Raw genomic sequence first — 56,841 nt, forward strand, 5'->3', positions numbered from 1 at the left:
GCCGCCGGTATCTGGCACAACAACAAGATCGGCGCACCAGTCACCCGCTCTCTGATCGCGTATGACCACTGATCACATCGGACTCACTCGTCTAGTGGAACGCAAAGCCCGCCGCATCCTGGACGAAGAGTCACCCGACACTCTGCGACTCGGATGCGCGCCGACGCCACTGCCTCACCCTAGAACTGGGCGAGCCAAGCGGGAGCGATCTGCCCCGGGGGCCACCGAGCGCCAAGTCCGCCAAGATCGACCCTGTGACCCGCGTCGTACCCGAATCGCGGCATCTTGCTCAAAAGAGAGCGGAGTAACTGCACTTGGCGGTGACACAGCTCCTGCACAGCTGCTGCAGCGCCCGCACCCCAGCCAACCATCCACTGTGACAGGCGGGTTGTGTGGCGTGGCCGTACCGACTCCGGGCGCCCACTCATGAGCGCGCACCAACCCACCGTCTTCCCGCGCCACAACCAAAGCGTGCAAGCGCGGTGCGCGCAGATCAGGATCGCCCGAATCCGCAGTAGGTCCGGTGGCCATAGCGGTAAGCCGCGATGATGCCGGCCACATAGCCCCGGTTGTACTCGGCGGACGCCCCCGGCTTGCCGGTCCGGCCACGGGAATCGCCGCGGACACAGTGGCGGGCGTATACAAGGCCGTCGCGATATCCGTCCTTGTAGCCCTGGTCGTAAGGGGTGGTCCTCGCCGAGCCGGGCTGCGTGACCACCGTCGGAGCAGACTGCGCCGCGAGTGCCTGAGCGTTTGCGGTCGCGGGAAGCAGGAGTGCGGCGGCAGCCAACGGGATTGCGAGGAGGACACTGAGTCGCTTCGCGTGCATGGCTTCCTCCTTGGCCGGAAAGCAGGGCACCGGTCACAAGCCGTGGGCGCGTCAGCCGAGTGACCAGGTTCTGATTGCTGACTGACCCATGCAGTTGAGGAACGGACGTCCGCCCGCCATTGACGGAATCTGCCGCAGACGAGCGTGCCGTTCCGGTGATGCATGCATGCTGTCGCCGGACCGGTGGGAGAAAACAGCAGCTCAGAGCCGACATCCCTCGCGACATCCGGCCAAGACGTCAAGGCAGACGAGAGCCTCCCTGACAGGCTAAGCCGGGCGATTTCGGGCCGCGACCTGAAACTGTCACGCAGGTCGGGGGCCAGAGCATTCGAACGGCAGGCCAGTTGGCCATGTGAACAACTCGCCAGCCGCATGCTGGGAGTTCAGGGAAACGGGCCGACACCGTCCGACTCGTCGGCCGCACGAGCTGCACATCAGCGCCCCGACTCAGACAGCTGGAGCGAATCCGAAAAGTCAGACATTTTAGTGGGGCGCCGGGCGGCGAATCGGACTGAGCCACAACCACGGCAGACACCTGAAAGCCACACCCGGCACCCCTGGGTGAGCCAACCCTACGAATGGCTCGCTCATCCCGATCAACAAGGCAGGGACGCCTGACACGAATTTGGGTGCGGCGGGCATCGGTCATCATCCGCCGCACCCCCGCGGGTCGGCTCCTCCGTGGTGCACCCGGGCACCGGGGGCGCCGGGCGCTCACCCCCGCCCCGGTGTGCCGGGCCCGCACAATAGCGACAAAGAACGCGTGCCGTCACCGCCGCCGAAGTCCGCCAAGCGGCGGTGCCAACAGCCGACGCCGAGCGGGCGCAGGCGAACGGACCGACTGCGACGGCGGGTCCGGGACAGGACAGACGCGAGGAGCACCACATGGACGCAGCAGCATGGGACGAGCGTTACCGCGGCGCCGAACTCGTATGGGCGGCGGAGCCCAACCGGTTCGTCGAGCAGGAACTGACCGGACTCGAGCCCACCGGCCGGGTACTCGACCTGGCCGCCGGGGAAGGACGCAACGCGGTCTGGCTGGCGAAGCTGGGATGGGAAGTAGACGCCGTGGACTTCTCCGCCGTGGCACTGGAGAAGGCAGGGCGGCTGGCCGCCGACCGCGGTGCGCGGCTGCACACCGTCTGCGCGGACCTGACCGCATGGTCTGCTGCGGAGGCGACGTACGACCTGGCGCTCATCGCCTATCTCCACCTGCCGTGGCAGCAGATGGAACACGTGCTCCGGCAGGCCGCACGTGCGGTCCGGCCCGGTGGGACCCTGCTGCTCGTCGGTCACGCCGCGGCCAACCTCCGGCAAGGCGACGGCGGGCCCCAGGACCCTCGTGTGCTGTACACCGCCGAGCAGGTCGCCACCGTGTGGCGAGCCTATGCCGACATCGTGCGAGCCGAGACCGTCCAGCGCCTGGTGACCACCCCCGACGGCCCCCGCACCGCCCTCGACACGCTGGTCCGCGCCGTGCGGCCGTGACCTCCCGGAACAGATCCGCCACCGGGCGGGTTCCGAGAGATACCCCGCAGGGTATGCGCGAGGCTGGTAAAATACCCCATAGGGTATTGGACTCGAGGAGTGGTCGTGGAACTGGAGCTTGAAGGCTCGGACCTGAAATCCGTGCTGAACCGACTGCGCCGCGCACAGGGGCAGATCTCAGGCGTGATCCGGATGATCGAAGAAGGCCGCGACTGCGAAGACGTCGTCACGCAGCTCGCCGCCGCGTCCCGCGCCCTGGACCGCGCCGGTTTCGCCATCATCGCCACCGGTCTGCAGCAGTGCGTGACCGACATGGACACCGGCCGGAAGAACGGTGAGGACACCGCGCAGATCCGCAACCGACTGGAGAGACTCTTCCTGTCACTGGCGTGAGAACGGCACGAAACGCTCGTTCCGCACGCGCGCTTGCGGGACCTCTCCGGACGCCGGCACGCGTGGGCCACAGACACTGGGACACCCGTTCCGGCACCGTCGAGCCATCGAAAGGCAAGGTCATGCCCTACGACCGCACCGTGCACCTCGACACCGACTTCGCCACCGCCGTCGAGCGCGTCCGCGAGGCCCTGTCCGCGCAGGGCTTCGGAATCCTCACCGAGATCGACGTCACCGTCACCCTCAAGGCCAAGCTGGACCAGGACATGGAGGAGTACGTCATCCTCGGCGCCTGCAACCCGTCGCTCGCTCACCGCGCTCTCGACGTCGACCGCTCCATCGGCCTGCTGCTTCCCTGCAATGTCGTCGTCCGTGCCGAGGGCGGCCGTACGGTCGTCCAGGCGCTCGACCCAGACACGATGGTCGCCCTCACCGGGCTCGATGCCCTGCGTCCCATCGCCGACGAGGCGACCCGCCGCCTCGACGCTGCGCTCGCTTCCCTCGCCACCCGGACCGCGTAAGTCCGACACGACTGCGTACAGCCGGACGGCACCCCCGGCTCCGCAGCCGACTCCACGCCGCCCGAGGGCAGGCGCCGTCCCGGACACCGGCAGCTCACACGCCCGCCACTCGGGCGGACCACGGATGCCCCGCACGCCCACCGAGGCCCTCGCCCCACTGCGCTGCGCCCTGAATGCCTCCGTTCGCACCGACGTCCGGGGGAGCCCCTCCACGCCACCCGGCCCGGCTCACGTCAGGTGTGCCGGCACGGCAGAAATACCCCACGGGGTACCAGAAATACCCCCGGGGGTACTCATGTTACGGTGGTACGTATACCCCGGGGGGTAATCTACGTGGGAAGGGGCATCTCCGTGTTCTTCATCGACACCATCGAACTCGACGGTCTCGGCAACCGCCACTACCTGGCCGGCGGCAAGCAGACGGCCGTGGCGGTGGACCCGCCGCGCGACTTCGACCAGGTCCTGGCGGCGGCCGCCCGGCGCGGGGTGCGGATCTCACACGTGGTGGAGACCCACATCCACAACGACTACGTCACCGGCGGTCTGGAGCTGGCCCGGGTGACCGGTGCCGTCTACCTGGTGCCGGCCGGCGCGCGCGTGTTCTTCGCCCGGGTGCCCGTGGCCGACGGCGACACGGTCACCGTCGACTCCGGGCTGGAGCTGCGGGCCATGGCCACCCCCGGCCACACCCCGCACCACACGTCGTACGTGTTGCAGGAGAACGGCGTTCCGGTGGCCGCGTTCACGGGTGGGTCGCTGCTGATCGGCACGGTGGGCCGGCCGGACCTGGTCGAGCCGCGGCTGACCGAGCGGCTGGCCCGTGCCCAGCACGCCTCCGCGCACCGTCTGGCGGCCGAGCTGCCCGACGAGACGTCCGTGCTGCCCACGCACGGCTTCGGCAGCTTCTGCTCCTCGGCGCAGGCCGAGGGGGACGCCACCACCATCGGCAAGGAGAAGAGCGTCAACGCGGCGCTGACCCAGGACGTGGACTCCTTCGTCGCCCGGCTGCTGGCCGACCTCGACGACGTGCCCGCCTACTACGCGCACATGGGCCCGGCCAACGCCGGCGGCCCCGTACCCCTGGACCTGACTCCGCCGGCCGTCGCGGACGCCGCCGAGATCGCCACCCGCCTCGCGGCCGGAGAGTGGGTGGTCGACCTGCGCAACCGCATCGCGTTCGCCCGCGGCCACGTCGCCGGCTCGTTCAACTTCGAGGCGGACGGCAAGATCGCCACGTACCTCGCCTGGATGATCCCGTGGGGCAAGCCGGTCACCCTGCTCGCCGAATCCCCCGAGCAGCTGGCAGCCGCCCAGCGCGAACTCGTCCGGGTCGGCATCGACCGGCCCGCCGCAGCCGCGACCGGCACGCCCGGGGAGTGGGTGACCGAGGGCGGCTCCCTGGCCTCCTTCCCCCGCTCCACGTTCGCCGGCCTGGCCGAGCACGGCACGGACGGCATCGTGGTCCTGGACGTACGGCGCGACTCCGAGCGTGCCGCGGGCCACATCGACGGCTCCGTCCACATCCCCGTCCATCAGCTGCACAAGCGCCTGGGCGAGGTGCCGGCCGGCACCGTCTGGGTGCACTGCGCCGGCGGCATGCGGGCCGGTATCGCCGCTTCGCTGCTGGACGCCGCCGGCCGTGACGTCGTGGCCGTCGACGACGGCTTCGACGCCGCCGCCGACGCAGGACTGCCCCTCGTCACCGGCTGAACGGCCCCGCCGCGCCCCTTTGCCAGCTCCCCCGAGAGGCTTTGTGATGTTCCTCTTCCGTAACCGCGCAGAGCGCGTCACCGTAGACGAGGCCCGCCGGCGCACTCAGGGCACCGGCGCCCCGGCCGTGCTGCTCGACGTGCGCGAGCAGGTCGAATGGGACGCCGGTCACGCCCCCGGTGCCCTCCACACGCCGCTGTCCCGCCTGGCGACGGGCGCCGCGCTGCCCGCCGCAGCCCAGGGCCGGCCGCTGGTCGTGATCTGCCGCAGCGGCAACCGCTCGCAGCGGGCCGCCGGGCTGCTGGCCGAACGCGGCGCCGAGGCGGTGGACGTCAAGGGCGGCATGCAGGCATGGGCCGCCGCCGGCCACCCGGTCGTCGACGGACGCGGAAACACCGGCTCCATATCGTGACCGCTCTGATCCTCGCGCTCGTCGCCGGTGCCGTCATCGGCCTGGCCCTGGGCGGCCTCGGTGGAGGCGGCAGCGTCCTCGCCGTGCCAGCCCTGATCTACCTGCTCCACTTCACCCCGGCTGAAGCGACGACGGCCAGCCTGGTCATCGTCACCCTCACCTCGGTCACGGCGCTCGTCGGGCACGCCCGGGACGGCAACGTGGCCTGGCGCACCGGACTGCTGTTCGCCGCGGCCGGCATCGTGCCCGCCATGCTCGCCGGGGCCGCCGCCGGCCATCTGCCCCAGACCATGCTCACAGTCGCCTTCGCCGCCATAGCGGCACTCGCCGCGCTGCGCATGCTGCGGCCCGCCCGAAGCGAGCCGTCCGGCACGGTCAACCCCGGCAAGGCGGGCGCCGCCGGGGCCGGCCTCGGCGCGGTGACGGGCTTCCTCGGCGTGGGCGGCGGCTTCCTCGCCGTCCCTGCCCTCGTGAGCGTGCTGAGCCTGCCCATGCGCCGAGCCGTCGGCAGCAGTTTGCTGGTCATCACGATCAACTCCCTGGCCGCGCTCGCCGCCCGGGCCGGCACCGGCACGCACCTGGACTGGGCGGTCATCGCACCGTTCACCGCGGCGGCGATCCTGGGCGCCTGGGACGGCAAACGCCTGTCGAAGAAGGTCAGGGGACATACCCTTCAGCGCCTCTTCGCCTACGTGCTGCTCGCGGTCGCGGCCTTCATGCTCGTGGACGTGATCGCATGACCGTGTCCGCACGCCTCGGGATCCACACTCCTCAGGCAGGGGGGCGAGAGAGCGTCATGCCAGCGAGAGGAACAGCTTCTCCAGCCGGGCACGCATCTGTTCACGATCCTCACCGGACCCATCACCACTGCCGGAGTCCGCGAGGCACCGCTGGAGACCGGTGGCGATCACGGCGAATCCTGCTCGGTCGAGGGCGCGCGATGCGGCCGCGAGCTGGGTGACGACCTCCTCGCAGTCGCGACCCTCCTCGATCATCCGGATCACCCCGGATATCTGACCCTGCGCCCGGCGCAGCCGGTTCAGCACCGACCGCAGCTCCGCGCCCGCCAGATCAAGTTCCACGACCACTCCTCACAGACACCCCACGGGAAACAAGCGCTCCCGCTCCCGGGGCACCCACGACTCACAAGGATGACATCCGCCATGACCACCCCCACCACCCTCGACCCCCGCCAGGCCCACAGCCGCCTTCAGGAACTCACCGTCATCGACGTCCGTACCCCCGGCGAGTACGCCGGCGGCCACATGCCCGGCGCCCTGAACATCCCTCTGGACCAGCTCGACCGGGCGCTGCCGGACATCCGCACCGCCTCCCAGCGCGGCGAGGTTCTCGTCGTCTGCGCCTCCGGCGCCCGCTCCGAGAACGCGTGCCGGATGCTCGCGGACGCAGGCATACACACCGCCACGCTCACCGGCGGCACCGCCGCCTGGGCGGCCCAAGGCCATGACCTGCACCGGCCTGAGGGAAGCACGAAGGCGACCTGGGGCATGGAGCGTCAGGTCCGCCTCACCGCCGGATCGGTCGTCCTGCTGGGCCTGGCACTGGGCGAGTTCGTCCACCCGGCCCTCCGGCTGCTGTCTGCCGGCATCGCCGGGGGCCTGGTCTTCTCCGCCGTGACCAACACCTGCGGCATGGCCGCCATGCTCGCCAAGCTCCCCTACAACCGGCCCCGCAAGGCCGACCTCGACGCGACGCTGGCACGCCTGCGCGCCAACTGAGCCCGGTGCCGCGATTCGCACGATACCGCCCGGTCCCGGCATGCCCTGCGGTGGCGAGCGGATAGCGGGAGAGGGACGCCCCGTAGGAACCGGTCCCCTCCACACCGACCCGCCGCACGGTTCCCCGCTTCCTGGCCCACTTCAGCAGATCCCGATATCCCGCCGCGGTGGCCGGGAACTCGCCGGTGGCCAGCACCGCCCCCATCGCGGAGAGCACCGCACCCACATGGGCATCCCGGTGCGTGTCCACTCGCAAAACCACCTCCCCCGCAGGGCGATGACGAGGAGTCTGCGAAGCAGGCGGCGTACTGGACATGGTCGATCTGGACATGCCCCTTCCGCTTCCGGTCCCATGGCGCGTCGCCGGCACCGGGCCGCGTCAGGCGGTCAGAATCGTGAGGACGCCACAACGATCGGCAGGCCCCCATGGGGACACGCCCCGCCGCCCGGCACCGACAACGCACCATCCCCGGCCAACGGCCAACACTGTGTGATCGGGACACTTTGGTCAGAAATATCAGGAGTCAGACCCCGGACCCGGGACAGCACCCGCTCATCCTCCCGCCAGCCACAGCATCCCCATCCAAAAACGCTGAGCATGCTCAGTCCCAGTCCTAGGCACGTCCTGGATCTGACTCCGGCCGATCGATATACGGCACAGAAGCCGACACCTTTGTTCAGGTCGCTTCAGACCAGGGTGGCTTCTCCACGGCTGTCTGCAGCACGGGGCAGCGCACCAACGTGCCGGCGATCGGGTCGCCGAGCCGTCGCCCGCTGTGAGGCACTCGAAGCGTCGTTTGACGGTGGAGGGCCTTTCTGCGGGCCTTGACCGCCGAGCCTTTGGCGAGTTTGTACATCCGGGGCGATCTGTACCGGTCCATCGCCTGACTTGTCCTGGGCACGCGCCCGCCCGCTCAGCACCGCCCGGGCCGCGTTCGAAGGGCTACGACCTGGTGCGTCGCGGCGGGTTCCCATGCCGCGTGCTACGCATCGGGCTCCGGCCCGTGGCCGACCAGGCGTGCGCGGAATTCCGGCAGCACCAGGGCGCCCGGCCCGGACCCCGTCCTGACCAGTAGTGATCCGGCATGACGGGCCGTCATAGGGGGAACCGGCGGAGGTGGACGAGTCGTCGAGCCCTGGACGGTGCTCGACGACGAACAGGAGCTCCTGGTGGGGAAGCATGGCGCGACGCGGTTGGGATGCGCGCTGCTGCTCAAGCCCTACACACGTCCACGGCGGGTTCCCCGGGCCGGAGGAGTTCCCGGACAAGGTGGCCGCCTTCGTCGCGCGGCAGACGGAAGTGGCCACCCCGAATCACGGGAGGCAGCTCGCCGCGCCGGTGCGGAGGGGTTCGCGGACCGCGGCAGCGGCGCCGAGTACGCCGGTCGACTTCCCCTTCCCCGGCGAGATCCCCCCGTCGGCGCCACCGACCGCGGAGGCCCCGGGCTCATCCGCGCCACCCACAGATCACCACGCCCATAACCACGGCGCCATGGTTCTTTTTCCGCTTCACGGGCAGCGCCGCTGCGAGGGGCTCGCGGCCGTCAGGGGCGTCCTCGAACCGCCGCGCGTAAGGCGCGGTGATTTCCCGGTGAGCACCCGCAGCGCCCTCACCGGCCTCGGCTACTTCGTCGGGAAGGCGCAGTCGTAGCAGAACGGCCCCCATCGGGGCCGGCTTCCTCATCAACGCCTTCCCGCTGTCCGCGGAGGGCACGATGAACCGCGGCTTCACCCAGACGGACGCCTTCGCCGACTACCCCGCCCTCCCGGGCGGCCACTGACCTCAGCCGCCCACGGCGGCCATCTCCTGACTGTGCCGCTCACCTGCAGCTTCTCGCCTATTTGCGGTGGGTGACATGTTCGGGTTAGCGGTAGTCGTCCGGGTACGACTGCATCCAAGTGTTGATCTTGTCGCGGGTCGTGACCAGCAGTTTCTGGTGCTTGTGGAGGTTGTCGAACGTGAAGTCGCCGCCCAGCGCGTTCTGCATGTGCTCGATCCAGCCGAGCGGCTGCCTGAAGTGGGCTGTGCCCTTCGGGCTGACCTTCATCGAGTTGCCGAGGTCGTCGAGGTTGGTCAGGAGACGGTTGAGGAAGTACTGGCAGTTTCCGGGGGTCCCGCAGCTGTCGTTGTACGTTGCTTGCAGTACTGCGAAGGCGTCTCGTACCTGCGGCACGGCCGCGCCTGGAGCGGCTGGGGTGGTCGGGTAGCCAGTCGATGTGGCGGTGCTCGGCGTTGGCGAACTCCCGACCTCTTTTACCGCAGTGATCCCGGGCGTCGGAGTCGCCGCGACGGAGGAAGCCACGGGCCCGGCCCCGGCCGCAGTGCTGTGTCCACCAGAGCAGCCGGTCGCGAGAGCGGCTGCGAGTAGCACGACGGCCACTCCAGGTATGAGCTGCGTTGCACGCATGGGTTGTCCTCGAGTTCCGGGATGATGAACAGGGCGATACGCGTGCATACCCTGCGCTGGTGTCCGCTGTCCATCTGACGCAGGTGACGGGGATCCGCGAGGGCATGCGGATCCGGTAGGAAGCCAGGCGAGTCATGTAGGACGCCGTCACCGTTCCTGTAGTCGATCCGTCCCCGTCGCCTGTCCCCGTCGCTACTGGAAATCTGCAGGTCACGCACGATCGGCGATGCTGAGAAGCCCGACGCTCCGTCAGGTATGGCGTACCGCGCGGCCATAGCCACGATGCACCGTTGGTGCGATTTCGGATGGAGGTCGCCCGAGATCGGCGGTGTAGGTCCACACATCGCTGCCTTCGAGTGGCGGAGTTCGGGCGCGACGCCAAGTCGGCCTGATCGACTGCCTCTATGCGACAGAGGGCGCGCGGAGGCTGATACTGCGGAGCGGGCGTTGCGGCCGGAACTGGCCTGTCTCCCGGTCGAGGCCGTCGTACCCCGGATCTACGACGACATGGTCGAGGTGCGCTGTGCGATGCGGAACAGGGCGGGCTCGCGTTGGGGTGGTGCCCGACGGCCCTCGACCGCGTCCGGGCCGGCCACAGGCCATCGCGCCCTCGCCCTGTCTCCTCTCGCGCCAGGTCAGGACGCCAGCAGGTGCGGTGCGTGCGTGCGGACCGCGTCCAGTAGTTGTTGCTTCGACGGGTTGACCATGGCGTGCCCGGCGACGGTGACGGTGGGCACCGTCTCGTTCCCGTCCGCGACGGAACGGACGAACGCCGCTGCGTCCTTGTCCCGCCAGATGTTCCGCTTGGAGTAGCGCAGGCGGGTGAAGAGCAGGCTCAGCCGCAGCTTCATGCAGAACACGCACCCAGGCCGCCAGTACATCACGACACCCTCGCGTTCCTCGGACATGCCATTCCCCCGTACGGTGTCGCTGTCCCTGACTGCTGGAACGCCCAGCCTACGGGAGGCCGGGGCCCGTCCCTCGGGGCGTGGCCAGGATCTCGCGGCCGCGGTCCGGGGTGATCATCTGGGCCAGGGCCGGGTCGGCGAACAGGGATATCGGGGCGATATGGTCCTCACACACCGGCTCCCACAGGCGCAGCGCGGCGTGGAGTTCGGGCCACGCCTCGTCACACAGGGCCGCGCGGGCCGCGCGGACCTTGGCGGGGTCGGACAGCGGGTCGGCTTCCGGCCGCGGGCCGCCGCCCGCGTACAGGGTGACGACGATCGGACCCGTACGGTTCGGCGGTTCGTCGGGAGCCTGGAAGGCTGGGTGTCCGGTGAGGCGGTCGGTGACGGCGTGCACGGCCGCGTCGAACTCGGGCCCGCCAAAGGTGAGCCGGAAGCCCGGCTCGGCCGTACGGGCCTCGTAGTCGGCGACGAGCGCCCGCACAGGCGCGGGCGCGTACTCCCTGAGCCGCGGCAGGGGCCGCAGGTCGTGAGGGTGCGCGAGCTGATCCTGCCGGACCAGCAGCGGCAGGAGTTGCGCGGCGAACAGCGGACTGAGCAGGAGGTCGTCGTGCCCCAGGCGGTACCACATCAGGCTCGCGATGTGGCCGCGCCAATCGCCGAGCATCGCCTTCATCTGCATGCTCAGCACGTCGGCCCGCTCCCGCCCGTACTCGTGCGCCTGGGCGAACACCGCCAGCGGTCTGTCGACGGCCCCGGCCAGCGCCTCGCAGCGGGCTCGCTCGACCTCCGCGTCCCAGTGGTCCCGGGTGGCGCCCGGCGGCTTGCGCAGGGCGTGGAAGGACACCCACTGCCGACGCATGAGGTCGTAAAAAGAGCCGTACCGCTCCGGTCCCTCGCCGGACCAGGAAGCGAGCCAGTACGCCGCCCACTCACCGTCCTCGTCCACGTCGTCCGGGTCGAGCAGCATGACCGCCGCGTCACCCTCGAGGGACAGGCGCAGGGAGCGCGCGAGGATCTTCGCCTCCTGAACGCCGAACGCATCCTCACCGTCCTCGTCCTCGTCCTCGTCCTCGTCCTCCGCGAGGTCTTCCCAGACCTCGATCCAGGTGCGGTCGTCGGTATCGCGCAGCCATTCCAGCTCCGCGGTGCCCGCCAGCCGGTAGATGAAGTTGCCCGCGTCCCTCCACCCGTTGGTGACCTGCAGGAACTGCCGCAACGAAGGCGGCAGCCGGCGCCCCAGCCGGGCCTCGGCCGCGGCGACCTCGGTCTCGCTCGCCGGCGCGAACCCGAGCCAGGTGTCACGCACGACCTCCGGCGCGAGCGGCGCGTCCTTCTCCGGGTCGTGCCCCGCGATCCACTCCGCGCTCCACTGCTCCAGAAACGGTCGCCACGCCGTGCACTCACCCATCGTCCCCTCCGCCTCTCGCTCTCCGTTGTCTGACTTCACCTCACCACAGAGGTATGACAATGAGTTGCGGCCCCGGCTCGGCTCCGCTCGGCCTTCTCCTTGGCTCGGCTACCACGATGGGGCGGTCGGCGCCGTCGTCGCCCACCCTCGCCTTATTCGGGCGGGCCGGGGGCTCCGAATTCGGCACCCGGTCGCTTTGCCCGGGTCGGCACCGCGGGAGTGTCGTGGCCGCGACTCACGACCCCAGCCCCGCCCCAGCCAGAACGGCATCCCCGCGGGGCGGCCGTTCCAGATGCTGAGCGCCGCGGCACCCCGCAGCAGCTCCAGGACCTCGCCGATCTCGTGGATCCTGTGACGGCCCATCCGCCGCGGGAGGAGATCAAGACTTGTGACCGCGCCCCGGCCACGGGCTTCGAGAGAGCCAGAGGTCCCGGTTGCCCGCGATCAGCACACGCCCGTCCGTGAGGGTGGCCGCCGCGCTCGGGGGATCCTCGCTGCAGCCGAGGCCGCCGCGTTGCCAGCCCGTGGTCGTCCCGTCGCCAACCCAGACGGAACTGCACCACACCGTGCGGGAGTTCGGCTCGGACTTCGGCCGGGGGGCCGATCCGACCAGGACCGGGTGGCCCGCGGAGTCGACGGTCGCGGCAGCGATGTTGCCGGTGCCCATCGCCGAACTGTCCATCCGCATCCAGTGGGTGCCGTCCTGGCTGGTGAGAACCAGCGGGAGGGAATCGTAGAAGGCGCCGGCCTTCGCGTAGCCGCCCACGGCAAACCAGTGGCCCGACGCGTACAGGACGCGGTGCACCTGTGTGCCCGGTGGCATCCCGGTGATGTCGCCGGACGTCCAGTGCAAGCCGCCGTCCGCGCTGTGCCAGAACGGGATCGTGCCCGTGGGGTGGAAGTTGTAGGCGTTGGTCGCCGCCGCGCCGAAGGCGACGACCTGTGTGCCGTTGACGCCGAAGTCGCCCACGGGCGTGGACGGTTGCCGACCGTCGATCGCCGGCAGCGGCACGCGACGCACGGTCTTGCCCGCGTCGTCGGACGCGAACACGTACGGAGACTCCACCTGGTCGACGGTCTGGCCGCCGCCGATCAGCAGGCGCGTGCCGACCTTCATCGCGGTGTTCACCGAGGCGTCGTCCGCGGTCTCCTGCTCGGGGTGGATGTTGAACGTCAGCGGCAGCGCGGCGAGCCGGGGCTGCTCGCCGTTCGGCGCTCGGCGGGTCAGCGTGGCGCCGACCCCGATCAGTGAACCGTCGTCCCACGGCACCACCACGTCGCCCGGCAGGCCGCCGCCGAGCCAGCCGCTGCGCATGGAGTACGGCACGTCGGCTTCGTCGTCTGCGCCCGGCTTCGGGGTGATCGAGAGCTTCGTACAGCCCTGCGAACCGGTCCAGTTGACGTTCACATAGCGGTACCCGTTGGCGAACGTCCCCTCTCCCAAGGCGCAGTCGCCCAGCGGCACCAGCTGGCGAAGACCCTCGCCAGGCGCCACGTACCCCTTGTTGTGCGAGCCGGTCACCGACGGGTAGCCCACCGCGCCCGCGTACTTCTTGAACCCGAGCTTTGTCGCGCTCGTCTCTCCCGAACCGGTGTTGTCCGCTCTGATCTTGCCGCAGCCGCCCAGCACCAGGGCCATGCCGGCTATCAGGCTCGCGACGGCGGCGAGCCTCCCCCCACGTGTTCTCATCCCTCCACGCTACTGAGCTCCACCGCATGATGCCGGGAGTTGCCAGGGCGGGCGCAACGTGCGAGCCCCGACTATGTTCTTCAACGTCCTCGCCACCTTCGCTGAGTTCGAGATCGACCTGCTCTGCCACCGGCCCCGTGAAGGCATGACGGAAGGTGTCGCGCTGGCGCCGTCCCCGAAGGCCTGAAGCCCCCACGAAGTAGGCGAGCCCCACCAAGATGTCAACCGCTCGTCCCCCGCCTGTGGTTCCGAACGCGTGGACGCCGCCTGCACCTCACGCTCATAGGCTTCGGGGTCCGGTACCCGGGCCCGCAGCCAGAACGACAGCAGGAGTACGGCGATGCCGGGGACGGCGAGCACACCGAGTGCGGGGCCGTAGTCGTTCCCGGTCAGTGCCAGCACGCCCGCCACCAGCAGCGGACCGAGCAGGGCGCCGATCTGGCCCATGGCCTCATGGAGGGCGAAGCCCCGGCCCCGCCCGGTCGCGGCCGTGGCATGCGACAGCAGCGTGTCCTTCGCCGGCGAGCGCACCGCCTTGCCGACGCGCTCTGCGACCACCAGCACACACGCTGTCCACAGCACCCCGGCCACACCCAGCAGCGGGACCGCGACCACCGTCAGCGCGTATCCGGCGATCGCCAGACCCCAGAAGCGGCGCGTCCGGTCCGCCAGCGGCCCGGAGACCAGCCTCCGCTCGCGGTGGCTGCGGTCGTCGTGGTCACGCCGACCCTCGTCGAGGTCCTCGGCATGGTCGCCTACGTCCGGCTCATCCCACGCCTGATCCCGGCTGACCAGCGCACGCAGGACGCACCCGTCGCGCCCTGAGACGCGGCCAGCAGTGAACGGCGTCATCACCGCCGCCGCGAGGCCGCCGCCCGGCCCGCCGGCCCGGGCGCCGCCGCCTCCGCCGAGCTGGCTCCTCGCACCCGCAGCCAGGCGGGCTCGCTCGCCCTGATGATCGCCACCGGCATCGGCCTGCACGACTTCGCCGAGGGCCTGGCCAGCCATCGGTAACTCCGCCGCCCAGGGACGCCTGTGACACCCGCTGCTGGCTGCGGTCATGGCGGGGTGGGCCGTGTCAGAGGACAACGCGGAGTCGGCGGTCCTGCTGCTGAGCGAACTGGTCAGCAATGCCGTTCTGCCCGCCCGGAACACCGGCCGGGTGCTTGTCAGCGCCCGGCTGCGGTGGGGCCTGCTGGAGTGCGAGGTCGCGAGCCAAGACCTGAGCTGGGGACCCGGGCCACCGAACACAATGCAGCAGAGGGCGGCGCACCAACCAGTCCTGAGCCGGTCGGTGGTGAGACCGCACCCCTGCAGGGCAGCCTGACGCCGGATACCGCCGTCGAGGATCCGACCGAGTCCGGCCGCGAGGGAAACCCCTGCTGGACGCGCTCGCCGACGCGTGGGGCGTCCGCCGCACGGCCTGGGAATAAGCGTCTGGTTCGTGCTGCCGACCCACCCCCCAGCCACCGCGTGCGGACCATTGTGCCCTGTCACCGCAGAACCGTCCGGCACGTACGACCGAGTCCGGTTTCGTCACGGCTGCAGCATCAACGGTGGCCACGACGTCACGCATCCACCGACAGCCGGCATACCGCTGAGCCCGCCTGAGCAGGGCACACCGCATCGACCCACCACACGACAAGACCCACCCGGATTCCCGCGGGGCCGCGTCGCCTCACGAAGCTCCACCTTGCTGGCTGCGATCGCAAATCCAGCGTCACCGAGCGCATCGCAGGAACACGAACTGCATGAGGAGCCGGGCGCGTCATGCGCGCAAGCACAGTCGAGCTCGACGAGACGAAGCCCCACCGGAGTGCTCCGGTGGGGCTTCGTCTCGTGGTTCCGGCAGAGGCCCCGCCAGCATGCTCCCCGGCGCGGCCTTGCTCTATCACCGCCCTGTCACAGGCACTGTCACACGTCTGTCACCAACTACACGGACTCCCCAGGACTTGCTGCCCTGACCTGCTCTTACGCGCCCGCCCTGGACTGACGTGGACGCCCAAAGACGGTCTCTACAACCTGTGCCATGTGGTGCCCAGTGAGGGACCCAGGATCAGGACCGGAGCGTCTTCCGGCCCGTCAAAGCGGTATTGCAGGGTGTTCGGGGGTGTCTCACTCACGCCCAGACCCTCTCACGTCTCACGGACGCCCCTATAAAGCGGGGGTGCGAGAAACCGGTCTGACGGTGCGCGGGGGTCGTGGCGCAGCCGGGTGAACACGATGCGGTGCAGGGCGGCGTTGGCCTGGCGGTCGCCGCCATGGTTGAGCCGACGCGTGCACCGCCGGCCAGAACTCCAACATCACCGTCTACCTCACCACGATCCCGCCGTTCACCGAAGTCCACCCGGGCACTGCAACGCAGGAGACCGCACGCGAGCAGGTGAGGGCATCTCCGAGGCCGCCGCGACGGCGGCCACGGCCACCATCGTGGAGCTCGCCGCGACCCTCGGCGTCACCGTCTCCACCGAGATCGCCACCATCGCCGGTACGACTCTCGCCACCGCCGCCTTCGCGGGCATCGAGTCCGTCACCGTCGACCTGGCCCTCGCCCAGCCGATGTCCATCGCCCTGGGCGAGAGCAAGGGCCTCAGCCTCGACGAGGTACGCCAGGCCGCGCTCTACGGAGCCCTCACCGGTGGCGCTTTCGGTGGTGCGGGCGCCACCGTGAGGGCCGTGCGGGGCGCCGGCGGATGGACAGAACTGCTGGGTGGCGTCCGCGTCCCCGGGCTCGAACCCCAGGTCGCGCTGCCCGGCGGTCTGACCGCAAGTGCCGACGACCTCGGCCTGCTCATGAATGGCGACGGCGAACCCAACGCCTGGCCACGCAACAAACGCAAGGGGGCGCAGAAGCCGAAATACACGACGGACCTCGCAGCGGACGAAGGCAAGAACGGCGCGCATACCGGCGCCCGTCACGTGGAGGTCACCACCCGGGACCTCCGGGCCCGCCTGCGCGGGGACCCTGAACTGGACGCCGCCTCCCGGTACATCGACCACGCCTCGGCCCAGAAGCACACCCAGGCGGTAGTCCTCAAGCGGCAGAAGCAGATCGAGGACTGGTTGAACAACGGGAAGCCGGCAGGGAAGAAGGACTTCTCGGCCGAGCTGGGAGAGCCCACCGGAATGAGCTTGTCCCGCAGCAACTTCAGGAACGGACTGCCCCCAGAATGGGTGACGGGGGCGAAAGTCGTCCTCAAGAAGGACCCGACCGTCCCTCTGGGCTACCGCGTCCTGACCTCCTACCCCGAAGCCACCTCGTAAGCCCGCAACAACCAGACAGGTCCACAGCCCATGGCGCCCATCCACGACCGCTTCACGGAACTGCACGACCTCCTGCAGGCGTACGAATGGAGCGGCAACACGTTCGACGACACGATGGAAGCACCCGGCGCAGCGCTCACCTCCTACCTGCGTGTCGTCGCGGCCGAACCCCAGCGTGCGGCAGCCGCAGTACGCGAGCTCGACGATCTGCTCGCCGTCGGCCTGTTCAGCGACGAGGTAGCCGACGACGTCGACCTCCTTCCGCACATCGAACCGCCGTCAGGCGTGAGCGTCGAGGACTGTCTGCGGGTCATCCGCCATCATCTCAGCCGCTTCCTCGCGAAGCCGCCGGCCGACGGTTCCACCCACCGCCCGCAGACTGTCTGGGAGTGGCGTGAGCGGTTCCCCGCGCTCGCCCACCTCCTGGGGTCCTACTTCCACCAGGACTTCTCCGCCGAGTACCAGTCGCATGCCGAGGCCGTCGACGACTACCTGGCCCTGGAGTCCCCGGAGGACCACCGAGCCGCGGCCACGGACATCGACGGGGTCATCTCAGCCGACCAGAACGACGACGACCTGACGGAAGCGGCCCGTGTACTCGGTCTGCGCATTGCGCCTCCAAAGGGAGTCCCGCTGCGCCAGTGGCTCATCGACATCAGGGACATCCTCACTCACCACACCCCATGATCCGCTCAAGCACCGCTGACCAGGCGGCCCCGTCACCCGCCGGCGTCCGTCGCTCCCTGTTCCGCCCGCGCGAGGGCTTGCAGCCAAACGGAGCGCACCACCGCGAACGCGCCCACCACCGCCTCCCCAGCCCCCGAGGCTGCTATGTCTTGTCAAGCGGCCTGAGGGAGCTCTTCCGCGTTTGGCTGGTTTCGTCGTTCCAGGATCTTGAAGATCTGGCGGCAGACGTTGCGCTTGAGGCATCGCTGCGCGTCGCGGGCGCTCTTGCCCTCGCTGATTCGGCGGGCGACGTACGCCTTCGTGGCGGGGTCCAGCCGCATCCTGATCAGGGTGATTGTGTGCATCGCTCGGTTCAGTTGGCGGTCTCCTCCCCTGTTGAGCCGGTGTTTGTTGGTCAGGCCGGATGAGGCCGGGATCGGGGCGACACCGGCGAAGGACGCGAAGGCGGCCTCGGAACGGAACCGGCCTGGGTGCGACCAGCTGACCAGGATCTGAGCCGCGGTGATCGGACCGACGCCGAGTAACTTCAGGAGCTCTGGCGGGTAGCCGCAGCCGTGGGCGGGTGCGTCGGTAGTTTCCAGGACGGCGCCGATGGGGCTGACGGCGGCTGCGGCGAGGGTGTCGCGGTGAGTGTCGACTCCGATGACGCCGTCGACGTGTTCTGCAAGCATGGACACGCGGTTGTTATCCTCCGGGCGAATGGCCGTTGTCGGCGTCGGCCCTGGATGGAGTCACCACGTGGCGGAACTGTGATGAGTCACGCCGTGAGGCGGCGGACAAGCTGCTGATCAAGCCAACGGGTGGGCCAGGTCGGCGCCCGCGTCCGGCAGACATCTCGGGGGAACGGCAATCCCTGACGGGGCGCCAGTTATTTTGCGTGTCATGCCGGATCACGAGCGCCGAGCCTGGCAGCAACCCATCCCGGGCCGCAAAAGAACTCTCACAGTTATGTTTTCCGTGGTCCTGCAAGAGGACCGCTGGCCTCCGGCCCGGCATGACTGTTCCCCCCTGTCGAACGGATGACAATGCCGTTGCTTTAGTGGTCGTGCCATCGGTGGTTCAGGATGACAACGACTGGGGAACGGCGGTTGCTGGCGGGTTCTCCGGGGGCTTTGCTGCCGTAGCCGGTGACGCATGAGCGGATCCTGCGGGGACAGTCACGGGGCCGGCGGCGAGGTAACAGGCTGCGGCCGATCTCGGCAAGTCCGAGGCGCCGGTCCCGTCTGCGTGCGGAGGGGGGAAAAGCCGCTCGGTGAGATCCCCGTGCGGCGGACGACGTGCAGGGCTCGGGTGAACGAGGTCCGCTCGGCATCGCGACCTGGTTTCTCCGCGCTTCCATGCGATCCGGTGATCTGTTACCGCCTGTAGCGGAGGGGCTGTAGCAGTGCGGTACGAGCCGGGCCTGGACGCAAGCCTTGTCTGCGCGACAAGTTCAACCAGTAACCGCGCACAGAACCGCGCAGCGCCGACGGGGTACTTGGCCCCACCAGCCACCGCAGCGACGCGTCATCTGCCAACCGGAGCGGGGACGCCGGCTATGACGCCGCAGGTTGAGTCCTGTAGGAAGACTTCCACAGGATGCGCCGCCGGCCAGCACCCATGGCTGAGGGCACCGACGCCTCCGGAGCCGTGTACGCAAGGCTCAAATCGTGCCCGGGGGGGCGCTTCGCATGAAGTGCGGAAGACCCCGCAACCCCTCAGGGCGCTGGATGCGGGGTCTTCGTATGTCCGCAACCGGATGCCGCCGAGCGCAGCGCGATGACGGCTACTGGTGCAGCCGCGACGCGTCCCGGCAGGACTCGGAGCCCGAACAACGGGCGAGCGTGGTCAAGGTCTCGTGCAGGGCTTCCTCTTTCCCGTCGCTCAGACTGCCTGCGAGATTCTTGAGCTCAGCGGGATCGGCCTGCGTGTCGTAATACTCGCGTTCCCCGTCCGCGTACTCGACCCAGAGACTGTCTGCGGTCCGAAGCGCCTCGTACGTCGGCGGATTGCCGCTGTCCTTCGGAGCCGCGTCGGGATCGCCCGTGGACGTTCCGGGATGGTGATGCTCGACCAGAACGGACTCACGCCAGTGATTCGGCGACGATCCGTGGAAGAGGCCGACAAGGCTGAGACCGTCCACGGCCGAGGGCGGCTTCAGCCCCGCGAGCTGCTGGAACGTCGGATTGAGATCGGTGTTCTGCACCAGCTGGGAGGTGGTCCGCCCCGCCGGCACATCCGGTCCTGTCACCATCATGGGGACGCGGATATCGGTGTCGAAAGCGGTCTGCTTGCCCGGCCGCAGCCGGTGCTCACCCATGTGGAAGCCGTTGTCCGAGCCGAAGACCAGATACGTGTCGTCCGCGAGCCCCTTCTCCTTCAGCACGTCCTGCAGGCGGCCGATCATCCGGTCGACGGCCTGAACCGAGCGGACCCGCTTGGCGAACTTGCGGTCGATCTGCGTCTTCTCCTTGTCGCTCAGGGGCTTGAGATCTGCCTGCCACTTCGGCGCCTGCGCGGGCAGCCGATCGTAGGCGGCGCTCCTGGGTGCCTTGAGCCCCGGGTAGCTGTGGGCGTCGCGGGGCGCGGGCGTGGAGGGCCCGTGTGGCGCGAAGGTGGCGAGTTCCAACATGAACGGCTTGCTGTCCGCCGCCGAGGAACCGATGAAGGAGACCGCCTTGGCGGACACCACGTCGGTCAGGTAGTCCTGCGGGTCATGGCCGTAGTGGACGACCTTGCCGTTCTCGTTGAGGTCGTAGTTGAACTCTGGATACCCGTTGCCGGCCACGTCCCATTCGTTCCAGCCCGGAGGCACGTACGGGTGACCGGTACCGCTGGCGTCCTCCGGCTGGTAGCCGTTGAGGTACTTGCCCATGAAGCCGGTGCGGTAGCCGGCCTTCTGAAGAGCCGGCGCGTAGCACTTCTTCTCGTCGCCGTTCTTCATGAAGGCGCCGTAGCCTCCGTCGTCCCCGTTGTTGGTGAAGACCCCGGTGTTGTGGGGGTACTGCCCCGTGAGTATCGAGGAACGCGAGGGGCAGCACAGCGAGTCGGTGACGAAGTAGTTCGAGAACGTCGTCCCCTGCTTGCTCATCTGCTGAACGTGCGGCATATACCGCACGAGATTCCAGGAGAGGTCGTCGGTGAGTACATAAATGATGTTGGGCTTGCGGCCCTGTTCAGAACTCCCTGCCGACGAGGATGCGGACGCCCCGACCGCCGCGCTCTTGCCGGGCGCTGCCGAGCACCCGACGAGCAGCGCGGCGGCCACGGCAACCCACAGCAGGACCTGCCCTGCTGCACTTCTACCTGGTGACGATCCGTGCATGCACTCTCAACTCCCACTAGTCTGCCGGTCGGTGGGCCAGTGAGAGTAAGAGCGCTTCTTGTGGCTTCCTTGTGCCGAAGGGCCCAGCTCATCAGCCGAGGTGCGCGTCCCACAGGCCCGGTGCCGAGGCCGAGGTCTGCTTCGGAGCTCCCTCCAGACCGAGCTGGGACAGTTCGGCCCCGACGGGCGGGCGCTGTACGACCCGCGCCCCGGCGACCCGACCCGCTGGGACTGGTGCGGCGACACTCCCTGACCGCCCCTGCCGACTCGCCCCGCGATCCCGTCAAGGGCACGCTGGGAGGTGTGACCAGCGCACCGATCATCGTGCACCGGCCCGCCGGAAACGGGCGGCCCGGAGAGCCACCGTGCCGGCCTGTGTCGGTTTCCGCAGTTACGCGCATAACCCAAGGCGGCGGTGCCCGAGCAACTGCTCGCGCCCCGGCCCGCCGAGCCGGAGCACGGCGACCAGGAGCCGGAGGTTGGGCGGCGGGAGGCGATCGACCTGACGGCGCTGCGAGCCTGGCGGGAATCCCGCACGGACGTGGAAGCCCTCGATCTCGCAGTCGAGCGGCTGCGCCACCTCCAGGACGCCTTCCCCAAGGCAGCCTCCGAATCCCGCGCCCGCGCGGACCGCTACACCGAACAGGACGATGCCGACCCAGTGCACCCGGTGCGCGAGGACGACCAGCGGGCGCACCGCCCGCAGGAGCCCGGACCGCACCCCGCGGGCGAGAAGCCGGCCACTGAGCGCACCCGATGCTGCGGTGCGCACCGACGATGCCCGGCATCCAGTCCACCCGAGTGGAGTCCACCTGCCAGAGTGCACGGCATCGTTGCGGGAGTGCGCGGCATCGCCGGTGACGATGCCGCCCCACGTCGCGCCGCGGCCGCAAGGAGTAGGACGGCCTTGATTCAGCGGCCCGAGACGCGCGCATGTGACGTCGTCCACCTGCGCCACCGCGTGGTGCGCCGGCCGACTCGAGCCGAAGGCATGGAGCCGGGCCGCGGTGATGTTCGGGGCGGAGGTCGGCCCGGCGATCCTCGAATTGATCCGCGCGACAGGGCATTTAATCCTCCCCTTCGGACCTTGCCGCCGCTCTCCTCATGGTTCTAGCGTCTGGCAAAGGCTCACGGCAGGGCGAACGAGTGCCGAGTGGTTCGAACCGGTAACCACAATTCCGGATCGAGCGGCGGGACGCCGGCCGTGTCACACCATCCGCACGTAGCGCTTGACCCAGACGAACCCAGCAAAGGAAGCTCCCATTCCAGCTAAGACAAGATCGGCATCCTGGGTGAGGACCAGGCCGTTGCGGAGCAACACCCGGTGGGCCGTGGACGCGTCGGCGCCGTCTCCGGTCCGCCGCCCGGGAGTTCGGGGAGATACAGCGGGCGCCCCACCGGGCAGACCGGCGTGGCAACCGGCGGATCCCAGCGTCAACCTCGGCGGACAGGCGCGCGGATTGGTCCGCGGGCGGCTGGAGCGCTTCGACGGGCACCGCTCCCAAAGGCAACGTGAGGGCGCGTGATATCCGGAGACGGTGACCAGGTGACCACGCGTTCGGAACGGGTGATCGCCGGACGCTATCTGCTTCACGACGTCCTCGGCAGAGGCGGCATGGGCACGGTCTGGCGCGCCCACGACCAACTGCTGGACCGGCCGGTCGCCGCCAAGGAACTGCACGTCCTCACCGACGGCGACGAGGACCGCCGCGTACGGGTACGGCGTGCCATCCGCGAGGCCCGCGCGGTCGCCCGGGTGCCGCACCCCCATGTGGTGGGAGTCCACGACCTAGTCGAGTCCGAGGACCGGCTGTGGATCGTCATGGAACTCGTCGAAGGGTCCTCACTGGCGAATCGGACGGCCGAGACCGGACCGCTCACACCGCAGCAGACCGCCGCCGTCGGCCTGCAACTGATCGACGCGCTGGACGCCGTCCACGCGGTCGGGACTCTGCACCGGGACCTCAAGCCCGCCAACGTGCTGCTGCGCCATGACGGCAGCGCCGTCCTCACCGACTTCGGCATCGCGGCCCTGGACGACGGCGAGTTCTTGACGAGCACCGGTCAAGTGGTCGGCTCCGTAGAGTTCATGGCGCCGGAGCGCGTGATGGAAACAGAGGTCGGACCGGCCTCCGACCTGTGGTCACTGGGCGCCACACTCGCCACGGTGTGCTGCGGCGAGTCCCCTTTCCGCAGGCCGGGAGCACCCGCGACGATGCACGCCGTGGCGTACGAGGAACCCAGCCTGTCGGAGCGGCTCGGTCCGCTGCGCCCGGTCGTCGAAGCGCTGCTGCGCAAGTCCCCGGCCGAGCGTCCTTCGACGGCAGCCGTACGTTCCGCGCTGCGAGGCGTCGTTGCCGGCGAGCCGGATCTCGAGTTCCTGCCGCCGGCGACCGTACTCGCGCTCCGGCCTGCGGCCCCGATGGCCGACGCGAACACGATGGCCGCCAAGCCGAAATGGCGCGTCCCGGCCGCGGAGACCGTGCCGCCGGGGCGCCACACCACGCCGCTCGAACTCCCACAGCCGCAGGCATCCCGCTCGGCGTGGCCGAAGCGGCTGCGATGGGGGCTGGCCGGAACGGCCATACTGACGGCGGGCGTTGCGGGCGGTCTCCTCGTCACCGGACCGCTGCCGCTCAAGGATGATCCGAAAACTCCGAACGCTTCGAGCGTTTCGAGCGTTTCGAGCATATCGAGCACTCCAAAAAGGGGGACGGCCCGTCAGGTCATCGAGTCGACGGCCGGTTGGCAGCCGGTCACCGGCGTGTCCGTCCATCAGGGCGATCGGATCACCGTCCAGTTCGTGTCCGGAGAGTGGACGGCCAACTCCCGAAAGCTGCCCATGACCGGGCCGGCCGGTTACGACCCGAAAACCAACCAGCTGCCGGAGGGGACGAAGGCCTGCAAGGTCAAAGTCGGGGCTCCTTTCGGCTCCTTGCTGGCCCGACTCGTGGGTGAGCAGGACCTCCCGATACACAACGTCGGGCGGAAGCTGACTTTCCGGGCGCCCGGCGACGCCCGCCTGCAACTGGGCATGAACGACGCCTCCGGTGCCTGCTCCCAGGACAACAGCGGCACGCTGACCGTGCAGGTGCACGTCGCGCCTCGACCCTGACCCGGGCGGCGTCAGCCCCCACCGGCCCGCGGCAACACCGCATACGCCCAGGTGTCCTCCCTCTGAGTGGCTCCACAGAATTCCCACAAAGACGCCCTCTAGCTTCTTGCGCGGCGGGGGACGGACGACTGATCTCCGTCCCTCACGCAACAGTTGCGTTCAAAGAGGGGGGCGCCTTCCGCAATGCCGACTGAGACGACGACACGGGCCTCCAGCGCGCACGAGGCCCTGGTGCTGAGCCTGCTGCGCGAGCACGGTCCGCTCACTCGGGGAGACTTACGGATCCTGAGCGGCCTGTCCCGCACCACGCTCTACGACGCCGTCGGGGCGCTGATGGACAACGGCAGCGTCCTCGCCTCGGTTCCGGAGGCGGCCCGGCGCAAACGGGGCCGCCCGGCGGAGGTACTGACCGTCAACTCCGGGGCCGGCCGGCTGCTCGGCATCGAGTTCGCGCGACGGGCGGTGCGGGTGGCCGCGATGAACGCGGAGCACGAGATCGTCGGCACCACCGGCGAACCGCACGACCCCGACACCCCGTGGCAGACCCGCATCGACCTCGCGTGGCTACTGGCGGACAGGCTGACGCACGGGACGCTGCGACCGGGCGCCCTGAACGGCATCGGCGTCGGGGTGGTCGGACCGGTCGGCACACCGGGGCAGGGCCCGCTGTGGGCGCCTCGGCACGACATCGTGGCGGCACGCGTGCGCGAACGCTTCGGCGCACCGGTACTGATCGACAACAACACCCGGCTGGCCACCCTGGCCGAGACGATCTGGGGTGCCGCCGCGGGTGAACAGAACATGCTGTACCTGCGGTTGTCGCACGGCGTCGGCGGCGGACTCGTGATGGCCGGCACACTGCACCGCGGCGCCCACGGCCGCTCCGGGATGTTCGGCCACATCACCGTGGACCCGGGCGGCGCGCCCTGTGAGTGCGGTGCGATCGGATGCCTGGAGACAGTGGCGTCGATCGGGGCCGTACTCGACGCCTGCCGCACCGCGGGAACCGCGGCAGCAGACCTGCCGGAACTGGTGAGCGCGCTCGAGACCGGCGACGCGGCCGCGCACGCGGTTCTGGCACGGGTCGGCACGCATGTCGGCAGGGTGCTGGCCGATGTGAGCCATGCCGTCGGACCCGACGTGATCGTCATCGGCGGCGAGCTGGTCGACGCCGGTCGAGCCCTGATGGCACCGATCGAGCACATGCTCGACACGCATGTCGCGCGCTGCTCGTACGGGGTGCCCCGAGTGATTCCGGCCGGACTCGGCGATACCGGCGCCGTCCTCGGCGCCCTCGCTCTCCTCCGGCGGCACCCGGATCACGAAGCGCCCGGGCTGCGGGAGGCCACCCGGGCGCTCGTACCGTGACACGGAGACGTCAGCCGTTCCGGCCGCCGGTCACCCCGTCTTTCTCAGAGGGTCACTTCAGCACCTTCTGCCGGACGACGACGTGACCGGCGTCGGGGTTGAGGCTCCCGCCGAGCCGCCTGAAGGCGCCGTCGGTCAGGTCCAGGCACTTGGGTTCCGCCTTCGTGTGCTTGAACGTGCCGCGGTCGTTGATGCGCACGACCAGGGACTTGCCGTTCGCCACGTTGGTGACCCGCACCCTCGTGCCGAAGGGCAGCTGGCGATTGCGGGTGAGCGAAGTCGCCGCGGTGTTCTTGCTGTTGTCGAAGATGTCGCCGTTGGCGGTGGTGCTGCCGGCGGGTATCGGGCCGTAGTGCGTCGCCCAGCACGTCGGCCTCTGAGCCTGCGCGGAGGCGGTCGCGGCGGAACTCGCCGGAGCCAGGGCGACCATCGCGGTCAGTACGGCCGCACCGGCCGCGATGGAGGCGTGCAGGGCCCGCTTGCTCATTTTCTTTCCCTCGTTTCTCGTGATTTCGACTGATTGATCTTGTGTTCAGCCCGCGGAGCGATAGGCGGCGCCCACCCGGTTGGCCGTCGCACCGTGGTAAAGGCCGGTGCCGTCGCCGTGGTCGGTGGAGAGGGTGAACCACGCGTAGCGCCGGACGTAGTCCAGGTGCTGGAGCATGGCCGTCGACTTCTCGACGAATGCGGCCTGTTGCGCCTCGGACGGATAGCGCGGGGTGCCGGATGAGAAGTCGATCAGGGCGTATTCGGTGAGCCAGATCGGCTTCTTGTAGCGCTTGTGCACGGCCTCGAGATAGCTGCGCAACTGCCCCGTCGCGCGCTGGGCGTCGAAGTCCGCGCCGTACCAGTGCAGGGGGATGAAGTCGACCTGGTAGTGGCGGGCGGCGGCGCCCTTCATGAACCGGTCCAGCCAGCCGCCGGCGACCTCGCCGCCGGTGGCCACGGCGGGGGCGCCGAGCCGCAGACCGGTCGACTGGAGCCGGGGCCACAGGTCGAGTGCCTGCTTCACGGTCATGTGGGCCTGATCCGACCTGTCGGGCTCGTTGAAGCCGAGCAGGTTCTTGCCCTGCTTCTTGGCCAGGCCGAGCTCCTTGTTCGTCACCGAGCCCGCGTCATGGATCATGGGCACGAACTCGACACCGCGCGGCGGCTTGATTCCTCCCTTGTCCGACGACCAGGTGTAGAACCAGCCCGAGTTCGAGTCGGCGAGCGCCTTGGTGACGCCGTCGAACTTCCAGGCGCTGATGCCCTTCTTCTTCGCCGCGGAGGTGGCGGCAACGGAATGGCCGCCGGCCGCGAACGCAGTGGGCGCGGCGCTCTGGCTGCCGGCCACGAGCACGGCCGAGAGCAGGAACGGCAGGGCGAGGATGCGTACCTTCCGCATGGCGCCTCCCTCAGCAGCTGAGGTGCGCGCCGGCGCCGACGTGGAGCATCTTGGTGAACTTCTCGTACTTGGCGACCCGGTCCTTCATCTCGGCCGGGTTGCCGCCGTTGCACTCGAAGGCGCCGTTGATGCTGCGGATGGTCTCGCCGAAGCCGCCGCTCTTGACCATCGCGTGGTGGGGCGTCATGGTGCCGGGGCCGGACTGGGTCATCCAGTACCAGAGCGCGAGCTTCCAGGTCACGACGGGGTTCGTCGCCGCGAGGTTCGGGTGGTTCAGCAGGTCGATGTGGACCGCGTCGCCGGCCGCCTTGTAGTTGTAGTTCCAGCTGATCTGGAGCGGGCCGCGGCCGTGGTACGCGGACTGGCCGGCCGGGCAGCCGTAGGGCTCTTGCTGGCAGTAGGTCGGCCAGTTGGCCTTGTCCTGCTCGTTGATGTAGATCAGCCCGCTGGTCTCGTGGCTGACGTTCGCGAGGAAGGCCGCGGCTTCACGCTTCTTGGTCTTGGCGTCGCCGGTGTGCGCGAAGGCCGGGAATGCCTTCATCGCCGTGACCAGGCCCTCGTAGGTGTAGAGCTTCTTGTGGTGCGGGAACATCTTGTTGTACTGAGCCTTGCTGACGACGAATCCACCGCTTTGCTCTGCGGCGGACGCCGTGTCGGTGCTCAGATTGACCGCTGAGATCGCCATCAATGCGGCGGTGAGCACGGCGTAGACGGCACGTATCCTTCGCATACGGAAAACTCCTTGGAGTAAAGGCGGGGTTGCCCATCGGAACCCGGATACGAAGCTACCTGCCGCCGCCCGGAGAAAGGGCTCAGAAATTGCTTCGGGAACGGCAGTTGTTGCTCGGGGAGTTCGAGCGCGACAACCGCGTGCGGAACAGGCGAGCATATAATCCGGAGTAGCTGGCGCCATCCTCGCGATCGGGCGCCGGCGTTCTTCTGGAGGAAATTCTTGCGACCGGTCATCAACCGTGCCAGGCACGACTTCGAGACCGAAGCCCTGGTCATATGCACGGACTACTCGGACGACGAGGCGTGGCGAGCGGTCGTGGCGCTCCTCGATCAGTCCGACGGCGGGTTCGAAGTCCGCCACCATCTGTGGACGACCGTGCCTAGGCGGGAGTTCGCGTACCACGCGGTGCGCGCCGAGGACCTTCAAGACCGGCCGCATCAACTGCTCGCTCAAGCACATAGGCGTCGGCTCGTGAAGGCGTCGGGCTCGGCGGGTGGCCCGTACTGGACGCAGGACTTCGGCGCGAAGTTCTGAACCCATGCCTCTGAACCGACGTGCCTGAGCCGACGCGTCTGAACCGAATACGAGTCGGCCGCCCCGCGCGAGTATTCGCGGGGCGGCCGACTCGTGGAGCAGGAGGTCATGGGGTCATGGGGTCATGGGATCACCAGAACGTCACGACGAAGCCCTTGCACTCGGCGCACTGCCGCATCGTCTTGTTGCCGGACTCCTGATCCTGCTTGGACCAGGCGTAGGCCTTGGGGCAGTGCTTCTTGATGGCATCGCTGTAGGCGGAGGTGGCATCCCGGTTCGGGTTCACGCACAGCACGGTCTTCCCGGCGGAGTTGTGCTGCCGGTCGGCCTTCGGGCAGTAACGCAGCAGGTTCTTCCGGCAGCCCTGCTGCGAGCACGAGCCGTTCTCGGTGACCTTCTCGGCTCCCTTGGGCGCGATGGTGATGGGGAGTGAGAAGGCGTTGACGTAGCTGACGTCGTACCAGGGCGCCTGCGTGTCCTTCTTGTCGAAGTTGAACTCGGCGAGGCTGACCGGCTGTTCGCCCGTCCTGCAGCCCTGGGCGGATACTCCGCAGTCGCCGATGGCGCAGTGGAACGTGCTTCCCGACTTGCCCGAACACCCCTGGCGGGGGAAGAACTTGCCGCGCCAGTGGTGGGGGGCCCTGTCCTCCGGGATGGTCACGGTCGCCGACTGCCCCGGCTTGAGCACGGGCAGCGACATCAGGTTCTTCGAATCTCCGTCGGGCTCGTCCTTGTTGACGGTGCTGCCGATCCACAGCTTCTTCCCGGACCGGTTGACGAACGTCACCGTGTGGGCGCCGGCGGCCCCACTCGCCTCGGGTGCGGCGACGGTGGTAGCGGCGGGCACGGTGCGGGAATCGTCGGCCACGGCGGCATGCGCGTCTCCGGCGGACGCGACGGCCGGCATGAGACACAGCACGGCCGCGAGAAGCAACTCACGTAGTCTCTTCACCTGGTACTCCCTCGATGGTCGCTTGCTGCACGCAAGAGCGGGTGCCTCAGAACGGGGTCAGCGTCAGGTGCATGTGCTGGGGGCTGGGGTCCTCGATGTAGGAGGCCCAGTCGGCGACGTCGTCGAAGGCGAAGCCGTAGGCCTTGCCGTTGCTGGTCGCGGCGTGGACGGCCTTGGCGTAGTGGTTGGTGACGGCGGTGTCGTAGAAGGTGGCCGCGCGGGTGGTGGGCTGATTGCTGTGGCTCAGCAGCGTCGAGCGGTTGAACGCGGCGCCCAGGGCGGCGGCGACGGGGCCGGTGATCCCGTCGTTGGGGGCGGCGAGCGCCCCTTCGCAGAAGAGCACGTCACGGGTGGAGGGCTTGGCGAAGGAGACCTGCGCGGGGCCGCTGAAGGTGAGCTGCTGGTTCCTGACCCGGCCGGTGAATACGCCCGCGTTCGTCCTGACGACGAGGTTCTTGTCCTGGTAGGCGTGCCAGACCTTGTCGATGTAGTCGTCGAAGTAGTGCTGGGGGAACCGGCCGGCGTCGAGGCCGTGGCTCGGGGCGATGACGCGCCGGTCGGCTATGACGAGGTGCTTGAAGTCAGGGTGGTTCCTCAGGGCGTTGAAGACCTTCACGCGGCCGCCGGCGGGCAGCTGGCCGGTGCTGTGGTTCTTCGCTCCGTTCAGCCCGATCATCATCGGAACGCTGAACATGTCCACCATGGTGGTGTTGCAGTGCATGCCGGACGCGTCGTGGGTGAACTCCACGAAGTCGTGCAGCACGGAGAAGTTGGGGTCGGACTCCACCCAGCCGGCCGGCTGTTGAAGACCGATCTTGCCGTCGGCGCCCCTGACCGCCTTGAACTTCAGTTTGTGGCCGAGGGCCACGTAGATGCGTCCGGACATCTGCGGCAGTCGCAGGTTGGTCGCGCCGTGGGCGGTCAGCGGGATGGAGTAGTCGGCGAAGCCGCCCGCGTGGTTGTCGGAGAGCTTGACGGGGGCCAGGGTGCCCCGCCGGGTGAGCCGTACCTGCCGGTCTCCCGTGCTGCCCACGACGTACAGGTGGACCTGGCCGTTGGCGAACTTGCCGCTGCTGTTGACGACCGTGAGCGGCAGCCCCCCTCGCGCGGCCTCGGCGGTCGGGTCGGCGCCGTCGGAGTCGGCGAAGGCGCGCGGGGCGGCGGAGACGATCGCGGATCCGGCTAGGGCACCCGCCATCGAGGCGAGCGCTCTGCGGCGGGTGGGCGGGTGGGCGTCGGACGAGAACATGCGGAAATTCCTCTCTCCAGTGCCGTGTGTGACGGAACACGCTGGGGAAACGGGCGCGCGCGGGCGCCCGCCCACGCGATGCCCTGGCCGCGGCGGGCGGCCAGGGCACCCCCATGGGAAGCCCTGCTACGGGTGTCCGGCGCTCCAGCAGCCGTCGCCGTGGCAGTTCTTCAGCCCGGTCAGCGCGTCGTGCAGCTTCGCCAGGCGGGCCTGGCTCAGCTGTCCGGCGGTGTTGTGCAGCTCGTCGGGGTCGGTGCTCAGGTCGTAGTACTCCTTCGCGCCGCTGTCGTACTCGACGTAGGTGTAGGAGTTGGTGCGCATGGCGTGGTAGTTCGGCGGGCTGACGCTCTCGCTGCCGTCGTTGTCCGGGTCGTCATGAGCCGGCTTGGCGTGGCGGTGCTCGATCAGGTTGGCCGTGCGCCAGCCCGCGTCCGAGCCGCCGTCCAGGAGGGGGAGCATGCTGTGCCCGTCCACCTTGGACGACACCGCGGCGCCGCCGATCTTCTCGAAGGTGGGCGCGAAGTCGATGTTCGACACCTGGGCGTGGCTCGTCCGTCCGGCCGCGACACCGGGTCCTGCGATCACCAGCGGCACGCGGACGTCGGTGTCGAAGGCCGTCTGCTTGCCCGCCTTGAGCCGGTACTCACCGAGGTGGAAGCCGTTGTCGGAGCTGAAGACGACGTAGGTGTTGTCGGCGACGTGGGCGCTGGTCAGGCTCTGGCGCAGCTTGCCGAGCATCTCGTCGACCGCCTGGAGCGACTGTGCGCGCTTGCGGAACTTCTTGTCGATCGCGGTCTTCTCGCTCTGGGTCAACGGGTTCTGCCGGGCCAGCCACGGCGGCGCGTTGGTCGGGAGCTTGTCGAAGGCGGGGCCCTGCGGCGCCTTCAGGCCGGGGAAGTCCTTCTTGTCCCGGCGGGCCGGCGTGGACGGACCGTGCGGTGTGAAGAGGGCGACCTCCAGCATGAACGGCTTGTTCGCCGCCGCGGACTTCTTGATGAACGACTGACCCTTCTCGCTCAGGACGTCGGTCAGATAGTCCTTGTTCTTGTCGCCGTGGGGTTCCATCGTGTGGTTGTGGGCGAGGTTGTAGTTGTACTCCGGGAGGCCGTTGCCGACGACGTCCCACTGGCTCCACCCCTGCGGCATGTACGGCTGCTGGCCGTCGACCGTGGACTTGGGGTCGTAACCGTTGAGGTACTTGCCCATCATCGCGGTGCGGTAGCCCTTGGCCTTCAGGGCGACGGCGAAGGTGTCCTTGTCCAGGCCGTGGTCGTGGAAGGCCTTGAAGCCGCCGTTGGACTCTGCCGTGTTGCTGAGGACGCCGGTGTTGTGCGGGTACTCACCGGTGAAGATGGACGAACGGGACGGGCAGCAGAGCGAGTTGCTGACCACGAAGTCGCTGAACGACGTGCCCTGCGACTGGAGCTTCTGCACCTCGGGCATGTACGGGAGCAGGTTTGTGGACATGTCGTCGGTGAGTACGAAGACGATGTTCGGTTTGGCCGCGGCCGCGGCCGGCTTCACGGTGGGGGCGGTGGCGTGGGCTGTCGCCGCGCTCATTCCGCTCTGAGCGGCGAACACCATCGCCGCCGAGCCGGCTGCAAGTGTCAGCAATTGACGAGTGCGAATCATGCTGGGAGCGTGGCAGCAGGAATCCGCCTCGGTCAATATCAGATTGCCTCCCGCCGAATTATTCCGTGCTCAGGCCAATTAATCCGGACCAGTCGCCTTGCGGCAGCCTCTGATTCCCCTGCACTCTCTACACGGCACCTGCATCGAGAGCCGTGGAACCGCACGAGAGGAAACCGGGCGTTGGAGGTAACCAGCGAGGTGGGGAGCAAAGCATGGAACTCCCTGCACGTGTGGAAGCAAACGTTCAAGAAGGGCGTCCACACGCTCCATCTTCCGTCGTCTTCAGGAATCAAACTGAATGCCCATCTGAGCGGGCTTCTGGAAATTCGCGAAGGTCACGGCACACGGACAGGGAAAGAGGCGTTCCCACTTCCCGACGACGTGTGCATCATTCCCCCGGGGCTGAGCCGGACGCTGGTCGTGGCACCGACCGGTGACGAGCCCGTGACGATCGCCACCCTCGCCCTCCCGGTCGACACGCTGCGCCGGCTCATCACCGAGGAGGACCTGCGGTCACGCGTCCCATATCTGTGGGATCCGCACCCGGTGACGCGGTTCGACCCACTCCTCGCGGCCATGGTCAAGGCGGTGGCGGCCGCGAGCGAGGTCGGCGCTGACGACCTGTACGCGCAGTCGGCGGCACAGTTCATCGCCGCCCACCTGCTCGCGCCCCACTCGTCCGGTTCGGGCAGGACAGCCGGTCCGCTGAGCTCAGGGCAGCTCGAGACGATTCTGTCCTATATGCGGGCCAACCTCGAACAACCGGTTTCGGTCGGCGACCTGGCGTCCCTGGTCTCCTTCAGCCGTTTCCACTTCGTACGCTGTTTCAAGGCCACCACCGGATTCACCCCGTACCGCTATCTCACCGAACTCCGGATCGACCTGGCCCGCAAGTATCTCGAGACCGGCGACGACACCATCGCCCGCATAGGACGGCGCTGCGGATTCTCCGGTTCCGAGCACTTCTCGCGGAGCTTTCGCCGCATCATGGGATGCACGCCGTCGCAGTACCGGACGAGGCACTCCTGCGGTCTCGGGCAGAGCCTGCCCGTGCTTTGATCGGTCTCCTATGGGCAAGCTCGTTCGACGCGGTGAAACCGAGGTGTGCATGGCAGGCAAGGCCGGGCGGGTGCTGGTGGTCGACGACGACGCGGCGATACGGCGGTCACTGGCACGGGGGCTGAGGCTGAGCGGATTCACGGTGACGGTCGCGGACGGGGGTCACACCGGTCTGGCGGAGGCCCGCGTCGGCCGCCCCGACATCGTCGTCCTGGACGTCAGCATGCCCGATCTCAGCGGCATCGACGTGTGCCGGGCCCTGCGCGACGACGGCGACGACGTACCTGTGCTGATGCTCTCCGCGCTGGACGAGACGGCCGACCGGGTGGCGGGCCTACAGGCGGGCGGGGACGACTACCTGGTCAAGCCGTTCGCACTCCAGGAGTTGGTCCTGCGGCTGCACGCCCTGTTGCGCCGCCGCCCGCCGGCCGCCACCGCCCCCCTCCGCGTCGGCGGCCTCGTCCTCGACCCGGCCGCCCACCAGGCCGTTCTGGACGACCGGCCACTGCAACTGACCCGGCGCGAGTTCGCGCTGCTGGAGATCCTGGCCCGCAACGCGGGCATCGTGCTCACCCGCGAGCAACTGCTGGACTGGGTCTGGGGATACGACTTCCAGGTCCGCAGTGACGCCGTCGACACCTTCGTCAGCTATCTGCGGCGCAAGCTGGAGGCAGACGGTCGGCCCCGGATGGTGCACACCGTGCGCGGGGTCGGTTTCGTCCTGCGCGCGGACCGCCAGACCCCGCACATCGAGGGCACGCCGTGAAACTGTCCACCCGTATCGCGCTCGCGGTCGGCGTGAGCGTGCCCGTACTGGTCCTCGCTTCCGGCTGGCTGCTGCTGCACCTGGTCAGCAGCGACCTGCGCACGCACCAGAACGACCAACTACGCGCCCGCGCGACGGTCGTCGCCCAGAACGCCAAGGCGTATCTGGACGTTGCCGGGACTGACCACCCGCTCCTGGAGCAGGCCCGCCGACGCCGGCTGATCAACTCCGCGCGGGATGTGGGCGTCCGGCTGAAGGGGCCGCAGGACACGATCTCGGCCGGCCCGCAGCCCGAGCCGAACCCCACGCTGCCCCGCAACGCCCCGACGCCCGTCACCGTGACCTCCGGCGGCACGGATTGGCTCGTCCTGTCACTGCGCGTCGGTGCCGCGGCGAAAGAGAGCAACACCCCGAATCTGTGGCTGCTGTCACCGGACACGGCCGAGGACGAACTGGCGCTGGTGCGCCAACGGGTACTGACCGGTGCGCTGGTGGCCGCCGCACTGGCCGGTGCCACCGCCTGGGCCATCGCCGCCCGGGCGGTTCTTCCGCTACGGCGGCTTCAGAGGCGTACCAGTGGACTGGACCCCAGGGCCAGCACCGTACGTCTGGAGCACACGCCGACCCGGGTCACCGAGGTGGACGACCTGGCGTACACGGTGCAGACCGTGCTCGCCCGCTACGACGAGCAGGCCGCGCGCACCGAGGAGGCGCTGGCCACCGCCCGCGCGTTCGCCGCGACCGCCTCCCACGAGCTGCGCACCCCGCTGATGAGCATGCGCACCAACCTCGACATCCTCACCGACCACCCCGGCCTCGACCCCGAGGACCGGGCGGAGGTGCTCGGGGACCTCGGGCGCGAACACACCCGGCTGCTCGGGCTGCTGGTGATGCTGAAGGCGCTCGCACAGGGCGACCTGATCGAGGCGGACGCGTTCTCGCCACTGGACCTCGGGGAGCTCGTGGAGGCGTCGGTCTGCGACCTGCGGCGTACCCGCCCCGACGCCGAAGTGTCCGTACGCACCACCGCGGGGGTGCGTGTCGACGGCTGGGAGCAGGGTCTGCGTTCGGCGGTGGACAACCTGCTGACCAACGCCTGGACCCACGGCCGCGCCGAGGACGGCGTCGCCCGCATCGAGGTGACCCTGCGCCCGCCGCTCGGGGGGCGTGAGGCGACCGCGGTGCTCGTGGTGGACGACCACGGCCGCGGCATCCCTCCCGAAAGCCGCGAGGAGATCTTCCAGCGTTTCCACCGCGGCCCCGACAGCCCCGGCTCCGGCCTGGGCCTCACCCTGGTCGCCCAGCAAGCCGCCCTCCACGGCGGCCACATCACCGTGGCGGACCGCCCTGACGGCCGGCCCGGCACACGCTTCGAGCTCCACCTGCCGGCCACGGGCGTCCAGGACATGGAGTACACCCTGCCGTTGCTGCACCGCGACTGGTTGACCCGAACCCCCGAACAGGCCCCGCCGGGCCTGTTCACCAAGCACACCTAGGTTTACGTTCGGCTAGGGTCGATATCCGCTTTCCTCCCTGTCGAATTATTCCCCGCAGTGCCAATTGATCCGGCGGCGGGCGCCTTGTGGCTGTCGCCGGTATGCCCGCATTCTGACCTGGCGTCCCTGTCTCCTACCCGTTCGCCATCACGCTGTGGGCGTGGTGTGCGTGAGCCTGTACGTCGTCTTCAAGCGCCGCGACTGGCTCTGAGCCGTCCGCCGCCCGGCACATGGCTCGTACCCGTCCGTGTCATGGCGTGTTCTGTGCGTCACTTGATCGGCACTGCTTCAGCACCTGCCCCGCCGTACGATCGACCGCCCGTCAAGTGACCCCCGTCCGGGAGGGCACCGCGCAACCGTCCCATCGATCCCGGCACACCGGCAGGATCCGATCACTGCCGGATGTCTTCGTCCGAACCGGCGCTCAGCCTGACCTGAACGGTCTGACAATGAGTTGACTCTCCGACCACTCGTGACCGGCATTGACGGGCAGCCGTGTGTCCCGCCGTACTGGGCGGTGGACACCGCTGACGGTGAGCCGGTCCGGTTTGCCGAAGTGTCGCAGGCGTCGACAGGTTGCCTGGCCCGCCGCCCGTTCGTACCCGGGGCTCCCAAGGAGCCAGTCGAACCGGTGCTGGGTCTGGGCTGTCTCACCCGGCACGTGGTTGCACAGCTCCACGACGCACGCCTCATCGCCGTGATGACGGTCCGCCGCCGTGCTTGCCCTTGCGGGCGGCGGTGTCGAGCCCTTCCGGGGTCGACTCGCGGACGTTCTCCCGACCGGTCTCCGCCACCTCCACGAAGAATGCGAACAGCAGTTTGCCGTGCCCGCTGGGGCCGTACGTTCCGGCGAGGGGGCCGGCGAGTGCGGTGAGTTCGGCGGCTTCGCGGCCGAGCCGCTTCATCTCGTACCACCGTGAGGATGACCCGCCAGTCGGACTGTGGCCATCACTCCCTACGGGCGTACGCGGATGACGGTCTTCCCGCTGCGTCGCGTGGTCGGGTTGAGGGCACCAACGGCGTCATCCAGGCTCGCGACGTCACCGATGTTTGTCCGCAGCCGTCCGTCCCGCACCCGCTGCACGATCTCACCCAGGTCGGCACGATCGGCCTCGACAACGAAGTCCACCGCCAGACCATTAGTGGGCCGCGCCTCGACCGGGCCGACGATGGACACCAGCGTTCCTCCGGCCCTGATCAGGGCAGCGGACCGCTTCTGAACGTCGCCACCGATGACGTCGAAGACCAGATCGACGCCGCCGACGTCCTTCAGCGCGTCGTTCTCGAGGTCGACGAACTCATGCGCGCCGAAGTCGAGTGCCTTCTCACGGTCGGCGGCGCGTCCGGTGCCGATGACGTAAGCGCCGGCCTCACGTGCGAGCTGGGTCACCATCGTTCCGACTGCCCCGGCCGCGCCATGGGCGAGGACGGTCTGACCGGCCTGAAGGCGGCCGTGCTGGAACAGCCCCTGCCACGCGGTCAGACCTGAGATCGGCAGGGACGCGGCTACCGTGAAGTCGACGTCGCCGGGCAGCGGTGCGAGGTTGCGTGCTTCGATCGCCACGTACTCCGCCAGGGTGCCGTCGCGGTACCAGTCGGCGAGGCCGAACACCCGCTGCCCGACCGACAGCCCCGTCGTGCCGTAGCCGAGAGCAGTGACCACTCCCGCCAGCTCGTGGCCGGGGATCGACGGTGTCTTGTCACGGCCGGCGCGATCGGTCCAGGTCGACGGCCACTCCATCTCAGTCGGGACGAAGCCCGATGCATGAATCTGGACGATGACGTCGTTGATCGCTGCGGACGGCTCAGGCCGCTCCGTCAGCGTCATCCCGGCCGTTCCCGCGGCCTGGTCGGTTACCACAATGGCTTTCATAGAGATTGTCCCCTTCCTTGTACGTGTTGTGGGTTTGGATCTCCGATGAGCCAGGGTGAGGAAACAGCGGTGTCCGCTCGTCCACTGGTCGGTGATGCTGAGGGCGAGGTCCTCGGCGACCCGGTGGAGCGCGCGTCGTCCCAGCCGTGCCCAGGGGAAAGGTGGACCGCTGTGGCCCTGGAGGTCCTCGAACCGCGCCGTGCACAGCTCCTCGACGTCATCGGGGTCGACCTCGATGACGAGGCGTCCCGCCGGGGCCATGAGTCCACCACAGCGGTGCAGGAGGCTGTGAGGGTCGCCTCCGATGCCGATGTTGCCGTCGATGAGCAGAACCGTCTGCCAGCCGCTCTCGGTCGGCAGACGGTCGAAGACCGACCGGCACAGTGCGAGCCCGCCCTGGATGGTGGTGAGTGCGACCGCGTGAGGTGCGATGTCGACCCCGAGAGCGAAGACTCCCCGGCTCAGCAGCTCTCTGCACATCCGGCCCGGCCCGCAGCCGACATCCAGGACTGGGCCGACGCAGCGTTCCAGCACGGTCGTGTCGGCTGCTGTGGGCTGCTCGTGCCAGCGGTGCACGGGCATCCGGATCCGGCGCCCGTCGACCAGCCGCAGATACACCGGTCCGCGGCCGGGTCGCAGGGCCAGCGCGTAGGGGTCCTGCTCGGTGCCGTACGGCTTGTCCTCGTCGGTGGTCACGATGTAGGGCCATGACCTGTGGCGGGCAGGCCCTCGTCGCCGCGGTCGGCTCGCCGGGCGCGGCGAAGTCTGATCGCGAAGGCCACTGCGGAGCCGGCGAAGAGCACGCCGGTGACCGCCAGCCATCGGCCGAGGTAGACGCTGTCGGAGAGCCCGGTGTCACCGGGGTAGGGGACGGCGAGCCGGAAGACGAGGGGGAACCAGACCAGCAGGAGCAGGCCGGACAGGAAGGCGGGGACGCGCAGGTGGTTGACCCACGGCACTGCTCGTACGTCGCCGGTGCGATGACGCAGTACCGAGAGGGCAGACAGGTCGGCCAGCGAGTACAGGGGCAGCAGGATGAGGTCGTGGAGGATGGCCGCGCCGACGAACCAGATGGCCACCTCCAGCGGCTGGACCGCGAAAAGGCGCACCATGGCGTAGGCGGTGAGGGCGAACGAGGCGATCAGGACCAGCAGATGCAGGGGGCCTGAGCCGTACCATCGGACGAATCGTGTCATGGTCACGCCCTGAAGGTGAGCCGGTGGACCCACTTGGTGTTGTTCACGCCGGGGTTGGCCGGGACGATGACGCGGGCCGGGTATCCGTGATCGAGCGACAGGTCCGCGCCGTTGACGCGGAGGGCGAGCAGAGCTCGCGGGTCGTGGATCTGGTTGCCGCGCAGCACCACCCGGGTGAAGGGGCCGGGCGGTTGGATGGATTCGACCAGGACGCTTGCGGCGTCGGGCAGGCCGGCCAGGGCGGCGAGGTCGGCCAGCCGCAGGCCGCTCCAGTGCTGGTCCTCGGTGGACCAGCCCTCCACGCAGGCGATCGGCAGAGCGGCGGCGTGCTGGGGCATCGCCAGGAGCTGCTCGCGTGTGAAGACCCGCGGCGCTCCGCGTCCGTGCACCTCCAGCCGCCAGCTTGGGCCGACCAGAGCGGGGGTGACGCCGACCTTCGCCGCCGTCTTGTTGATCTGGAAGGCGTTCGGGCCGCTGCCGGGGTCGCGGTTGTGCGGTGCGAGGAGCGCGGTCCCGCGCAGCCGGCCACCGATGCTCTGTCCCGCGGTCACGGCGAGGAGGAGAAGCGATCCCGCGCCTACCATGCCCAGCGCGCCGCGGCGGGTCGTCGTCGGCCGAGCGGGGGCGGCTGCCACCAGGCCGTCGGGGTCGGGTGGTTCGGGCACGGTGTGGGCGAGGTCGGTGCGCAGTTCGGCGCTCAGGCTGCGTGAGCGCAGGGCCCGTGTCATCCGGCCGAGCTTGAGGCACACGTGGACGACGAAGGCAGCGATGAACACCCAGGCGCCGTAGAAGTGCAGGCGATAGAAGGAGCCCGGGAAGACGTAGTAGAGCTGGATGTTGAGGATACCGGTGACGAATTCGAAGATGACGCCGCCGACCAGCATCAGCAGGGACAACCGCTCCAGGCCGTGGGCGACGGAGCGCACGGGCAGCCATTCGAAGAGCTTCGGGATGACCGACCACAGTTTGGCCAGCAGGACCGGGACAAGGACCACGCCCAACGTCACATGGACACCCTGGAGCAGCCGGTAGAGCCAGTAGGGGTGCGTGGGCCAGCTGAAGAGGTAGAAGCCCAGGACGCCCTTGTCGGGAGTCTCGTCATTGAGGGGGCTCAGGCCGGGGTTGTAGGAGGCGTAGGACAGCAGTCCGGTGACGAACAGCAGAGGAATACAGATCAGGAGGACCAGTCCGAACACCGACGTCAGCCAGGGCCCGCGGATCGGACTGCGCCAGAATCCCGGCCGGAACGGCCCCGGGGGCGGGGGCATCTGGCTGACGCGCCGCGCCGCCGTACGGGTACGGGCGGCCGCCGACGCCACCGCTGCCGCCCCGCCGGCCCGCACACGCCTCAGCCGCTCCCGTGCGCGCCTCTCGTCCGGTCCCCGGCGTGCCGGCCCGCCTCGAGGGGCCGAGCCCGACGGCCGTCCGCCGCTTGCCATCGGCATCCCGCTACCGGTGTTCGGGGTTTTCGTAGTCGTGGCGGCAGCCGGCGTCCCAGGCGGTGCGCTGGTTGCCGTAGGCGGGGATACCGCCGAGGTCCTTCAGCGCCCGGGCCAGGTGGAGCAGGTTCCAGGTCATGAAGGTGGTGTTGCGGTTGGTGAAGTCGTTCTCCGGGCCGCCCGATCCGGGGTCGAGGTAGGAGGGGCCGGGGCCGGCCTCGCCGATCCATCCGGCGTCCGCCTGGGGAGGGATGGTGTAGCCCAGGTGCTGGAGGCTGTAGAGGACGTTCATGGCGCAGTGCTTGACGCCGTCCTCGTTGCCGGTGATCAGGCAGCCGCCGACTCGGCCGTAGTAGGCGTACTGGCCTGCGTCGTTGAGCAGGCTGGAACAGGCGTACAGCCGCTCGATCACCTGCTTCGTCACGGAGCTGTTGTCGCCCAGCCAGATGGGGCCGGCCAGCACCAGGATGTCGGCTGCCAGGACCTGCTGGTACAGGTCGGGCCAGGCGTCCCGCTCCCAGCCGTGCTGCGTCATGTCGGGCCACACACCGGTGGCGATGTCGTGGTCCACCGCGCGTACGACGTCGACGTGCACTCCTTGTGCGTCCAGGATGGCGGTGCTGCGGTCGATCAGTCCCTGGGTGTTGCTCGTCTCCGGCGAGCGCTTCAAGGTGCAGTTGAACACCAGAGCACGTAGGTCGTCGTACCGGGCCGGCGGCGCGTCGGTAGCGGGCGACGAAGCAGTCACGCAGTCCTCCCGGAGCCTTGCCGCCGCGCGGCGCGCGGCGGCTCGTCCACTGCGCCCAGCCTGCGTGTCGACCGCAGCAGCCGCCACCGCAACGCCTCCGAACGGTTCCGGCGTTCCGCGCCCCTCGGCCGGCTGCCGACGAGTGGCCGGGTCCGGTGGCCGTGCCTACGTTCGCCTCATGGGTACCGAAAACGCGAGCGACTCGCAGGACACGGCAGCGGTGGAGGACGTCGCGCACCTGTTGGTGCGTTGTCTGCGCGCCGAGGGCGTGGAGTACGTCTTCGGCATCCCCGGCGAGGAGAACATCCGGTTCGTCGACGCGCTGAACGGCTCCGGCATCCGGTACGTCCTGGTGCGCCACGAACAGGCCGCCTCGTTCATGGCGGAGATCTACGGGCGGCTGACCGGCCGGGCCGGCGTGTGCTCGGCCACCCTGGGCCCCGGCGCGATCAACCTGCTCCTCGGCACCGCGGACGCCACGACGAACAGCGCGCCGCTGGTGGCCCTGGCCGCCCAGGGCTCCCTGCGCCGCGCCCAGAAGGAATCCCACCAGGTCATCGACCTGGTGTCGATGTTCGCTCCCGTCACCCAGTGGGCGGCCCAGATCGTGTGTCCGGACGCGGTGCCGGAGGTGACACGCAAGGCGTTCAAGACCGCTCAGAGCGAACGCATCGGCGAGCAGCGCGAAGATCCGCACCCTGCTCGGCGAAGAGCTGCAGTACGGACGGGACAACGACGCGTTCCCCCTGGTGCCGCAGCGCGTCGTGGCCGATGTGCGCACCGCGCTGGACCGCCACGACATCGTGCTCGCCGACACCGGCGCCGGAAAGATGTGGATGTCCCGTCTCTACCCCACCTACGAACCGGACACCTGCCTGGTCTCCAACGGCCTGTCCACCATGGGCTTCGCACTGCCGGGCGCCATCGCCGCCAAGCTGGCCCGGCCGGACCGGCGCGTCCTGGCCATGATGGGCGACGGCTCGTTCCTGATGAACTCGCAGGAACTGGAGACGGCCGTCCGTGAAGGCGTCCCGCTGGTCGTCCTGGTCCTGGCGGACGAGGAATACGGCCTCATCACCTGGAAGATGTCACTCGAACTGGGCCGCCACAGCCACACCAGGTTCACCAACCCGGACCTGGTCACCTATGCCGAGAGCTTCGGCGCGCGCGGCTACCGGATCGAGGCCGCCGACCAACTGCTGCCCGCACTGCGCCGTGCTCTGGACGACGAAGGTGTCTCCGTGATCGCCTGCCCCGTCGACTACTCCGAGAACCTGCGCCTGACCGACAGACTGGGCAGTCTGCACGGCCCCTTCTGAGCTGACGGGCCCGAAACCCGGAGGTCGCGGTCTTCGTCTTTCTGAGGACCGCTTTCGGTTGTCCGCCTTGTACAAAACCTGCAGAGGTCAGTCACCCACCAGCCGGGGCGTCAGCACTTCCTGAACCCCGGCAGCATGGGCGCTTCCGCAGTGCGGGACTGCTCACGCGAGAGATGTGGGTCATGGGCGGTTCCGGTTCCGTGTAGAGCTGTTGAGCGCGCGGCTGGTCCGCCATGGGCTTCGGCAGACACCCGCCGACCCAGTTACCGGCCGAGTGGACAAGGCGGACCGAGCATGATGCGGTTGCCAGCCGCTCGCCTGCTCGCCGGACCCGCCAAAGCGTCCGGCCCTTCTCTCCCGAGGCGCAGCCGCCGACGCCGACACTCCGATCGACCGACAGGTGGAGGCACGCGAGCTGGCGTTCAACGGCTCCCCGAAGGCAGGAACACCGGGTGTCGATCGCTCGCTGGCCCAAAGCACGCACCGGGGTCTCTACGGCATCGCTACGCACAGGCCGGCAGCAGCGACCGCGGCGGCCGGCGACGACTGCGAATGCCCATGGCAAGGAGCAATGCGGTCCGCGCAGGTGTCCGCACGACGGATGGTCTATCCGGATCCTCCTGGCTGGTCCTTGGCCCACCACAGGAAAGCGGCGGAGTGCTGCTGGTTGGCGAAGCCCTCGCCGACGAGGCTGTGCAGGAGGTCGTTGCTCCAGAGGATGAGCCGGCCGAGGGTCCGGTTCACCGACTCGGGTGCGGGCAGTTCGAGTCCGTACACGGCTCGGGCTATCTCGCGCTTGCCGCCCGCCAGGGTCGTGTACTTGAGGATCGACAGGAACCGCTCGGGCTGCGCCACGCACAGAACTCTGGTGAGCAGTGCCTCCTTGAAGCCGGTCATCGCGAACGGCTTCACACCGGAGAGCAGGTGCTGGAGCCGGTCTTCCAGGGGTACCTCGTCGGGCCCATAGAGGAGGTACTCGATCGTGCTGCGGGTCGATTCCCCTGCCGCGGCGTCACCCATGAGGTTCCAGGCGGAGTTGAAGGTGGCCTGGTTGCCGGGGTGGGCTCCGACATCGGAGTTGGCGAAGTCCTTGAGGACCCTGGGGTCACAGGTGCTCAGCCCGCCCGGGGAGAAGACCTGCTGGTACTTCGCCCAGTAGGCGGCGACCTGCGGGTCGAAGTCGGGGCTGCTGGCCAGGTATTCGGCCTTGAGCCGGGCCGCCCGTTCCAGCCGCCGGGGCTCGACGTCCTCGGGCTTCGGGAAGCGGGCCTTGAGGTCACCGAAGGAGCGGACCCGGTCCTTCTCCGGGAGGACGGGTTCGCCGTGCTCCCACTCGAAGCCGCACCGATGCTTCACGACCCGGCGTCCGTCGCCCAGGGTACGGACCAGTTCGATGCCCTCGTCGTCACTGCACAACGGGCACATGACCAATGCCATGATCCCCCCCCACTCTGTCGGTCTCCGCACCGCAGGCCGGTGTGTCCTTCGCCCGGGGTCGCATCGTGCATCCGGCCGCACCAGTCGCCGGCGAGTGGCAGACCCGGGGAGGCTCCCCCGAAAACCCATCTTGGCATAATGCAAAGATGGGTGCCACAACCACACGCAGGCACATCCTTCTCGCAGTGCCCCTGTCCGTGACACTCGCTGTCCTGACAGCAGGGTGCGCGAGCAGTCCTTCCTCCTCCCGTACCAGCGCCTCCGCTTCCGTGTCCGACGGGTCACCGACGGTCCCGGGCCGCACTCATGTGGACGTCGCCGACGTCGACCTGACGATCACGGAAGCCGTCGCACACCTCGACCACTCGGGCGACGGTTCGCTCAGCATGGAGGTGCGCAACGACAACGGCGTCCCCGAACACCTCGGTATGGTCGCGACGCCGGACGGCGGGCGAGGCGTGCTGGTCGGCGGGAAATCGGCAGAGGGCGACGGTTCGCTGTCCACCGCCGGCACCCTGCTGATGAGTGGCAGCACCGTCACCTTCGGCGGCAAGGGAGACCCCCGCGTCCTCCTGCACGGGGTGCACGGTGTCACCGCCGCGCACACGCTTTCGGTGGCCCTGCAGTTCGGTGTGGCCGGACTGGTCAGGTTCCAGGCCCGGGTCTCCTCAGCCTGACGCCCCTGACCGATACCCGCGCCAGTGACCCGACTCCGCCGGGCGGGCCGCCGCGGACCCGGTGAAGGCCGCTTCCAGCGCCTGGGCGCGGTCTGCATAGCCGGTGATGCGTGTGATCAGGCCACCGGTGACGTCGAAGACGTGGTATCCCACGTTCTCCGGGGCGGCCGGTGGCACCGTGCCGTGGATCCGCAGTCCGAGGACGGCGGCCGTCGGGTAGGTGAAGGTTTCCTCGGTTGTCGCCCGCAGGCCCAGCGCATGGAGACGGGAAAATCGGCTCAGGACGTGGGAGCGGGTGTGGCAGCCGGTTTCGCCTCCTTCGGGCGGACTCCAGTGCACGTTGGGGTGCAGGAGGTCGGCCAGCATGAGGCAGTCGGCGGTTTCCAGGGCTTCCCGCAGGCTCGCGGCGACGACGCTCGGACGGGGGCCGGGACTTGAGGGCATCTAACTCTCCGCGTGCCGGGGCTGCTCGCCGGAACTCCCAGCTTGCCGGGTCGACTTGGCTCGGCGAGAGCGCGTTCCAGTCGATTCCGCCGTTCCCGCCCAGGCCGGCACCGCTGCGAGTTGACGCAGGCGGGGTCGTTGCCTGCCGGCGAGTGCCACGCCGGCGACGTGGCCCGATCCGGGCAGGTCGGCCAGCCTCAGGGCGAGTCGGCGCAGCCGCAGCTGCCGCTGCGAGGCGGGGACGAACCAGCGCGCTGTACGGCGCGCGGCCCGCTGTCTGCGGGAGACCACCGGCCGCCAGAGCCGCTCGTATCCGGCGAGCGCCTCCTCGATGCTGCGGGATCCGGCGAGCTGGTCGGCCAGGACATAGGCGCCGGCGATCGCCAGCGAGGCACCCTGCCCGGCGAGCAGGGACACGGCGTGGCAGGCGTCGCCGACCAGGACGACCCGTCCGCGGCTCCAGGACGGCAGGTCGCTCTGGGCGACCTGGTCGTAGTAGAGCTGGGGTGACGGCGGGCAGCCTGCCAGGGCGCGGGGCACGAGCCAGCCCAGCGAGCCGTACTCGCGGCGCAGGCCGGCCCGGGCGTCATGGGGCGGGCGGGGTTCGGTGGCATGGTGTACGGCGAACGCAGCGACCTTGCCGTCCCGCAGGGCGTAGAGGCCCATCTGTCGGCCGACGGAGTCGGTGAGGCAGAACCGGTCGCCGAGATCCGCGTTCACCTCGGGGTCGTCGAAGGTGAAAGCGGCCGTGTGATAACCCAGGTGCCGTACGTACCGCGACTCATCGCCGAAGGCCAGCGCCCGCACGGTGGAGTGGATGCCGTCGGCCCCGATCAGGAGGTCGGCGTGAAGGCTGCTGCCGTCGGTGAGCTTGACGCGGACCCCGAAGGCGCTCGTCTCGACGCGTGCCGGACCGACGCCGAAGCGCAGGCCGACGGCGAAGGACAAACGTTCCCGCAGAGCGAGTTCGAGATCGGACCGCATGATGCTCAGCAGGCGCCCGTCCAGGGACCGGGCGAACCGGTCATAGCCGAGCCGGGCACGGCACCGGCCCTGATCGTCGACGAAAGCCGCCCCGGAGATCGGATAGCTGAGTTCCTCCAGCCAAGGCAGGACTCCCATGGCCTCTGCGGCGTCATATCCGGGGCCGAAGAAATCGATCATGTATCCCTCGGTGCGGGGGCCCGGCGCCTTCTCCAGGACCACGACCTCCCAGCCGAGCGCGTTGTACAGACGGCCGGCGAGCGCGAGCCCGGCGATACCGGCTCCGCAGATGACTGCTCTCATCGGTGTGCGTCGCCTCTTCCGCTCCGGGGACTGGGGCAGGCCAACCCCACCTCTACTTTTGCACTATGCAAAGCTCTGCTGTCAAGGATGCCCCGCTCCGGGCGATGCGGAACCGGTAAGACGCCCCGATGGCTCCATGCCTGCCCAGCGCATCGGAGAGTGACCGGGCGGACAGGGACGGTGGCCTGAGGGCCATCCCAAGACCTTGACGCTTCCCTGACGCCACACTGATGGCCCTTTGACGTACTGTCGTAGGCGGTGTGCCGGGAAGACGGGTCGGCGAAGTGTCCCTGGTGACTCGTCCGTCGTGCGTACTACGGACATCAAGGAAGGTCTTCCCGTGCCCCCCTCGAAGTCGGCTGCCGTCGCCGCGAACGCCCCGCGCCTCGCCCCGGACCGGCGCGGCCCCCGCCGTTCCGTCCTGTTCTTCGCGTTCGCCTTCGCGGTGATCGCGGACCCGGTCTCCTCGGTGGCGTACGCGATCGAGGCGGCGCTGCGTGCCCTGCACGGCGACCTGGCGCTGCTGTTTCCGACGATGAGCCTGGTCATCGGGCTCGTCGTGCTCGTCACCGCGAACTACTGGCAGCTGGTACGGCGCTTCCCCAAGGGCGGCGGCGCCGCTGCGGCGGCCGGGCGGGCGTTCGGCTCGCGCTGGACGTTCCTGCCCATCGGCGCCCTGGTCGTCGACTTCGTGCTTACCATCGGCATCTCGATCGCGGCCGCGGCGAGCGCGGTGATCGCCCTCTTCCCGGGCCTCGCCCCGTACCGGATCCCGCTGGCGCTGCTGCTGCTCGTGGTGGTGGCGGGGCTGACCTGGTTCGGGCACGGCGGACGGCTGCTGTTCGCCGCCATGACCGTGGCTTTCGTCGTGATCTCGGTGGCCGTCCTCGTCCTGGGCTTCGCCTCTCCGCACGGCGCCGGCCACGCCGCCACGTCGGCCGACCCGGGCCGCTCCGCGGCACTGGCCGTGGTCCTGGCCTTCCCGGTCGCCATGGCGCTGGCCACCGGCATCGAGGCGCCGTCCACCGCTATCGCCCAGCTCGGCCAGCTCGACGACACCCACCGCCGCCGCTTCGGCCGCGGCACGCTCGCGCTGCTGCTGGTCATCGTCGGCGGGCTCACCCTGGCCCTGACCGCCCTCGCCGTGCGCCTGCGCATCGGCATCCCCGGCGCCGACTCCACCCAGATCGCCGACATCGCGCACGCCGCCACCGGACCGGGCTGGCTGTACGGCGCCTTCCAGCTGACCAGTTCGCTGCTGCTGCTCGCCGCCGCCAGCTCCTCCTTCCAGGCCGGACCCGGACTGCTGAAGGCCCTGTCCGGTACCGCCGACCGGCCTGGAGTCCTGCCGCCGGTGCTCGGCCGGACCAACCGCCACCACACCCCGTACTGGTCGGTCGTGGCCTACCTGGCCGCCGCCGCACTGATCATCGTCGCGGCGGCCGGACAGGAACAGGAACTCGTCCTGTTCTACGCGGTCGCCGTCTTCGTCAGCTTCCTGATCGGGCTGCTCGCCATGGCCCGCTTCGCGCACCGCGAGCGGAAGACCGCCCTGGCCTGGATGAACGGCCTCGCCGCCGTGGCCGTGGCCTTCACCCTCGCGGTGAACCTGCTGCGCGGCTGGCCCATCCTCTCCCTGGCCGCGACCCTGCTCGTCGCGGGCGCCCTGTACGCCCGGTGGACGCGGGCCGGACGGCCCTCGGACATCGAGGATGTCGAGGCCCACGCCGAAGCGGACTGACTCCCACAGCGCGGGGTCCGCCGCCGCTCGTGCCACCGCCCCCTTGACTTGTTTTGCATAATGCAAAGATATGGGAGTGACATCGACGAGCGCCACATCGGCGGCAACGGACGGAAAGCAAGTGTCCACCTACGCAACGAGCGGTCTGCCACGTACACCGAGCCTCTGGGGGCTGCGGACCGCTCCATGGGGCCTGATGGTGCTCGCCGTGGTGATCGGCGCCGGTGCCGGCGCCGGCTCCATCGTCTTCCGCTGGTGCATCAAGACCTTCACGCACCTCTTCTCCGGCCACTCGGACTACGCGGCGTCGCCGGGCGCGGCCAACGCGCACGTGCCGTGGCTGGGCCCGTACTTCGTGCTGCTCGCCCCGGTGGTGGGCGGCCTGCTCTACGGCCCCCTGGTGAATCGGTTCGCCAAGGAGGCGCGCGGCCACGGGGTGCCGGAGGTGATGCTCGCCGTCGCTCAGCGCGGCGGGCGGATCAGCCCCAAGGTCGCGGTGGTCAAGACACTCGCCTCCGCCCTGTGCATCGGCTCGGGCGGTTCGGTGGGCCGTGAGGGGCCGATCGTGCAGATCGGTTCGGCGCTGGGGTCCACTCTCGGCCGTATGGCGAAGGTGACCGAGGGCCGGATGAGACTGCTGGTCGCGTGCGGTGCGGCGGGCGGTATCGCGGCCACCTTCAACGCACCGCTGGCCGGGGTGTTCTTCGCCATGGAGCTGATCCTGGGCACCTTCAGCGCGGAAGCCTTCGGCGCCACCGTGCTGGCCAGCGTCACCGCGAGCGTCATCGGCCGTGCCGCCTTCGGGAACGTCGCCTTCCTGCGGCTTCCCGGCTTCCGGGTGGACCACCTGGCCCAGTACGGGCTGTTCGCCGCGCTCGGCGTCGTTGCCGCGGTGGTCGGTGTGGGGTTCTCCCGGTTCCTGTACCTGGTGGAGGACGCCTGCGACTGGCTGTGGCGCGGACCGGAGTGGCTGCGGCCTGCGGTCGGCGGACTGGCGCTCGGACTGGTGCTCCTGCTCCTGCCGCAGATGTACGGCGTCGGCTACCCGGTCCTGCAGAAGGCGACCGAGGGCGGCTACGCGGTCGGCTTCCTGCTGCTGTTGCTGGTGGGCAAGATGCTGGCGACCAGTCTGACGATCGGCATCGGCGGCTCGGGCGGCGTCTTCGCGCCCAGCCTGTTCATCGGGGCGATGCTCGGCTCCGCGTACGGCATCGGCGTCCACCACCTGCTGCCCGCCTCCGCCGGCGCGGTCGGCGCCTACGCACTGGTCGGCATGGGAGCGGTGTTCGCCGGCGCCGCACGGGCACCGATCACCGCCGTGGTGATCCTCTTCGAGCTCACCGGCGAGTACTCGATCATCCTGCCGCTGATGCTGGCGATCGTCCTGGCCGCCGCTACCAGCCGCCTGTTGTCGCACGACACCATCTACACCCTCAAGCTGCGACGGCGAGGCGTCGATCTCGAAGGCCCCGCACAAGGCGCGCGGCTCGGAAGCCAGCTGGTCGATTCCGTGATGGAACCCCTGCCGTCCTCGCTGCCCGCGTCCACCACGCTCGCGGCCTCCGCCGACCTCCTGAGCCTCTCGGGTCACGGCGCGCTCCCGGTCGTCGACGACGCCGGGGAGTACATCGGCGTGGTCACGGCCCAGGCGGTCGCCGAGGCCCTGGCGGAGGAACCGGAGGCGGCTCCGGTCCGGGTCGGCGAGCTGGCCGAACCGCCCGCCCCGATCACCGCCGACCAGCCCCTCGCCCAAGCCCTGCACACCCTGCTGGCAGCCACGGGCACCGGCATGCCGGTCCTCGACTCCGAGCAGGGCAAGCCGGTCGGCTGGCTGAGCCACCAGAGCGCGCTGCGCGCGGTGCACGCGACGGCCTGAGGGCGCGGCCACAAGGGTTCCGGGCGCCACTCCCTCTCATTTTGCATTGTGCAAAACTGGGTACAGGGTGTGACCACAACGGCCGGACAGAAGCCCTCCCGTGACTAGCATCATGCAATCTTTACCTAGCGCAATGGTTCTTTTTCCGTATCGCCTCCGTACGACGGGACAGCCACGCCGCCAGCACCAGGAGGCACCATGCCCGTCTCGCGCAACACGATCGGATCCCTCGCCGTCGGCGGGGCACTCGCCGCCACACTCGCCGCCCTCGTCTATCCGAGCATGCTCGGCATCCAGACAACTTCCTCGAACGCGTCGAGGATCCTCGCCAACACCCAGTGGGGACCACTCACCGAGTCCGACCGCAACTTCGTCGTCTTCGTGCGCTCCGCCGGACTCTGGGAGGGCCCCTCTGGGGACCTGGCCATGAAGAAGGGGACGACCGCGGCCGTGCGCGAGGCCGGGCGGCATCTGGTCATCGGGCACGCCGCGCTCGACGCCCGCTGCCGGAAGATCGCCCCCATGCTGAACATCACCATCCCCAACCAGCCCACACCTCAGCAGGCGGGTTTCCTTGCGACGTTCCAGTCGGACAAGGGCAAGCAGTTCGACACCGACTTCGCCAATATCCTGCGCGTCACGCACGGCTCGATCTTCAACACCATCGCCAAGGTCCGCTCCACGACCGAGAACACGCTGGTACGGGCCCTGGCCGACCAGGCCAACGACGTGGTCCTGGACCACATCACGCAGATGGAGAAGACCGGACTGGTCAACTACGACCAGGTCAACTTCCAGATAACGACCCCGCCGAAGCTTCCGTCCGCGCAGGTGACGCCGCCGGTGCCGCCGGCGGGCGCGCCCCAGGTCGTCCTCACGGTGCCCCCGGGCCTTTCGACCGAGGGAGTGCCGACAGGTCCGGCCGTCACCTCGGAGGGCTCCTCCGTGACTTCTCCGACACCGTCGCCTACCGCGGGATGACACGGCCCCATCGACCGCCGTATAGCATCGTGCAAGTTTTACCTTGCGCAATGATTGGTCGGCGTGACTCCTGACGAACACTTTGCTCGCGTCAGGAGGCATCATGCCCGTTGCCCGCCACACGAGCGGAGCCCTCGTCGCCGGCGGGGCACTCACCGCCACCTTGGCCGCCCTCGTCCACCCGGGCATGCTCGGCGTGCGGACCACGTCCTCCGATCCGTCCCGGATCATCGCCAACACCCAGTGGGGACCGCTGACCGAGGGGGACCGCGACTTCCGTCAAGGTCCGGTCGGCAGGACCGTGGGAGTACCCGTTGGGAGAGCTCGCGCTGGAGAAGGGCTCGACGCCGGAGATGAAGGAGGCGGGCAGGCATCTGGTCGTGGGGCATGCCGGGCTGGACGACCTGTGCCGCAAGATCGCGCCCATGCTGAACATCACGCTGCCCAACCAGGCGACCCCGCAACAGCTGCAGTTCGTCGCGACCTCGGCGGCGCAGTCCGGCCTGCAGTTCGCGTCCTACGCGCGAGTCCCATTCCCTGCGTGCCTCCTCAGACCCCCGGCACCCGCGCTGTGCGGCCGTGCTGTCGCGGCCGGTCGCACTCGCGCGGCACGTACCGCGGAGCGGGCGGCAAGGCCCGCCTTCACCATTCCCTTGCATTATGCAAGACAGGGGGGATCCGGAGAAGACGTGCCCGTATGCGGATCATGGCCGGCCGCGCGTTCCGGCCCGGTCGGGTGCGGGTCACACGTCGTGCACCATCGCCTCGTCGACGGCCCAGCCGAGCGGGTGCGGATCCGGGTTGTCGGCGGGGAGGGTCGCCGGCGGCTCGCCGCCCGCCCGGTTGAAGGCGCCCAGGGCCTCGATCAGCGCGAGCCGCTGCGTGGGACCGAGCCGGGCGACGATCCCCGCGATCTCGGAACGGCGCCGGGCGGTGACGTGCTCGACGGTGCGTCGGCCCTCGTCGGTGAGCTGCAGCAGGGTCTCGCGGCGGTTGTCGGGGTTGGTCTGGCGGTCGGCGAGCCCGGCCGCGATGAGCCGGTCGACCATGCGCATCGCGGTGGACGGCGCCACCTGGAGCAGGTCGGCGAGCACGACCAGCTTGGTGGCCCCTCTGGTGGCGAGCACGACCAGCATCCGGAACTGCGGCAGGGTCACCCGCTCCTCGACCTCGGCGAGGGAACGGGCGGAGACGGCCACCAGCAGGCGGGAGGCGGTCAGCACCGCCCTGGTGACCGCGTCGACATCGTCCATGGCCCCTGCTGGGGTCTCGTGCTCCGGCATAGGTCCTTTTTACCGTGCCGAAGTCGGCGCTCCCTCACCCGATGGGAACAGATTTTCCTTCCCCATGGCCGTGGTAGCGCAGGAGCAGCATCGCGGCGTCGTCATGGAACGGCCCGCCGGCATGTCTGACCAGGTGTTCCCGAAGAACCTCCAGGGCCTGGTCCGCCTCGGGCTCCTTGAGAAGGTCGGCGTTCGCCGAGGGGGTAAAAGGAGCCCTGGGCGTCCCGGGTCTCGGTGACGCCGTCGGTGTACAGGAGGAGCTGGTCCCCGGGCGCGAAGGCCACCCGGTAGGGCTCGGGCCCCTCGCCGCCGTGGGCGCCGAGCCCGAGGGGAAGCGCGTACGCGGGCGGCTGCGGGAAGTCGACGGTGCCGTCCTGCCGTCCGAGCGTCGGCGCCGGGTGGCCGTAGTCGAGGAAGACGACCTCGCGACCGGACCCGATCTCCGCGAGCACCGCCGTGACGAACTTCTCGCCCTCAAGCTCCCGGGCCACGCTCCGCTCAAGCCGCTCCCCCAGCCCCACCAGGTCAGGTTCGTCGTGGGCCGCCTCCCGGAACGCGCCGAGCACCACGGCCGCCGTCTCCACCGCGGCCAGTCCCTTGCCCTGCACGTCACCCACGATCACCCGGATCCCGTGCGGCGAGGCGCCCATTCGACATTACCGACCGCAGGATCCCGGATCTCCACTCTGAACTGCGACGATACGTGGACTATATGTTCGTGACGGCGAGTCGAGGTACGGCGTCCGAGGTTCCCCCGACGCCTTCGCCCCGACCGTCTCGGCAGCCGTACGCAATGCCGTCATCGCCGACGTGACACCCGAACAGGAGTTGAAGTGAGTGACAGCATCGAGTGGCTTGGCGGCCACTGCTTCGAGAAACCGATGGGTGGTCCCGGTATGCGTGGCGGAGTGTCGCTGACCGCTGTGCGTGGTCTTCCGGTGGAGGACCTCCTGCGGCGCATGGGTGCTGGAGATGACCAGATCGGCATACGTGCGCACTACCGTGATTTTGATTCTCTGTCCGTGGATGCCCCGTGGACACCCTGCATGTACGGCACGTCCGGTGAGTGGTCGTACGTCCTGGAGGATTCCGGGGTGTGCGCCTGGTATCAGCACTGGGCTGACGGGAACGGGTTTGTGGTCCCTCACGATGGTGAGGAGTTCGTGTGCCTGTATGCGAATGTCGCGGTGCAGCCGTCGTGGTTGTTCTACGCACCTGGTGAGGGTGGCCTTCTCCGGGCAGAGTTCCGGCACAGCCTGGCGGGTCCTGCTCCGGGTGGTGAGTCCAGTAGGGCTCACCACCTCAACAGCCGGATGCGGAGCAATGGCGCCGTGTGGCCGGACCCGGATGAGTTTTCTTCTCCGGAGGCGTGGCGGGCTTTTGTGGAGCAGAGTTCTGCTGGGCTTCATGCCGCCGTGTGGAGGTCAGTCGGCGAGCACACTGATCTGAAGATTCCCAGAGGGGCGGTCGAGTCGGGCGATCTCCCGATGGCGCTGCTACTGGATCCGTTCATGTGACATGCGAAGGGCGGCTGGTAGACCAGCCGCCCTAGCTGGTTTTCGAGTTTCTAGTTCGTGGTCATGGTGCAGTGCATGAAGGTTCCGGTTCCAGTAGCACAGTCACCCTTGATGTCGGTGTTCAGCCAGTAGGCGTCCCTGTCCATGAGACGCATCTTCTTGGCGAATCCTGCGGAAAAGGCTGCCGTGGATCCGCTGTTCTGGACCCCGGAGATGGAAGACCTTCCGCATACCTCCCTGAAACTGGGCATCGTTCCGGGAAGGTTTCTGAGACGGATAGTTCCGTTGTCCATCTGCGCGTACGTCTGCGTGCATTCGGCGCCGGTGGAGACGGGGTTGAGTCCGTCGAGGCTGGCTGGCTGTCCGCCGCTGTTGTAGGAGGCGTTGAAGGTGAACTCGTCGCAGTTCGGATCGTCGGTGGCGCTGTTCATGGCCGCCGGGTCGTAGTTGGTTCGCGCCCATCCGTCCACGTCACAGATGACGGCACGGTTCGCTCCGTTGCGTCCGCCTGGCAGGTAGTCCAAGGGAGTATTCATGCTTTCCAGCCCCGGGCTCTTCAGGGTGCCGTGCTGGATGAGCCATCGACTGCATGCTCCCCGGCGTGGCCTCGCCTTATCACCGGGCTGTCACGGACGCCCCTATAACGCGGGGGCGCGAGAAACCGGTCTGACCAGGTCGAAGACCTCGCGGGCGGCATACCGCTTGAGGCATCGGATGATCTCACGGCGGGTCCTGCCCTCCTGGGTGCGGCGTTCGTTGGCCGCGTTCTGGGCATCGCGCGGATCCGACTTCCCGCGCCGGCGACGGTTCGGTTCGGTCGGGCAGGGCCGGTTCACGTCGTTCCACATCCTGGGCCAGCATGCAGCGGGCCCGGGCCGCCCCGATGGAGCCGGCTTCCGACCCGATGGCTCATCGCGTAGTTGGCACCAACCGCACGGACGGTCGGAACAGTGTCGGCGCCTGGTCAGGCACGCCCCTGTCGGGACAGACCCTTCGGCATCAGCAGCGGACCATCACCGGCCAGCGGTCGGCGAGCGGCAGTACGTCGTCGGCGGCGGTTCGTATCGAGGGCTCAGGTCCCGCAGGCAGTGGATCATCCTGTCCCGCTCTCCGGGTACCGTCAGGGTATGAGTCATCCGCACCCCGAACTGAAAGCCGCCCCGCCCCTTCCCGAAGGAGGGCTGCGGGTCATCGCCCTGGGCGGCCTGGGTGAGATCGGCCGCAACATGACCGTCTTCGAGCACGCGGGCAAGCTGCTCATCGTCGACTGCGGCGTGCTGTTCCCCGAGGAGACCCAGCCCGGCGTGGACGTGATCCTGCCGGACTTCACCTCGATCCGGGACCGGCTGGACGACGTCGTGGCCGTTGTCCTCACCCACGGCCACGAGGACCACATCGGTGGCGTGCCGTACCTGCTGCGCGAGCGGTCCGACATTCCCGTCGTCGGCTCCAAGCTGACGCTGGCGTTCCTGGAGGCCAAGCTCAAGGAACACGGCATCCGGCCGCGCACGGTGCGGGTGCGGGAGGGCGACCGGCGTGGCTTCGGGCCCTTCGACTGCGAGTTCGTGGCGGTCAACCACTCCATCCCCGACAGTCTCGCGGTCGCGATCCGCACCCGGGCCGGGATGGTGCTGCACACCGGCGACTTCAAGATGGACCAGTTCCCTCTCGACGACCGCATCACCGATCTGCGTGCCTTCGCCCGCCTCGGCGAGGAGGGCGTGGACCTGTTCCTCACCGACTCCACCAACGCCGAAGTACCCGGCTTCACCACCTCCGAGCGTGAGCTGAACCCGGCGATCGAGCAGGTGATGCGCACCGCGCCGCGACGGGTCATCGTCTCCAGCTTCGCCAGCCATGTGCACCGCATCCAGCAGGTCCTGGACGCCGCGCACCAGCACGGCCGCAAGGTCGCCTTCGTCGGCCGGTCGATGGTCCGCAACATGGGCATCGCCCGTGACCTGGGTTATCTGAAGGTCCCGTCCGGTCTGGTCGTGAGCACGAAGGAGCTGGAGAAGCTGCCGGACCACAAGGTCACTCTGGTGTGCACCGGCTCCCAGGGCGAACCGATGGCCGCGCTGTCGCGGATGGCCAACCGCGACCACATGATCCGCATCGGCAAGGGCGACACCGTCCTGCTCGCCAGCTCGCTGATCCCCGGCAACGAGAACGCCATCTACCGGGTGATCAACGGACTCACCCGGTGGGGCGCCCACGTGGTCCACAAGGGCAACGCCAAGGTGCACGTCTCCGGACACGCCAGCGCCGGCGAACTCGTCTACTGCTACAACATCGTCAAGCCCCGCAACGTCATGCCCGTGCACGGCGAATGGCGCCACCTGCGGGCCAACGGCGACCTCGCCATCCGTACCGGTGTCGACCCCGACCGGGTCGTCCTCGCCGAGGACGGCGTCGTCGTCGACCTGGTCGACGGGCGCGCGTCCATCACCGGCAAGGTCCCCGCCGGCAACGTCTACGTGGACGGCATGGAAGTCGGCGGCGCCACCGAGGCGTCCCTCAAGGACCGCCTCACCCTCGCGGAGGAAGGCGTGGTCACGGTGGTGGCGATCGTCGACGCGGACACCGGCGCCCTCGCCGAAGCCCCCGACTTCCTGGCCCGCGGCTTCGTCCACGACGACACCACTTTCGAGCCTGTCATCCCCGTCATCGAGAAGACCCTGGCCACCGCCGCCGAGGAAGGCGTCGGGGACGCGCGCCAACTCGAACAACTCCTCGCCCGCGCCGTGGCGAACTGGGCGTTCCGCACCCACCGCCGCAAGCCCCTCATCATCCCCGTCATCATCGACGCCTGAGCCACAGCCCGGCAGCACGGTCCCGTTCCGGCCGCGGCGCCTCCGGCACCGAGGTCGGGCACAGGGTCGGCAGCCACCTCAGCAGGTCAGGGTGGGACCGCACCCCACATGAGGAGTCGTCGAAAACACATGAGTGGGTGGGCGGGGCCCGCCGCGTTGTCGTGGTCAGCCGGGGAGGTGGCGGCGAATGTCAGTGCCGTCGGGGCCGGTGTGGACACGGACGAGGTCCGCAAGTGGGTGGACGAGTAGGAGTCCCCGGCCGCCGGGCTGCGTGGGACGGGACGGGTGGCGACCGGCCAGGGGATCGTTCAGTTGTCCGCCGTCGTGGACCTCGCAGACGATCCGGTCGCGCTCGGCCCTGATCCGCAGCGTGCCCGAGCCGGCGCCGTGGACGACGCTGTTGGTGGTCAGCTCCGCACCGCGCTCAGGAGTCGAGGCTGAGTTCGGCCCAGACCGTTTTGCCGGGGTGACGGGGGGTGACGCCCCAGCGTCGGGCGAGTCGGTCGAGGAGTTGGATGCCAAAGCCGCCGGGCTCGGTGTTCGCGGTGGCGCGCTTGCGGGGCCAGCGGTCGCTGGAATCGCTGACGGCTATGCGCAGCCACCGCCCGTTCCAGGTGAGCTTGATCAGGGGCGGGCCGGAGCCGTGGCGGATGGCGTTGGTGATCAGTTCCGAGACGAGCAGTTCGGCGGTCTGGATCATCCGGTGCCGGCGCGGCGGGCCGCCGAAACCTTCCACGCAGTCGCGGACCCAGTGCCGGGCGGCCGTGATGCTCGCCGTGACTGCGGGGAAGCGCGTCTCGCAGGATGGGGTGGTCGATTCGCCGTTCACGAGGTTCCTCCAGCGCGGGTGGCTCTGGGCCGCCGCCGGCCGGTGCTCTGCGCGGCCGGTGGGAGCCATCTGTCGGGTTACCCACGCGCGCCCGGTGAACCATCTGTGTCCGCCGGGTGACCGGCAGATCCCGTGAAAGTCATCCGCCGGCGATTCGACCGTGCCGGCGCATGCTGGGTGAGTGCGCTGAAGCCCCCTCGACGCCTTCGATACCGGGACGGACGACGACACCGGCGTTCCGGCCGTTCCGGCACCCCGCCCCGACGGCGAAGCACAGCTGTGAGCGAGATGCCCGCCGACACCAGGCGCACTCCCTCTGGGCATCA

Annotated in this window: 50 protein-coding genes and 4 pseudogenes; 24 read left to right on the forward strand and 30 right to left on the reverse strand. The window is 69.2% G+C overall.

The window, feature by feature from the left end:
* Positions 1-493: 493 nt before the first annotated feature.
* Entirely contained in the window at positions 494-829 is a 336-nt protein-coding gene (locus ABVB68_RS25590; protein ID WP_353603481.1) for a hypothetical protein, read from the reverse strand.
* Between the two features lie 885 nt (positions 830-1,714).
* Between ABVB68_RS25590 and ABVB68_RS25595 the strand changes: the two genes are divergently transcribed.
* From ABVB68_RS25595 to ABVB68_RS25620, 6 genes are all read left to right on the forward strand, one after another.
* Positions 1,715-2,317: a class I SAM-dependent methyltransferase gene (locus ABVB68_RS25595; protein ID WP_353603482.1), complete on the forward strand. Its 603-nt coding sequence runs from the start codon at positions 1,715-1,717 to the stop codon at positions 2,315-2,317.
* 105 nt (positions 2,318-2,422) lie between these two features.
* Positions 2,423-2,710, forward strand: coding sequence for a metal-sensitive transcriptional regulator (locus tag ABVB68_RS25600; protein ID WP_353603483.1), 288 nt, complete (start codon positions 2,423-2,425; stop codon positions 2,708-2,710).
* Positions 2,711-2,832: 122 nt separating this feature from the next.
* On the forward strand, positions 2,833-3,231 hold the full coding sequence (locus ABVB68_RS25605) for a DUF302 domain-containing protein (protein ID WP_353603484.1): 399 nt from the start codon (positions 2,833-2,835) through the stop codon (positions 3,229-3,231).
* 351 nt (positions 3,232-3,582) lie between these two features.
* Entirely contained in the window at positions 3,583-4,941 is a 1,359-nt protein-coding gene (locus tag ABVB68_RS25610; protein WP_353603485.1) for a rhodanese-like domain-containing protein, read from the forward strand.
* A gap of 46 nt (positions 4,942-4,987) precedes the next feature.
* Positions 4,988-5,353, forward strand: a complete 366-nt coding sequence (locus tag ABVB68_RS25615) for a rhodanese-like domain-containing protein (RefSeq protein WP_353603486.1) — start codon at positions 4,988-4,990, stop codon at positions 5,351-5,353.
* Complete coding sequence (locus ABVB68_RS25620; protein WP_353603487.1) at positions 5,350-6,093, forward strand: sulfite exporter TauE/SafE family protein; 744 nt, start codon at positions 5,350-5,352, stop codon at positions 6,091-6,093. The genes ABVB68_RS25615 and ABVB68_RS25620 overlap by 4 nt, the downstream gene beginning before the upstream one ends.
* Positions 6,094-6,147: 54 nt before the next feature.
* On the opposite strand, the gene ABVB68_RS25625 is transcribed toward ABVB68_RS25620, so the two are convergent.
* A complete protein-coding gene (locus ABVB68_RS25625; protein WP_353603488.1) occupies positions 6,148-6,435 on the reverse strand; it encodes a metal-sensitive transcriptional regulator in 288 nt (95 codons plus the stop codon).
* 81 nt (positions 6,436-6,516) lie between these two features.
* Here ABVB68_RS25625 and ABVB68_RS25630 point away from each other — a divergent pair, with 81 nt between their 5' ends.
* Complete coding sequence (locus tag ABVB68_RS25630) at positions 6,517-7,092, forward strand: rhodanese-like domain-containing protein (protein ID WP_353603489.1); 576 nt, start codon at positions 6,517-6,519, stop codon at positions 7,090-7,092.
* A 73-nt stretch (positions 7,093-7,165) separates the two neighbouring features.
* On the opposite strand, the pseudogene ABVB68_RS37000 reads toward ABVB68_RS25630, so the two are convergent.
* Positions 7,166-7,423, reverse strand: a pseudogene (locus ABVB68_RS37000) (IS110 family transposase); the annotation flags it as partial.
* A 1,161-nt stretch (positions 7,424-8,584) separates the two neighbouring features.
* On the opposite strand from ABVB68_RS37000, the gene ABVB68_RS25635 reads away from it, so the two are divergent.
* The gene (locus ABVB68_RS25635) at positions 8,585-8,743 is read left to right on the forward strand and encodes a hypothetical protein (protein ID WP_353603490.1); all 159 of its coding nucleotides are present in this window, start codon (positions 8,585-8,587) and stop codon (positions 8,741-8,743) included.
* A 214-nt stretch (positions 8,744-8,957) separates the two neighbouring features.
* On the opposite strand, the gene ABVB68_RS25640 is transcribed toward ABVB68_RS25635, so the two are convergent.
* The 5 genes from ABVB68_RS25640 to ABVB68_RS25660 all read right to left on the reverse strand — a co-directional run bounded on the left by ABVB68_RS25640 (position 8,958) and on the right by ABVB68_RS25660 (position 14,517).
* Positions 8,958-9,266: a hypothetical protein gene (locus ABVB68_RS25640; protein ID WP_353603491.1), complete on the reverse strand. Its 309-nt coding sequence runs from the start codon at positions 9,264-9,266 to the stop codon at positions 8,958-8,960.
* An 869-nt stretch (positions 9,267-10,135) separates the two neighbouring features.
* Positions 10,136-10,408 carry a glutaredoxin domain-containing protein gene (locus ABVB68_RS25645; protein WP_319594182.1) on the reverse strand — a complete coding sequence of 91 codons (273 nt, stop codon included), beginning with the start codon at positions 10,406-10,408 and terminating at the stop codon, positions 10,136-10,138.
* A 49-nt stretch (positions 10,409-10,457) separates the two neighbouring features.
* Positions 10,458-11,819, reverse strand: a complete 1,362-nt coding sequence (locus tag ABVB68_RS25650) for an SMI1/KNR4 family protein (RefSeq protein WP_353603492.1) — start codon at positions 11,817-11,819, stop codon at positions 10,458-10,460.
* A 379-nt stretch (positions 11,820-12,198) separates the two neighbouring features.
* The gene (locus ABVB68_RS25655) at positions 12,199-13,509 is read right to left on the reverse strand and encodes a hypothetical protein (RefSeq protein ID WP_353603493.1); all 1,311 of its coding nucleotides are present in this window, start codon (positions 13,507-13,509) and stop codon (positions 12,199-12,201) included.
* Positions 13,510-13,518: 9 nt separating this feature from the next.
* Complete coding sequence (locus tag ABVB68_RS25660) at positions 13,519-14,517, reverse strand: MFS transporter (protein WP_353603494.1); 999 nt, start codon at positions 14,515-14,517, stop codon at positions 13,519-13,521.
* 1,422 nt (positions 14,518-15,939) lie between these two features.
* Between ABVB68_RS25660 and ABVB68_RS25665 the strand changes: the two genes are divergently transcribed.
* Both ABVB68_RS25665 and ABVB68_RS25670 read left to right on the forward strand, forming a co-directional pair.
* The gene (locus tag ABVB68_RS25665; protein ID WP_353603495.1) at positions 15,940-16,773 is read left to right on the forward strand and encodes an RNase A-like domain-containing protein; all 834 of its coding nucleotides are present in this window, start codon (positions 15,940-15,942) and stop codon (positions 16,771-16,773) included.
* Positions 16,774-16,803: 30 nt separating this feature from the next.
* On the forward strand, positions 16,804-17,460 hold the full coding sequence (locus tag ABVB68_RS25670; protein WP_353603496.1) for a contact-dependent growth inhibition system immunity protein: 657 nt from the start codon (positions 16,804-16,806) through the stop codon (positions 17,458-17,460).
* Positions 17,461-17,612: 152 nt separating this feature from the next.
* Here ABVB68_RS25670 and ABVB68_RS25675 read toward each other — a convergent pair whose 3' ends face one another.
* From ABVB68_RS25675 to ABVB68_RS25685, 3 genes are all read right to left on the reverse strand, one after another.
* Positions 17,613-18,131, reverse strand: a complete 519-nt coding sequence (locus tag ABVB68_RS25675) for a transposase (RefSeq protein ID WP_353603567.1) — start codon at positions 18,129-18,131, stop codon at positions 17,613-17,615.
* A gap of 1,094 nt (positions 18,132-19,225) precedes the next feature.
* Positions 19,226-20,764: a sulfatase family protein gene (locus ABVB68_RS25680; RefSeq protein WP_353603497.1), complete on the reverse strand. Its 1,539-nt coding sequence runs from the start codon at positions 20,762-20,764 to the stop codon at positions 19,226-19,228.
* Positions 20,765-21,155: 391 nt separating this feature from the next.
* Positions 21,156-21,536 (reverse strand): hypothetical protein, encoded by a 381-nt coding sequence (locus ABVB68_RS25685; RefSeq protein ID WP_353603498.1) that lies wholly within the window; start codon positions 21,534-21,536, stop codon positions 21,156-21,158.
* Between the two features lie 774 nt (positions 21,537-22,310).
* On the opposite strand from ABVB68_RS25685, the gene ABVB68_RS25690 reads away from it, so the two are divergent.
* Both ABVB68_RS25690 and ABVB68_RS25695 read left to right on the forward strand, forming a co-directional pair.
* Positions 22,311-23,879 carry a serine/threonine-protein kinase gene (locus ABVB68_RS25690; protein ID WP_353603499.1) on the forward strand — a complete coding sequence of 523 codons (1,569 nt, stop codon included), beginning with the start codon at positions 22,311-22,313 and terminating at the stop codon, positions 23,877-23,879.
* A 183-nt stretch (positions 23,880-24,062) separates the two neighbouring features.
* Complete coding sequence (locus ABVB68_RS25695; protein WP_353603500.1) at positions 24,063-25,247, forward strand: ROK family transcriptional regulator; 1,185 nt, start codon at positions 24,063-24,065, stop codon at positions 25,245-25,247.
* A 52-nt stretch (positions 25,248-25,299) separates the two neighbouring features.
* On the opposite strand, the gene ABVB68_RS25700 is transcribed toward ABVB68_RS25695, so the two are convergent.
* Genes ABVB68_RS25700 through ABVB68_RS25710 form a run of 3 tightly spaced genes read right to left on the reverse strand, consistent with a single transcriptional unit; the run spans position 25,300 to position 27,364 of the window.
* A complete protein-coding gene (locus tag ABVB68_RS25700; RefSeq protein ID WP_353603501.1) occupies positions 25,300-25,734 on the reverse strand; it encodes a septal ring lytic transglycosylase RlpA family protein in 435 nt (144 codons plus the stop codon).
* A gap of 45 nt (positions 25,735-25,779) precedes the next feature.
* Entirely contained in the window at positions 25,780-26,634 is an 855-nt protein-coding gene (locus ABVB68_RS25705; protein ID WP_353603502.1) for a glycoside hydrolase family protein, read from the reverse strand.
* 10 nt (positions 26,635-26,644) lie between these two features.
* Positions 26,645-27,364 carry a chitinase gene (locus tag ABVB68_RS25710; RefSeq protein ID WP_353603503.1) on the reverse strand — a complete coding sequence of 240 codons (720 nt, stop codon included), beginning with the start codon at positions 27,362-27,364 and terminating at the stop codon, positions 26,645-26,647.
* Between the two features lie 222 nt (positions 27,365-27,586).
* On the opposite strand from ABVB68_RS25710, the gene ABVB68_RS25715 reads away from it, so the two are divergent.
* A complete protein-coding gene (locus ABVB68_RS25715) occupies positions 27,587-27,901 on the forward strand; it encodes a DUF6924 domain-containing protein (RefSeq protein WP_353603504.1) in 315 nt (104 codons plus the stop codon).
* 130 nt (positions 27,902-28,031) lie between these two features.
* Here ABVB68_RS25715 and ABVB68_RS25720 read toward each other — a convergent pair whose 3' ends face one another.
* From ABVB68_RS25720 to ABVB68_RS25730, 3 genes are all read right to left on the reverse strand, one after another.
* The gene (locus ABVB68_RS25720; RefSeq protein WP_353603505.1) at positions 28,032-28,853 is read right to left on the reverse strand and encodes a thaumatin family protein; all 822 of its coding nucleotides are present in this window, start codon (positions 28,851-28,853) and stop codon (positions 28,032-28,034) included.
* A 46-nt stretch (positions 28,854-28,899) separates the two neighbouring features.
* Positions 28,900-30,102, reverse strand: a complete 1,203-nt coding sequence (locus ABVB68_RS25725; RefSeq protein ID WP_353603506.1) for a beta-1,3-glucanase family protein — start codon at positions 30,100-30,102, stop codon at positions 28,900-28,902.
* Between the two features lie 126 nt (positions 30,103-30,228).
* On the reverse strand, positions 30,229-31,734 hold the full coding sequence (locus tag ABVB68_RS25730) for a sulfatase family protein (RefSeq protein WP_353603507.1): 1,506 nt from the start codon (positions 31,732-31,734) through the stop codon (positions 30,229-30,231).
* A 180-nt stretch (positions 31,735-31,914) separates the two neighbouring features.
* Between ABVB68_RS25730 and ABVB68_RS25735 the strand changes: the two genes are divergently transcribed.
* Genes ABVB68_RS25735 through ABVB68_RS25745 form a run of 3 tightly spaced genes read left to right on the forward strand, consistent with a single transcriptional unit; the run spans position 31,915 to position 35,055 of the window.
* Positions 31,915-32,793: a helix-turn-helix domain-containing protein gene (locus ABVB68_RS25735; RefSeq protein WP_353603508.1), complete on the forward strand. Its 879-nt coding sequence runs from the start codon at positions 31,915-31,917 to the stop codon at positions 32,791-32,793.
* 49 nt (positions 32,794-32,842) lie between these two features.
* Positions 32,843-33,559: a response regulator transcription factor gene (locus tag ABVB68_RS25740; RefSeq protein ID WP_353603509.1), complete on the forward strand. Its 717-nt coding sequence runs from the start codon at positions 32,843-32,845 to the stop codon at positions 33,557-33,559.
* A complete protein-coding gene (locus ABVB68_RS25745) occupies positions 33,556-35,055 on the forward strand; it encodes a sensor histidine kinase (protein ID WP_353603510.1) in 1,500 nt (499 codons plus the stop codon). Before ABVB68_RS25740 ends, ABVB68_RS25745 begins: the two co-directional genes overlap by 4 nt.
* Positions 35,056-35,744: 689 nt before the next feature.
* Here the strand turns inward: ABVB68_RS25745 and ABVB68_RS25750 are convergent.
* The 5 genes from ABVB68_RS25750 to ABVB68_RS25770 form a co-directional block, all read right to left on the reverse strand.
* Positions 35,745-35,960 carry a resolvase gene (locus ABVB68_RS25750; protein WP_353603511.1) on the reverse strand — a complete coding sequence of 72 codons (216 nt, stop codon included), beginning with the start codon at positions 35,958-35,960 and terminating at the stop codon, positions 35,745-35,747.
* Between the two features lie 50 nt (positions 35,961-36,010).
* The gene (locus ABVB68_RS25755; RefSeq protein WP_353603568.1) at positions 36,011-36,928 is read right to left on the reverse strand and encodes an NADP-dependent oxidoreductase; all 918 of its coding nucleotides are present in this window, start codon (positions 36,926-36,928) and stop codon (positions 36,011-36,013) included.
* Positions 36,929-37,620: 692 nt separating this feature from the next.
* Complete coding sequence (locus tag ABVB68_RS25760; RefSeq protein ID WP_353603569.1) at positions 37,621-38,124, reverse strand: hypothetical protein; 504 nt, start codon at positions 38,122-38,124, stop codon at positions 37,621-37,623.
* A 2-nt stretch (positions 38,125-38,126) separates the two neighbouring features.
* The gene (locus ABVB68_RS25765) at positions 38,127-39,392 is read right to left on the reverse strand and encodes a molybdopterin-dependent oxidoreductase (RefSeq protein ID WP_353603512.1); all 1,266 of its coding nucleotides are present in this window, start codon (positions 39,390-39,392) and stop codon (positions 38,127-38,129) included.
* A 181-nt stretch (positions 39,393-39,573) separates the two neighbouring features.
* Positions 39,574-40,311 carry a flavodoxin family protein gene (locus ABVB68_RS25770; protein WP_353603513.1) on the reverse strand — a complete coding sequence of 246 codons (738 nt, stop codon included), beginning with the start codon at positions 40,309-40,311 and terminating at the stop codon, positions 39,574-39,576.
* A 178-nt stretch (positions 40,312-40,489) separates the two neighbouring features.
* On the opposite strand from ABVB68_RS25770, the pseudogene ABVB68_RS25775 reads away from it, so the two are divergent.
* A pseudogene (locus ABVB68_RS25775) lies at positions 40,490-41,630 on the forward strand (thiamine pyrophosphate-dependent enzyme).
* A gap of 606 nt (positions 41,631-42,236) precedes the next feature.
* Here the strand turns inward: ABVB68_RS25775 and ABVB68_RS25780 are convergent.
* Entirely contained in the window at positions 42,237-43,067 is an 831-nt protein-coding gene (locus ABVB68_RS25780) for a hypothetical protein (protein WP_353603514.1), read from the reverse strand.
* 269 nt (positions 43,068-43,336) lie between these two features.
* Here ABVB68_RS25780 and ABVB68_RS25785 point away from each other — a divergent pair, with 269 nt between their 5' ends.
* The gene (locus ABVB68_RS25785; RefSeq protein ID WP_353603515.1) at positions 43,337-43,744 is read left to right on the forward strand and encodes a hypothetical protein; all 408 of its coding nucleotides are present in this window, start codon (positions 43,337-43,339) and stop codon (positions 43,742-43,744) included.
* On the opposite strand, the gene ABVB68_RS25790 is transcribed toward ABVB68_RS25785, so the two are convergent.
* Positions 43,736-44,188, reverse strand: a complete 453-nt coding sequence (locus tag ABVB68_RS25790) for a nuclear transport factor 2 family protein (RefSeq protein ID WP_353603516.1) — start codon at positions 44,186-44,188, stop codon at positions 43,736-43,738. The two genes, ABVB68_RS25785 and ABVB68_RS25790, sit on opposite strands and share 9 nt — an antisense overlap.
* Positions 44,189-45,475, reverse strand: coding sequence for an FAD-dependent monooxygenase (locus ABVB68_RS25795; RefSeq protein ID WP_353603517.1), 1,287 nt, complete (start codon positions 45,473-45,475; stop codon positions 44,189-44,191). It lies immediately after the preceding gene.
* A 340-nt stretch (positions 45,476-45,815) separates the two neighbouring features.
* On the opposite strand from ABVB68_RS25795, the gene ABVB68_RS25800 reads away from it, so the two are divergent.
* The 4 genes and pseudogenes from ABVB68_RS25800 to ABVB68_RS25815 form a co-directional block, all read left to right on the forward strand.
* A complete protein-coding gene (locus ABVB68_RS25800; protein ID WP_353603518.1) occupies positions 45,816-47,216 on the forward strand; it encodes an APC family permease in 1,401 nt (466 codons plus the stop codon).
* A 196-nt stretch (positions 47,217-47,412) separates the two neighbouring features.
* The gene (locus ABVB68_RS25805) at positions 47,413-49,092 is read left to right on the forward strand and encodes a chloride channel protein (RefSeq protein WP_353603570.1); all 1,680 of its coding nucleotides are present in this window, start codon (positions 47,413-47,415) and stop codon (positions 49,090-49,092) included.
* Positions 49,093-49,290: 198 nt separating this feature from the next.
* Entirely contained in the window at positions 49,291-50,073 is a 783-nt protein-coding gene (locus tag ABVB68_RS25810; protein WP_353603519.1) for a DUF4142 domain-containing protein, read from the forward strand.
* 103 nt (positions 50,074-50,176) lie between these two features.
* A pseudogene (locus ABVB68_RS25815) lies at positions 50,177-50,597 on the forward strand (DUF4142 domain-containing protein); the annotation flags it as partial.
* Positions 50,598-50,816: 219 nt separating this feature from the next.
* Here the strand turns inward: ABVB68_RS25815 and ABVB68_RS25820 are convergent.
* A complete protein-coding gene (locus ABVB68_RS25820) occupies positions 50,817-51,356 on the reverse strand; it encodes a MarR family winged helix-turn-helix transcriptional regulator (protein WP_353603520.1) in 540 nt (179 codons plus the stop codon).
* Positions 51,357-51,390: 34 nt separating this feature from the next.
* Positions 51,391-52,000 (reverse strand): annotated as a pseudogene (locus ABVB68_RS25825) (PP2C family protein-serine/threonine phosphatase); the annotation flags it as partial.
* Between the two features lie 189 nt (positions 52,001-52,189).
* Between ABVB68_RS25825 and ABVB68_RS25830 the strand changes: the two are divergent.
* Positions 52,190-52,873, forward strand: coding sequence for a hypothetical protein (locus tag ABVB68_RS25830; RefSeq protein ID WP_353603521.1), 684 nt, complete (start codon positions 52,190-52,192; stop codon positions 52,871-52,873).
* A 50-nt stretch (positions 52,874-52,923) separates the two neighbouring features.
* Here ABVB68_RS25830 and ABVB68_RS25835 read toward each other — a convergent pair whose 3' ends face one another.
* On the reverse strand, positions 52,924-53,397 hold the full coding sequence (locus ABVB68_RS25835; RefSeq protein WP_353603522.1) for a hypothetical protein: 474 nt from the start codon (positions 53,395-53,397) through the stop codon (positions 52,924-52,926).
* 603 nt (positions 53,398-54,000) lie between these two features.
* Here ABVB68_RS25835 and ABVB68_RS25845 point away from each other — a divergent pair.
* Positions 54,001-55,686 (forward strand): ribonuclease J, encoded by a 1,686-nt coding sequence (locus ABVB68_RS25845; protein ID WP_353603523.1) that lies wholly within the window; start codon positions 54,001-54,003, stop codon positions 55,684-55,686.
* Between the two features lie 165 nt (positions 55,687-55,851).
* On the opposite strand, the gene ABVB68_RS25850 is transcribed toward ABVB68_RS25845, so the two are convergent.
* Complete coding sequence (locus ABVB68_RS25850; RefSeq protein ID WP_503006241.1) at positions 55,852-56,208, reverse strand: ATP-binding protein; 357 nt, start codon at positions 56,206-56,208, stop codon at positions 55,852-55,854.
* Positions 56,111-56,515 (reverse strand): ATP-binding protein, encoded by a 405-nt coding sequence (locus ABVB68_RS25855; protein ID WP_353603524.1) that lies wholly within the window; start codon positions 56,513-56,515, stop codon positions 56,111-56,113. The genes ABVB68_RS25850 and ABVB68_RS25855 overlap by 98 nt, the downstream gene beginning before the upstream one ends.
* Between the last annotated feature and the right edge of the window lie 326 nt (positions 56,516-56,841).

Source organism: Streptomyces sp. NPDC096012 (assembly GCF_040426375.1).
Classification (GTDB): Bacteria; Actinomycetota; Actinomycetes; order Streptomycetales; family Streptomycetaceae; genus Streptomyces.

Bases quoted from the DNA above. Each gene is read 5' to 3' on its own strand.
- ABVB68_RS25590 (WP_353603481.1), bottom strand. From the start codon at position 829: ATGCACGCGAAGCGACTCAGTGTCCTCCTCGCAATCCCGTTGGCTGCC.
- ABVB68_RS25595 (WP_353603482.1), top strand. From the start codon at position 1,715: ATGGACGCAGCAGCATGGGACGAGCGTTACCGCGGCGCCGAACTCGTA.
- ABVB68_RS25605 (WP_353603484.1), top strand. From the start codon at position 2,833: ATGCCCTACGACCGCACCGTGCACCTCGACACCGACTTCGCCACCGCC.
- ABVB68_RS25615 (WP_353603486.1), top strand. From the start codon at position 4,988: ATGTTCCTCTTCCGTAACCGCGCAGAGCGCGTCACCGTAGACGAGGCC.
- ABVB68_RS25630 (WP_353603489.1), top strand. From the start codon at position 6,517: ATGACCACCCCCACCACCCTCGACCCCCGCCAGGCCCACAGCCGCCTT.
- ABVB68_RS25635 (WP_353603490.1), top strand. From the start codon at position 8,585: ATGGTTCTTTTTCCGCTTCACGGGCAGCGCCGCTGCGAGGGGCTCGCG.
- ABVB68_RS25645 (WP_319594182.1), bottom strand. From the start codon at position 10,408: ATGTCCGAGGAACGCGAGGGTGTCGTGATGTACTGGCGGCCTGGGTGC.
- ABVB68_RS25650 (WP_353603492.1), bottom strand. From the start codon at position 11,819: ATGGGTGAGTGCACGGCGTGGCGACCGTTTCTGGAGCAGTGGAGCGCG.
- ABVB68_RS25655 (WP_353603493.1), bottom strand. From the start codon at position 13,509: ATGAGAACACGTGGGGGGAGGCTCGCCGCCGTCGCGAGCCTGATAGCC.
- ABVB68_RS25660 (WP_353603494.1), bottom strand. From the start codon at position 14,517: ATGGCTGGCCAGGCCCTCGGCGAAGTCGTGCAGGCCGATGCCGGTGGC.
- ABVB68_RS25670 (WP_353603496.1), top strand. From the start codon at position 16,804: ATGGCGCCCATCCACGACCGCTTCACGGAACTGCACGACCTCCTGCAG.
- ABVB68_RS25675 (WP_353603567.1), bottom strand. From the start codon at position 18,131: ATGCTTGCAGAACACGTCGACGGCGTCATCGGAGTCGACACTCACCGC.
- ABVB68_RS25680 (WP_353603497.1), bottom strand. From the start codon at position 20,764: ATGCACGGATCGTCACCAGGTAGAAGTGCAGCAGGGCAGGTCCTGCTG.
- ABVB68_RS25695 (WP_353603500.1), top strand. From the start codon at position 24,063: ATGCCGACTGAGACGACGACACGGGCCTCCAGCGCGCACGAGGCCCTG.
- ABVB68_RS25700 (WP_353603501.1), bottom strand. From the start codon at position 25,734: ATGAGCAAGCGGGCCCTGCACGCCTCCATCGCGGCCGGTGCGGCCGTA.
- ABVB68_RS25705 (WP_353603502.1), bottom strand. From the start codon at position 26,634: ATGCGGAAGGTACGCATCCTCGCCCTGCCGTTCCTGCTCTCGGCCGTG.
- ABVB68_RS25710 (WP_353603503.1), bottom strand. From the start codon at position 27,364: ATGCGAAGGATACGTGCCGTCTACGCCGTGCTCACCGCCGCATTGATG.
- ABVB68_RS25725 (WP_353603506.1), bottom strand. From the start codon at position 30,102: ATGTTCTCGTCCGACGCCCACCCGCCCACCCGCCGCAGAGCGCTCGCC.
- ABVB68_RS25730 (WP_353603507.1), bottom strand. From the start codon at position 31,734: ATGATTCGCACTCGTCAATTGCTGACACTTGCAGCCGGCTCGGCGGCG.
- ABVB68_RS25740 (WP_353603509.1), top strand. From the start codon at position 32,843: ATGGCAGGCAAGGCCGGGCGGGTGCTGGTGGTCGACGACGACGCGGCG.
- ABVB68_RS25750 (WP_353603511.1), bottom strand. From the start codon at position 35,960: ATGAAGCGGCTCGGCCGCGAAGCCGCCGAACTCACCGCACTCGCCGGC.
- ABVB68_RS25755 (WP_353603568.1), bottom strand. From the start codon at position 36,928: ATGAAAGCCATTGTGGTAACCGACCAGGCCGCGGGAACGGCCGGGATG.
- ABVB68_RS25760 (WP_353603569.1), bottom strand. From the start codon at position 38,124: ATGACACGATTCGTCCGATGGTACGGCTCAGGCCCCCTGCATCTGCTG.
- ABVB68_RS25765 (WP_353603512.1), bottom strand. From the start codon at position 39,392: ATGCCCCCGCCCCCGGGGCCGTTCCGGCCGGGATTCTGGCGCAGTCCG.
- ABVB68_RS25780 (WP_353603514.1), bottom strand. From the start codon at position 43,067: ATGGCATTGGTCATGTGCCCGTTGTGCAGTGACGACGAGGGCATCGAA.
- ABVB68_RS25790 (WP_353603516.1), bottom strand. From the start codon at position 44,188: ATGCCCTCAAGTCCCGGCCCCCGTCCGAGCGTCGTCGCCGCGAGCCTG.
- ABVB68_RS25795 (WP_353603517.1), bottom strand. From the start codon at position 45,475: ATGAGAGCAGTCATCTGCGGAGCCGGTATCGCCGGGCTCGCGCTCGCC.
- ABVB68_RS25805 (WP_353603570.1), top strand. From the start codon at position 47,413: ATGGTGCTCGCCGTGGTGATCGGCGCCGGTGCCGGCGCCGGCTCCATC.
- ABVB68_RS25810 (WP_353603519.1), top strand. From the start codon at position 49,291: ATGCCCGTCTCGCGCAACACGATCGGATCCCTCGCCGTCGGCGGGGCA.
- ABVB68_RS25820 (WP_353603520.1), bottom strand. From the start codon at position 51,356: ATGCCGGAGCACGAGACCCCAGCAGGGGCCATGGACGATGTCGACGCG.
- ABVB68_RS25845 (WP_353603523.1), top strand. From the start codon at position 54,001: ATGAGTCATCCGCACCCCGAACTGAAAGCCGCCCCGCCCCTTCCCGAA.